53 protein-coding genes (1 of these 53 only partly in view) are annotated in these 55785 nt (G+C 67.6%); 17 read left to right on the top strand and 36 right to left on the bottom strand.

Features of this window, described 5'->3' with window-relative positions; genetic code table 11:
* Positions 1-301: 301 nt before the first annotated feature.
* The 7 genes from BST28156_RS15010 to phnS are packed head-to-tail and all read right to left on the bottom strand — an operon-like array spanning position 302 to position 7583.
* Entirely contained in the window at positions 302-853 is a 552-nt protein-coding gene (locus BST28156_RS15010) for a phosphonate degradation HD-domain oxygenase (protein ID WP_174902576.1), read from the bottom strand.
* A gap of 3 nt (positions 854-856) precedes the next feature.
* Complete coding sequence (gene phnY, locus BST28156_RS15015; protein ID WP_174902577.1) at positions 857-2311, bottom strand: phosphonoacetaldehyde dehydrogenase; 1455 nt, start codon at positions 2309-2311, stop codon at positions 857-859.
* A complete protein-coding gene (gene phnA / locus BST28156_RS15020) occupies positions 2308-3615 on the bottom strand; it encodes a phosphonoacetate hydrolase (protein ID WP_060240683.1) in 1308 nt (435 codons plus the stop codon). Before phnA ends, phnY begins: the two co-directional genes overlap by 4 nt.
* Positions 3612-4472 carry a 2-aminoethylphosphonate ABC transport system, membrane component PhnV gene (phnV, locus tag BST28156_RS15025; RefSeq protein ID WP_174902578.1) on the bottom strand — a complete coding sequence of 287 codons (861 nt, stop codon included), beginning with the start codon at positions 4470-4472 and terminating at the stop codon, positions 3612-3614. The genes phnA and phnV overlap by 4 nt, the downstream gene beginning before the upstream one ends.
* Positions 4462-5382, bottom strand: a complete 921-nt coding sequence (gene phnU, locus BST28156_RS15030; RefSeq protein ID WP_174902579.1) for a 2-aminoethylphosphonate ABC transporter permease subunit — start codon at positions 5380-5382, stop codon at positions 4462-4464. Before phnU ends, phnV begins: the two co-directional genes overlap by 11 nt.
* Positions 5360-6463 carry a 2-aminoethylphosphonate ABC transport system ATP-binding subunit PhnT gene (gene phnT / locus BST28156_RS15035; protein WP_174902580.1) on the bottom strand — a complete coding sequence of 368 codons (1104 nt, stop codon included), beginning with the start codon at positions 6461-6463 and terminating at the stop codon, positions 5360-5362. Before phnT ends, phnU begins: the two co-directional genes overlap by 23 nt.
* Before the next feature lie 31 nt (positions 6464-6494).
* Positions 6495-7583: a 2-aminoethylphosphonate ABC transporter substrate-binding protein gene (phnS, locus tag BST28156_RS15040; RefSeq protein ID WP_060240679.1), complete on the bottom strand. Its 1089-nt coding sequence runs from the start codon at positions 7581-7583 to the stop codon at positions 6495-6497.
* A 254-nt stretch (positions 7584-7837) separates the two neighbouring features.
* Here phnS and BST28156_RS15045 point away from each other — a divergent pair, with 254 nt between their 5' ends.
* On the top strand, positions 7838-8947 hold the full coding sequence (locus BST28156_RS15045) for a 2-aminoethylphosphonate--pyruvate transaminase (protein WP_174902581.1): 1110 nt from the start codon (positions 7838-7840) through the stop codon (positions 8945-8947).
* A gap of 63 nt (positions 8948-9010) precedes the next feature.
* Here BST28156_RS15045 and BST28156_RS15050 read toward each other — a convergent pair whose 3' ends face one another.
* From BST28156_RS15050 to aroQ, 3 genes are read right to left on the bottom strand one after another with little or no spacing between them, the layout of a single operon-like run.
* The gene (locus BST28156_RS15050; RefSeq protein WP_060240677.1) at positions 9011-10342 is read right to left on the bottom strand and encodes an MFS transporter; all 1332 of its coding nucleotides are present in this window, start codon (positions 10340-10342) and stop codon (positions 9011-9013) included.
* A gap of 30 nt (positions 10343-10372) precedes the next feature.
* Positions 10373-11227, bottom strand: coding sequence for a shikimate dehydrogenase (locus BST28156_RS15055; protein ID WP_174902582.1), 855 nt, complete (start codon positions 11225-11227; stop codon positions 10373-10375).
* The gene (gene aroQ / locus BST28156_RS15060) at positions 11224-11679 is read right to left on the bottom strand and encodes a type II 3-dehydroquinate dehydratase (RefSeq protein WP_060240675.1); all 456 of its coding nucleotides are present in this window, start codon (positions 11677-11679) and stop codon (positions 11224-11226) included. The genes BST28156_RS15055 and aroQ overlap by 4 nt, the downstream gene beginning before the upstream one ends.
* Positions 11680-11935: 256 nt before the next feature.
* Between aroQ and BST28156_RS15065 the strand changes: the two genes are divergently transcribed.
* Both BST28156_RS15065 and BST28156_RS15070 read left to right on the top strand, forming a co-directional pair.
* Complete coding sequence (locus BST28156_RS15065) at positions 11936-13828, top strand: bifunctional sugar phosphate isomerase/epimerase/4-hydroxyphenylpyruvate dioxygenase family protein (protein WP_174902583.1); 1893 nt, start codon at positions 11936-11938, stop codon at positions 13826-13828.
* A 355-nt stretch (positions 13829-14183) separates the two neighbouring features.
* Positions 14184-14447: a hypothetical protein gene (locus BST28156_RS15070; protein ID WP_040130971.1), complete on the top strand. Its 264-nt coding sequence runs from the start codon at positions 14184-14186 to the stop codon at positions 14445-14447.
* 70 nt (positions 14448-14517) lie between these two features.
* Here BST28156_RS15070 and BST28156_RS15075 read toward each other — a convergent pair whose 3' ends face one another.
* The gene (locus BST28156_RS15075; RefSeq protein ID WP_060240673.1) at positions 14518-15312 is read right to left on the bottom strand and encodes an AraC family transcriptional regulator; all 795 of its coding nucleotides are present in this window, start codon (positions 15310-15312) and stop codon (positions 14518-14520) included.
* Positions 15313-15801: 489 nt separating this feature from the next.
* Here BST28156_RS15075 and BST28156_RS15080 point away from each other — a divergent pair, with 489 nt between their 5' ends.
* Positions 15802-16938 (top strand): branched-chain amino acid ABC transporter substrate-binding protein, encoded by a 1137-nt coding sequence (locus BST28156_RS15080; protein WP_060240672.1) that lies wholly within the window; start codon positions 15802-15804, stop codon positions 16936-16938.
* Between the two features lie 307 nt (positions 16939-17245).
* Positions 17246-18553 carry an MFS transporter gene (locus BST28156_RS15085; protein ID WP_174902584.1) on the top strand — a complete coding sequence of 436 codons (1308 nt, stop codon included), beginning with the start codon at positions 17246-17248 and terminating at the stop codon, positions 18551-18553.
* A gap of 108 nt (positions 18554-18661) precedes the next feature.
* Here BST28156_RS15085 and BST28156_RS15090 read toward each other — a convergent pair whose 3' ends face one another.
* The 4 genes from BST28156_RS15090 to garD form a co-directional block, all read right to left on the bottom strand.
* Entirely contained in the window at positions 18662-19099 is a 438-nt protein-coding gene (locus tag BST28156_RS15090) for a DoxX family protein (protein WP_174902585.1), read from the bottom strand.
* A 178-nt stretch (positions 19100-19277) separates the two neighbouring features.
* Positions 19278-19733 carry an RbsD/FucU family protein gene (locus tag BST28156_RS15095; protein ID WP_174902586.1) on the bottom strand — a complete coding sequence of 152 codons (456 nt, stop codon included), beginning with the start codon at positions 19731-19733 and terminating at the stop codon, positions 19278-19280.
* 76 nt (positions 19734-19809) lie between these two features.
* Positions 19810-20193, bottom strand: coding sequence for a nuclear transport factor 2 family protein (locus BST28156_RS15100; RefSeq protein WP_060240668.1), 384 nt, complete (start codon positions 20191-20193; stop codon positions 19810-19812).
* Between the two features lie 296 nt (positions 20194-20489).
* The gene (gene garD, locus BST28156_RS15105; RefSeq protein WP_174902587.1) at positions 20490-22046 is read right to left on the bottom strand and encodes a galactarate dehydratase; all 1557 of its coding nucleotides are present in this window, start codon (positions 22044-22046) and stop codon (positions 20490-20492) included.
* A gap of 229 nt (positions 22047-22275) precedes the next feature.
* Between garD and kdgD the strand changes: the two genes are divergently transcribed.
* Positions 22276-23190, top strand: a complete 915-nt coding sequence (kdgD, locus tag BST28156_RS15110; protein WP_060240667.1) for a 5-dehydro-4-deoxyglucarate dehydratase — start codon at positions 22276-22278, stop codon at positions 23188-23190.
* Between the two features lie 213 nt (positions 23191-23403).
* Here the strand turns inward: kdgD and BST28156_RS15115 are convergent, their stop codons facing one another.
* The 4 genes from BST28156_RS15115 to BST28156_RS15130 all read right to left on the bottom strand — a co-directional run bounded on the left by BST28156_RS15115 (position 23404) and on the right by BST28156_RS15130 (position 28388).
* On the bottom strand, positions 23404-24720 hold the full coding sequence (locus BST28156_RS15115) for an MFS transporter (protein WP_060240666.1): 1317 nt from the start codon (positions 24718-24720) through the stop codon (positions 23404-23406).
* 55 nt (positions 24721-24775) lie between these two features.
* Positions 24776-25975: a tricarballylate utilization 4Fe-4S protein TcuB gene (tcuB, locus tag BST28156_RS15120; RefSeq protein WP_174902588.1), complete on the bottom strand. Its 1200-nt coding sequence runs from the start codon at positions 25973-25975 to the stop codon at positions 24776-24778.
* Entirely contained in the window at positions 25962-27371 is a 1410-nt protein-coding gene (tcuA, locus tag BST28156_RS15125; protein WP_174902589.1) for an FAD-dependent tricarballylate dehydrogenase TcuA, read from the bottom strand. The genes tcuB and tcuA overlap by 14 nt, the downstream gene beginning before the upstream one ends.
* Before the next feature lie 90 nt (positions 27372-27461).
* Positions 27462-28388 (bottom strand): LysR family transcriptional regulator, encoded by a 927-nt coding sequence (locus BST28156_RS15130; protein ID WP_060240663.1) that lies wholly within the window; start codon positions 28386-28388, stop codon positions 27462-27464.
* 191 nt (positions 28389-28579) lie between these two features.
* Here BST28156_RS15130 and BST28156_RS35190 point away from each other — a divergent pair, with 191 nt between their 5' ends.
* Entirely contained in the window at positions 28580-28768 is a 189-nt protein-coding gene (locus BST28156_RS35190) for a hypothetical protein (protein ID WP_437341289.1), read from the top strand.
* Positions 28769-28861: 93 nt separating this feature from the next.
* On the opposite strand, the gene BST28156_RS15140 is transcribed toward BST28156_RS35190, so the two are convergent.
* Positions 28862-30439, bottom strand: coding sequence for an aldehyde dehydrogenase (NADP(+)) (locus tag BST28156_RS15140; protein ID WP_174902590.1), 1578 nt, complete (start codon positions 30437-30439; stop codon positions 28862-28864).
* A 248-nt stretch (positions 30440-30687) separates the two neighbouring features.
* Here BST28156_RS15140 and BST28156_RS15145 point away from each other — a divergent pair, with 248 nt between their 5' ends.
* On the top strand, positions 30688-32064 hold the full coding sequence (locus BST28156_RS15145) for an MFS transporter (RefSeq protein ID WP_174902591.1): 1377 nt from the start codon (positions 30688-30690) through the stop codon (positions 32062-32064).
* 132 nt (positions 32065-32196) lie between these two features.
* Positions 32197-33042: a helix-turn-helix domain-containing protein gene (locus tag BST28156_RS15150; RefSeq protein ID WP_174902592.1), complete on the top strand. Its 846-nt coding sequence runs from the start codon at positions 32197-32199 to the stop codon at positions 33040-33042.
* Between the two features lie 66 nt (positions 33043-33108).
* Here the strand turns inward: BST28156_RS15150 and BST28156_RS15155 are convergent, their stop codons facing one another.
* From BST28156_RS15155 to BST28156_RS15205, 11 genes are all read right to left on the bottom strand, one after another.
* Entirely contained in the window at positions 33109-34491 is a 1383-nt protein-coding gene (locus BST28156_RS15155; protein ID WP_174902593.1) for a dihydroorotase, read from the bottom strand.
* Positions 34492-34494: 3 nt separating this feature from the next.
* On the bottom strand, positions 34495-35055 hold the full coding sequence (locus BST28156_RS15160) for a gamma carbonic anhydrase family protein (protein ID WP_174902594.1): 561 nt from the start codon (positions 35053-35055) through the stop codon (positions 34495-34497).
* Complete coding sequence (locus BST28156_RS15165; RefSeq protein ID WP_174902595.1) at positions 35055-35633, bottom strand: 6-pyruvoyl trahydropterin synthase family protein; 579 nt, start codon at positions 35631-35633, stop codon at positions 35055-35057. The genes BST28156_RS15160 and BST28156_RS15165 overlap by 1 nt, the downstream gene beginning before the upstream one ends.
* Positions 35634-35679: 46 nt before the next feature.
* Positions 35680-36597 carry a GTP cyclohydrolase FolE2 gene (folE2, locus tag BST28156_RS15170; protein WP_174902596.1) on the bottom strand — a complete coding sequence of 306 codons (918 nt, stop codon included), beginning with the start codon at positions 36595-36597 and terminating at the stop codon, positions 35680-35682.
* A 54-nt stretch (positions 36598-36651) separates the two neighbouring features.
* Positions 36652-37860 (bottom strand): zinc metallochaperone GTPase ZigA, encoded by a 1209-nt coding sequence (zigA, locus tag BST28156_RS15175; RefSeq protein ID WP_174902597.1) that lies wholly within the window; start codon positions 37858-37860, stop codon positions 36652-36654.
* A gap of 175 nt (positions 37861-38035) precedes the next feature.
* Entirely contained in the window at positions 38036-39247 is a 1212-nt protein-coding gene (locus BST28156_RS15180) for an acyl-CoA dehydrogenase family protein (RefSeq protein ID WP_174902598.1), read from the bottom strand.
* Positions 39244-40086: a hypothetical protein gene (locus tag BST28156_RS15185; protein ID WP_174902599.1), complete on the bottom strand. Its 843-nt coding sequence runs from the start codon at positions 40084-40086 to the stop codon at positions 39244-39246. The genes BST28156_RS15180 and BST28156_RS15185 overlap by 4 nt, the downstream gene beginning before the upstream one ends.
* 52 nt (positions 40087-40138) lie before the next feature.
* Positions 40139-40795 carry a methionine ABC transporter permease gene (locus tag BST28156_RS15190; protein ID WP_060240651.1) on the bottom strand — a complete coding sequence of 219 codons (657 nt, stop codon included), beginning with the start codon at positions 40793-40795 and terminating at the stop codon, positions 40139-40141.
* Positions 40788-41969, bottom strand: coding sequence for a methionine ABC transporter ATP-binding protein (locus BST28156_RS15195; protein WP_174902600.1), 1182 nt, complete (start codon positions 41967-41969; stop codon positions 40788-40790). The genes BST28156_RS15190 and BST28156_RS15195 overlap by 8 nt, the downstream gene beginning before the upstream one ends.
* Positions 41970-41986: 17 nt before the next feature.
* Entirely contained in the window at positions 41987-43390 is a 1404-nt protein-coding gene (locus BST28156_RS15200; RefSeq protein ID WP_174902601.1) for an LLM class flavin-dependent oxidoreductase, read from the bottom strand.
* A gap of 11 nt (positions 43391-43401) precedes the next feature.
* Positions 43402-44241 carry a MetQ/NlpA family ABC transporter substrate-binding protein gene (locus BST28156_RS15205; protein WP_174902602.1) on the bottom strand — a complete coding sequence of 280 codons (840 nt, stop codon included), beginning with the start codon at positions 44239-44241 and terminating at the stop codon, positions 43402-43404.
* Between the two features lie 32 nt (positions 44242-44273).
* On the opposite strand from BST28156_RS15205, the gene BST28156_RS15210 reads away from it, so the two are divergent.
* The 5 genes from BST28156_RS15210 (at position 44274) to BST28156_RS15230 (ending at position 49730) form a co-directional block, all read left to right on the top strand.
* A complete protein-coding gene (locus tag BST28156_RS15210; protein ID WP_174902603.1) occupies positions 44274-44603 on the top strand; it encodes a hypothetical protein in 330 nt (109 codons plus the stop codon).
* 57 nt (positions 44604-44660) lie between these two features.
* Complete coding sequence (locus BST28156_RS15215; protein ID WP_060240649.1) at positions 44661-46025, top strand: 2-hydroxycarboxylate transporter family protein; 1365 nt, start codon at positions 44661-44663, stop codon at positions 46023-46025.
* Between the two features lie 118 nt (positions 46026-46143).
* Complete coding sequence (locus BST28156_RS15220) at positions 46144-48027, top strand: sensor histidine kinase (RefSeq protein ID WP_060240648.1); 1884 nt, start codon at positions 46144-46146, stop codon at positions 48025-48027.
* Entirely contained in the window at positions 48017-49378 is a 1362-nt protein-coding gene (locus BST28156_RS15225; RefSeq protein ID WP_174902604.1) for a sigma-54-dependent transcriptional regulator, read from the top strand. The genes BST28156_RS15220 and BST28156_RS15225 overlap by 11 nt, the downstream gene beginning before the upstream one ends.
* A 22-nt stretch (positions 49379-49400) precedes the next feature.
* Positions 49401-49730, top strand: a complete 330-nt coding sequence (locus tag BST28156_RS15230) for a DUF3579 domain-containing protein (RefSeq protein ID WP_174902605.1) — start codon at positions 49401-49403, stop codon at positions 49728-49730.
* Between the two features lie 63 nt (positions 49731-49793).
* Here the strand turns inward: BST28156_RS15230 and BST28156_RS15235 are convergent, their stop codons facing one another.
* The 3 genes from BST28156_RS15235 to BST28156_RS15245 are packed head-to-tail and all read right to left on the bottom strand — an operon-like array spanning position 49794 to position 51308.
* Positions 49794-50102: a hypothetical protein gene (locus tag BST28156_RS15235; protein ID WP_059606189.1), complete on the bottom strand. Its 309-nt coding sequence runs from the start codon at positions 50100-50102 to the stop codon at positions 49794-49796.
* Positions 50099-50734 carry a type VI secretion system amidase effector protein Tae4 gene (locus BST28156_RS15240; protein ID WP_059606186.1) on the bottom strand — a complete coding sequence of 212 codons (636 nt, stop codon included), beginning with the start codon at positions 50732-50734 and terminating at the stop codon, positions 50099-50101. Before BST28156_RS15240 ends, BST28156_RS15235 begins: the two co-directional genes overlap by 4 nt.
* The gene (locus tag BST28156_RS15245) at positions 50727-51308 is read right to left on the bottom strand and encodes a PAAR domain-containing protein (RefSeq protein ID WP_081056771.1); all 582 of its coding nucleotides are present in this window, start codon (positions 51306-51308) and stop codon (positions 50727-50729) included. Before BST28156_RS15245 ends, BST28156_RS15240 begins: the two co-directional genes overlap by 8 nt.
* Before the next feature lie 567 nt (positions 51309-51875).
* Here BST28156_RS15245 and BST28156_RS15250 point away from each other — a divergent pair.
* Positions 51876-52730, top strand: a complete 855-nt coding sequence (locus BST28156_RS15250; RefSeq protein WP_174902606.1) for an alpha/beta fold hydrolase — start codon at positions 51876-51878, stop codon at positions 52728-52730.
* A gap of 115 nt (positions 52731-52845) precedes the next feature.
* Here the strand turns inward: BST28156_RS15250 and BST28156_RS15255 are convergent, their stop codons facing one another.
* Positions 52846-53286: a PACE efflux transporter gene (locus BST28156_RS15255; protein ID WP_040130938.1), complete on the bottom strand. Its 441-nt coding sequence runs from the start codon at positions 53284-53286 to the stop codon at positions 52846-52848.
* A gap of 99 nt (positions 53287-53385) precedes the next feature.
* Here BST28156_RS15255 and BST28156_RS15260 point away from each other — a divergent pair, with 99 nt between their 5' ends.
* Positions 53386-54276: a LysR family transcriptional regulator gene (locus tag BST28156_RS15260; RefSeq protein WP_174902607.1), complete on the top strand. Its 891-nt coding sequence runs from the start codon at positions 53386-53388 to the stop codon at positions 54274-54276.
* 12 nt (positions 54277-54288) lie between these two features.
* On the opposite strand, the gene BST28156_RS15265 is transcribed toward BST28156_RS15260, so the two are convergent.
* Positions 54289-55260, bottom strand: a complete 972-nt coding sequence (locus tag BST28156_RS15265) for a LysR family transcriptional regulator (protein ID WP_174902608.1) — start codon at positions 55258-55260, stop codon at positions 54289-54291.
* Positions 55261-55401: 141 nt separating this feature from the next.
* On the opposite strand from BST28156_RS15265, the gene BST28156_RS15270 reads away from it, so the two are divergent.
* On the top strand, positions 55402-55785 hold the start of the coding sequence (locus BST28156_RS15270) for an MFS transporter (RefSeq protein ID WP_060240642.1). 921 nt of this gene lie beyond the right edge of the window; only the first 384 of its 1305 coding nucleotides appear in the window; it begins with the start codon at positions 55402-55404; its stop codon lies off the right edge, out of view.

Below are 55785 nucleotides of genomic sequence, written 5' to 3' on the forward strand. Positions count from 1 at the left end.
GCAGCGCTGCGTTTTCAGCAGCAGAGAAGCGAGATTATGAACCGTGTTTCGCAAGTCGTCAACAACTTTTTGCTACATCGTTGCGACTGCGGGGTTCTTCTTCCTGCGTCGCCAGCGCGCTCCACACTGCAGCACACCGCCGACTCCGCTTCCCCTTCCGCACCGCGTTGCCGTTAGCGCGAAAGAGGCGTGATTCTAGGGACCCAGCTCCAATCGCGCAAGGGGTTTCGGAAAAAATATATGGCCCCGCACGCTGTCGCGTGCGGGGCCATATATAGAGAACCTGCCCGGCCCGGAACCGTCAGGCCGCGCGCACCTGACGCGCGACGATCTCCATATAGTGATCGAGATCCGGCGTCGGTTTCCCCGCCTCCTTCGCCGTATCGTCCCAGCGGCGCAGGCGCAGCGCATCCTCCGCGAACGGGCGCTGCAGGAACGCCGCGGCCTCCTCGTCGCTGAAGATCCCGCCCTGCAACGCGAGGCTGCGCACCGAGTCCGGCGACAGGCTCTCGAAGTAGCCGGTGTCCGTGCGGCACAGGCAGCGCTTCGCATCGACATGCAGCCGGATCGGCTCCAGCACCGCGTCGGAAAACAGCGGCCGCAGGAACGGCAGCACGAAATACTGGTGCAGGTCGTCGATGCCGCGCGCACTCGGCGTCTCGCCCTGACGATTCAGCAAATGCCCGAGATCGTGCAGAAACGCCGCCGCGACCAGCGCTTCGTCGGCGCCCGCCTCTTCCGCCAGCAGCCCGCTCTGCAGCGCGTGCTCGAGCTGCGTCACCGGCTCCCCGCTATAGGCCACATGGCCATGCTCGCGATACAGCCCGCGAATCTCTTCCACCGTCAGCGCCATCCATCACTCCCAAGGCAGAGAAAAGGTCTTCAGGTTCGTGAAGCTCTTCATCGCCTCCTGAACGCCTTCCTTATAACCGAGCCCCGAATCCTTGATCCCGCCGAACGGCGTCAGCTCGATCCGGTATCCGGGCACTTCCCATACATTCACCGTGCCGACGTTCAGCTCGTTGACGAACCGCACGACCGCCGCCGTGCTGTCCGTACAAACGCCCGACGACAGTCCGAACGCCGTGCCGTTGCTGATCCGGATCGCATCGTCGATCGTGTCGAACCGGATCACGGGCGACACGGGGCCGAAGGTCTCCTCGCGCACGAGCGTCATCGACGGATCGACGTTGTCGAGCACGGTCGGCGCATACAGCGCGCCGCGCCGCAGGTTGCCGGCCAGCAGCCGCGCGCCCTGCGCAACCGCGTCGCCGACCCGTGCCTCGAACAGCCGCGCGGCGGCCTCGTCGATTACGGTACCCATTTCGTTGGCGGGATCGAACGGGTCGCCGTAGGTCCACGCGCGCGTCTTTTCGACCAGCGCCTCGGTAAACGCCGGCGCGATCGCACGCTGCACCAGGATTCGCTTGACGGCCGTGCAGCGTTGCCCCGAATTCCGGTACGAACCGAGCGCCGCGAGCGTCGCCGCACGTTCGGGATCGGCGTCGTCGAGCACGATCAGCGGATCGTTGCCGCCGAGTTCCAGCACGATGCGGCGGTAGCCGGCCTTCGCCGCGATCGCCTTGCCGATCGCGACGCCGCCGGTAAACGTGATCAGCGACGCATGCGGATGCGTGACGAGCTCGTCCGCAATCTCGCGCGGATCGCCGGTCAGCACCTGCAGCATCGGCTCCGGCAGCCCGGCTTCGTAAAGCAGGTCCGCCAGGTAGAACGCCGACAGCGGCACCTTCTCCGACGGCTTCACGATCACGCGATTATTGGTCGCGATCGCCGGCGCGATCTTGTGCGCGACCTGGTTCATCGGATGATTGAACGGCGTGATCGCGACGATCACGCCGTCGAGCGGCTGACGCTGCGAGAACACGCGGCGCGCCTTGCCATGGGGCGTCAGGTCGCACGAGAAGCTCTGCGCATCGTCGCGCAGCGCCTCGACCGACGCGAACTTCAGCACGTCGGCGACACGGCCGATCTCGTAGCGCGAATCCCGCTTCGACAGCCCCGACTCCAGCGAAATCAGGTCCGACGCTTCCTCGGTGCGCTCGCGCAGCAGCGCGGCCGCGCGTTCGAGGATCTGCGAGCGCTCGTAGCGCGTGAGCGTCGGCCGGTAGGCCAGCGCGTAATCGAACGCGGCGTGCACGTCGTCGACGCTCGCGAGCGGCGCCGTGCCGACACGGGCGCCCGTGTACGGATCGACGACGTCGAAGCTGCGTTCCCGCGTCGCGCGCGTGCCGCACCAGCGCAGCGCCTCCGCGCGAAACGCCGGATGATCCTGTCGGGGATGGGCCATCATGTTGCGATCCGGTTCAGCACGAAATCGAATACGTCGAAGTTCCGCGGACGACGTCCGGCGTCGGCCCGCTCGATACGACGGTTGAACAGCAGCGGCACTTCCTGCTCCGACACGCCGCCATGCGAGCGCAGCGGCACGGTCAGGCCCGACAGGTCGTGCTCGCGCTCGCGCGTGCCGAGCGTCATGTCGCGACGCGCGATCACGACCAGGTCGCCGATCCGGTCGGCCGGCAGCTCGAAGCGCGCAGCGGCTTCCGCGTTGTCGAGCACGAGTTCGACGCCGTCGAGACCGCCGATGCGCCACATCGCGTCCGCGCGATCGACGCCCGGCGCCAGATACACGGTCGCGAACGAACCGAGCGCGCCGTGGTGCACGACGTACGGATCGGTGATCGGCAGGATCACGCGCGCGGACTGCGCGCCGAACCAGCCGTCGAACGCATCCTGCAGATAGATCACGTTCGGCCGGCCCGTCGCGGGATCGTGCTTCGCATTCATCCCGTGATCGGCCGTGAGCCCGATCGCCCAGCCGAGCGCGTCGAGCTGCGCGAGATAGCCGTCCATCATCGCGTAGAACGCGTTCGCGCCGTCGGTGCCGGGCGCGCACTTGTGCTGCACGTAGTCGGTCGTCGACAGGTACATCAGGTCGATCTGGCGCGTCTGCGCGAGCCGCACGCCGGCCGCGAACACGAATTCGGACAGCGCCGCGCTGTACACGTCCGGCGACGGCAGGCCGACCCAGTCGAGCACGTCGACGATGCCGTTCTCCGCGAGATTCGCCTGCGCGGCTTTCTCCGCGGAAAAGCACACGCCGTCCAGCTGCCAGCCGAGCAGCCGGCGCAGCTTGTCCTTCGCCGTCACGACCGCGACCCGCGCTCCGGCATCGGACGCCGCCGCGAGCAGCGTGCCGGCCCGCAGGTAGGCCGGGTCGTTCATCATCACCTCGGCGCCGCGCCCGCCGTCGGCGGACGGGTCCCAGAAGTAGTTGCCGCAGATCCCGTGGACCGCCGGCGGCACGCCGCAGACGATCGACAGGTTGTTCGGGTTGGTGAAGGTCGGCACGACGCAATCGGCGCGCCATGCCGTGCCTTCGGCGATCATCCGGCCGATGAACGGCGCGACGCCGGCTTCGACGGCCCGTTCGAGATAGTCGTACTCGCAGCCGTCGACGCAGACGACCACCGTCGGCTCGACCGGCAGCCGGTAGCGGCGGCCGTTGACGTCGACCCAGCGGCCGGCGAGGTCGGGCGCCGCACCGGCCGAGGCCGGTTCGCCCGGAACACGCAACGCGAACGCGGCGTTCATGATGCCGCCCGCTTGCCGCGCGGCACGCGCGCAGCGATCAACAGCAGCGCCGCGAGCGACGCGCCGAGCATCAGCAGCGACAGCGCCGACGCGGGCAGGTAGTAGCCGCGCTCGACCTGGCCGATCACGACGATCGGCACGGTCGCGAACCCGGGCGGATAGACCGTCAGCGTCGCGCCAAGCTCGCCGAGCGACAGCGCGAAACCGAGCGCGAGACTCGCGCGCAGCGCCGGCACGAGCTGCGGCAGCAGCACGCGGCGCAGCACCATCGCGGGCGGTGCGCCGAGGCTCGCCGCGGCCTCGCGCAGCACGGTCAGTTCCGGGCGCAGCGCGGCGGCCGCGCAGCGATAGCAGAACGGCAGGATCAGCGCGAGCTGCACGAGCACGACGATCGCCGCCGAGCTCGACAGGTCGAGCGGCTTCTGGTGATACGCGATCAGCACTGCGAGTCCGAGCACAACGCTCGGCACGCCGTTCGGCACCATCACCAGCGCATCGACGAGCGCGCCGAGGCCGCGCCGGTCGCGCCCTTCGAGCGCGAGCGCGAGCCACAGCCCGAGCATCGTGCCGACCGCGGACACGCCGAAGCCGATCTCGAGGCTCGTCAGCAGCGCGTCGTACTCGGGCGACCCTAGCCGCTCGAACCAGCGCAGGCTGTAGCCGGCCGGCAGGATCGTGCCCGACCAGTGCGTCGACACGCTCGACAGCGCGACCACGACGACCGGCAGCACGAACAACCAGAAGCACGCGAACGCGGCCAGCGCGAGCGCGACCCGCGACGCCTGCTTGAGCACCGCGTCGCCCCAGCCGATCTGGCGGCGCGGCACGGCCTGCCCGATACGAAATTCAGCGGACATCGTTTCCTCCCGTCGCACGCCGGTTCACCCGGCGATAAACCGCATACAGCGCCAGCGACAACGCCAGCATCACGACCGCGCCGGCCGATGCGGTCGGCAGGTCGAGATCGACGGTCGCACTGCTGTAGATCGCGACCGGCAGCGTCACGAGTCTCGCGCTGCCGAGCACGAGCAGGATCCCGAATTCGTTCAGCGTCAGCAGGAAGCACAGCACGGTGCCGGCGGCGATGCCCGGCCACGCGATCGGCAGCACCACGCGCCGCGCCAGCATCCAGCCGGACGCGCCGAGGCTGCGCGCGGCTTCGATCAGGCGCAGGTCGAGCGTCGCGAACGACGCGAGCGTCGGGCGCACGACGAACGGCGTATAGAACACCGTCTGCGCGAGAATCACGCCGCCGATGCCGAACAGGAAGTCGAGCGGCGGCTCGTCGAGATGGAACAGGTGCTGCAGCGCGATGCTGACCGAGCCTTGCGAGCCGTACAGGAAGATCAGCGTGAACGCGACGAGGAACGACGGAAACGCGACGTACAGTTCCAGGAAGCGCGTGACGAGCGAGGCGCCCGGGAACGGCTTGAAGAACAGCAGCGCGGCCAGCATCACGCCGAGCAGCGACGCGGTGCCGGCGCTCGCGAACAGTACGCCGAGCGTCGTCATCAGCACGTTGCGCGTGTCGGGATTGCCGAAGAAGGTCCGGTACGCGGCGAAACTCAGCCCGTGATCGCCGGACACGCTCAACAGCACCAGCCGCACCAGCGGATAGACGACCAGCGGCCCGAGCACGACGATCGCGAGCCCGAGCAGGTGCAGGTCGCCGATGCGCCTGCGGCGCCGCGCGGCAGCCGCATGCGCGGCGGCCGACGCGAGCGCTTGCGGCGACAGGCCGGCTTCAGGGCTCGATAAGGACGACATCGTCTGCCTCGCAATGCAGGGAAACACGCGCACCGCGCTCGGGTGCCGCGGCACGGCCGCGTTGCATCGTCACGCGCACGACTTCGTCGGGCGCCGCATCGAGCACGACCGTGATCGACAGGTCCGCGCCCTGCCATTCGACCGACGATACGGTGCCGTGCATGCCGCCGGCGGCCGGCGGCATCAGCGTCAGGCGCTCGGGGCGCACGCACGCGACCTTGTCGCGCACCTCGTGGCGCGGATCGCCGAGCGGGAAAATCACGCGCGGCGGCAGCAGGTTCGCCGGGCCGAGATAGCGCGCGACATAGCCGTCGTTCGGCGCGTCGTACAGCTGCTGCGGCGTGCCGAGCTGCGCGATGCGGCCGTCGCGCATCAGCAGCGCGCGATCGGACAGCACCAGCGCGTCGTCGCGGTCGTGCGTCACGCAGACCACGGTCAGGTTCGGCAGGCGCTCGTGCAGCGCCTTCAGTTCGGTGCGCACCGACGCACGCAGGTTCGCGTCGAGCGCGGACAACGGCTCGTCGAGCAGCAGCACGTCGGGCTCGATCACGAGCGCGCGGGCCAGCGCGACACGCTGCTGCATCCCGCCGGACAATTGCGCGGGCAGATGATGACCCGCATCGCCGAGCTGCACGAGCTTCAGCGCGTCGGCGACGCGCCGTGTGACTTCGGCCGACGCCATCCCGCGCGCGCGCAGGCCGAAAGCGACGTTCTCGAACACCGACAGGTGCGGGAACAGCGCGTAATTCTGGAACAGCAGACCGAGATTGCGCTTGTGCGGCGGCGCATAGGTCAGATCGCGACCGGCCACGCTCAGCGTACCGGTCAGGCCGTCGGCCTTCACGAAACCGGCGATGAAGCGCAGCAGCGTGGTCTTGCCGCAGCCGCTCTTGCCGAGCACGGTCAGAAATTCGCCGGCGCCGATCGACAGCGACAGATCTTCCAGCACCGTGCGTGCGCCGTAGCGCACGCTCAGGTGCTCGATCTGCACGCCGCCCGGCGCGCCGGACCGCTGCATCGCGCGCGGCTCGGCGGCGCCGAAAGCGCCGGGATGGTTCAGGGCGGTATCCACCGGATTCATCCTCTCACTCACTACAGGCGGCGTGCGCCGATCACTTCGGCTTGACGACTTCGAGCTGCTTGCCCGAGCTGCCGATCACGTCCTTCTTCCAGCGCTCGATCCACACCGGCTTCTTCGCCATTACCTGGGTCCAGTCGACCGGAATCAGCTTCACGCCGGCGATCGCCTTCTTCACGGCCTCGCCGTTCTTGCCCGCCAGCGGCACGTCGGTGCGGCCCGGGATGCCATACATGTCCGGCACCTTCGACTGCACTTCCGTCGACATCAGGTAGTCGATCAGCTTCTTGCCGGCGTCCTGGTTCGGGCCGCCCTTGATCAGGCCGATGCCGTACGGCAGCTGGAACGTGGTCGGCTGGTCGCCGTCCTTCGCCGCGAGGAAGATCGGCTTGACCGACAGCGCGCCGTGCTCGGCGTCGTCGAGGTCCATCTGCAGGTCGCCGTTCGCGACCGAGATTTCGTTACGCGACAGCAGCACGTTCAGGTAGCCGGTGCCCTTCGTGTGGAACTTCACGCTCTGCGACAGCTTCGCGAGGTAGTCGAACGCCTTGTCCTCGCCCATCAGCGTGGTCGTCAGGATCAGCACGGCCATCCCGTCGCCCGCCGTTGCCGGGTTCGAGTACGCGACCTTGCCGGCGTAGCTCGGCGACAGCAGGTCGGCGAACGTCTTCGGCTGGTTCTTCACGACGTCCGGGTTGATCGCGAACGAGAAGTAGTTGTTCACGAAGGTCGCCCACGTGCCGTCCTCGGCCTTCGCGATCGCCGGCACGTTCTTGTAGTTCACGCTCTGGTATGCCTGCAGCAGGCCCATCTGGCCGGCTTGCTGGATGAACGGCGGCAGCGTGACGATCACGTCCGCCTTCGGGGAATTCTTCTCGATGTTCGCGCGGTTCACGACCTCGCCACTGCCCGCCGTCACGATGTTGACCTTCACGCCTTCCTTCTTCTCGAAGGCCGGCAGCACATCGCGATAGAGGTTCTCGAGGCCGTCTGCCGTGTACAGCACGACGGCGCTCGCCGCGTGCGCCGGCAACGCGGCGCCCAGCAGACCGGCGACGCTGGCGGCCAGCGCAAGCTTGCGGAACGCGCCGGCAGCGGCGCGCGAGGAATTCTGCAGTGTCATCTCACTTCTCCGTAGGCGGAACACCAAACGGCCGGGGCAGGGTCCGGCATCTTTATCCGGGCGAGCCGACAACCGGCCCGCCTCGCCGCCGCGCAGCGGGTGGTTTTGCGCGGCAACCGAAGGATCACAGCCTTCGATGACAAACCCGTGACGAATGCCACAATTTCCAAAAAATGACACATTTTGCCAATATCATGCAACTCGTACAGAAAAGCCGTCCGGCGTTTCTCATCCGACCATTGCTGGAGAAAACCATGTCCGATCCGATCCTGCTGACCCCCGGCCCGCTCACCACGTCCGCCACAACACGCCACGCAATGCAACAGGACTGGGGGTCGTGGGACGCCGCGTTCAACCAGTTGACGGCCACCGTCTGCGCGGATCTCGTCGACATCGCACGCGGCGGCGACCAGTACGTGTGCGTGCCGATGCAGGGCAGCGGCACGTTCGCGGTCGAAGCCGCACTCGGCACGCTGGTGCCGCGCGACGGCGTCGTGCTGGTGCCCGATAACGGCGCGTACTGCGCGCGCATCCTGAAAATACTCGGCCGGCTCGGCATCGACGCGATCGCGCTGCCGTTCGGCGAGGACGCCGCCGTCGATCCGGCCGCGGTCGAAGCCGCGTTCGCGCGCGAGCCGCGCATCACGCACGTCGCGCTCGTGCATCTGGAAACGAGCGCCGGCATCCTGAATCCGCTCGACGCGATCGCGGCCGTCTGCCGGCGGCACGGCAAGCGGCTGATCGTCGACGCGATGAGTTCGTTCGGCGCGCTGCCGATCGTGCTGGCAGACAGCGGCATCGACGCGCTGATCTCGGCGAGCGGCAAGTGCCTCGAAGGCGTGCCGGGAATGGGGTTCGCGATCGTGCGGCGCGACGCGCTGGAAGCGAGCGAGGGCAACTCGCGGTCGCTCGCGCTCGATCTGCACGATCAGTACGCGTATCTGCGCAAGACCGGCCAGTGGCGCTTCACGCCGCCGACGCACGTGGTCGCCGCGCTGCGCGCCGCGCTCGACCAGTACCTCGCCGAAGGCGGCCAGCCCGCGCGCGGCGCGCGCTACGCGGAGAACTGCCGGACGCTCGTCGAAGCGATGCGCGCGCTCGGCTTCACGCCGTTTCTCGACGCGCGCGTGCAGGCGCCCGTGATCGTCACGTTCCATGCGCCCGCTCATCCGGCCTACGATTTCCGCCGCTTCTACGACGCGGTGCGCGACGCGGGCTTCATCCTGTATCCGGGCAAGCTCACGCAGCTCGAGACGTTCCGCGTCGGCTGCATCGGCGCGATCGATTCGAACGACATCCGACGCGCGGTCGCCGCGATCGCGCAGGCGGTCGAATCGCTCGGCATCGGGCTGCTGCACGCGTAAACAAAAAAGCCCGGCAGTCGACGACCGCCGGGCGAACGCACGCGACGTGCGTGGAGAAGAGACTTACAGCTCGATCCGCTTGATGTCGCCGACGACGAAGATGTACGACAGCGCGCCGACCAGCGCGATCGCGCCGATGAACACGAGCGCACCGACGAACGAGCCGGTCGACGCGACGATGAAGCCGACGACGAGCGGCGTGACGATGCCCGCGAGGTTCGCCGCCAGGTTGAAGATGCCGCCCGTGACGCCGAGCAGGCCGTCGGGTGCGATGTCCGACACGAGCGTCCAGCCGAGCGCGGCCATCCCCTGCGCGAAGAACGCGACCGACATGATCGCGATCACGGCCTCGTTGCTCTGCACGTAGTTCGCGAGAATGATCGTCGATGCGAGCAGCAGGCCCGCGATGATCGGCAGCTTGCGTGCGAGATTCGCGGACTTGCCGCGACGCAGCAGCCAGTCCGAGAAGACCCCGCCGAACATCACGCCGATCGACGCCGCGATGAACGGCATCACCGCGAAGAAACCGATCTTCAGCCAGCCCATGTGGCGCTCGGTCGCCAGATAGGTCGGGAACCAGGTCAGGAAGAACACGAGCGTCGAGTTGCCGGCGAACTGGCCGAGGCAGATGCCCGCGAGCTGGCGCTTCTTCAGCAGCCGGCCGGCCATCGCCCAGCTGAACTGCTTCGGCGCGGGCCGGTCGTCCTTGCGCACGCCGTGCACGAGACCGCCGCCCGCCTCGATATAGGCGAGTTCCTCGGTGTTCGCGCCCGGGTGGTTGCGCGGCTCGTGATAGCACTTCCACCAGACCAGGCCGAACACGATGCCGACCGCGCCGACCACCCAGAACAGCGAGCGCCAGCCGAACGCGCCCATCAGCGCGAACAGCACGGGGCTGAAGAACGCGAGACCGATGTACTCGCCGACGGTGTAGGTGCCGGTCGCCATCGCGCGTTCGTTCTGCGGGAACCACGTCGCGACGACGCGGCTGTTGGTCGGGAAGCATGGCGCCTCCGCGACGCCGAGGCCGAGACGGCATGCGAGCAGCGTCGCGACGCCGGGCACGAAGCCTTGCAGGAACGTGCACAGCGACCACAGCGTCATCGACCAGTAATAGGTCACCTTGCTGCCGAAACGGTCGAGAAAGAGGCCGCCGGGCACCTGCGCGACGACGTACGTCCACGAGAACGCCGAGAACATGATGCCCATCACGGCCGCGTTGATGCCCAGCTCCCTGGTGAGCTGCGGCGCAGCCACCCCGAGCACCGTGCGGTCGAGATAGTTGATCATCGTGCCGATCGCGAGCAGCGCGAGGATCTTGTAGCGCGCCGACGTGCGCCGGACCGTGCCGGCCGCCTGCGCCGGCGCGGCGCTCGTGTGGGTGGTGTGCTGCATGGTCGTCTCCTGGTCTCTTTCTCGATGGGGTCAGCGCGCGACGAGCGACTGAAAGTGCTCGAACATCCGTTCGGCGTCGGGCGTGCGTCCGGTGAAGATCTCGAACGCATCGACGGCCTGGTAGACGGCCATCCCGCCGCCCGGCAGCGTTGCGCAACCCGCCGCGCGCGCCGTGCGGATCAGTTCGGTTTCGAGCGGGAAATAGACGATGTCGGCCACCCACATGCCCGCGTGCAGCAGCTCGGCCGGCAGCGGCAGGCCTGGATGCTTGATCATGCCGGTCGGCGTCGCGTGGATCAGGCCCGTCGCGGCGCGCGTCGCGGCCGCGAGATCGCCGCCCGCCGCGACGCGCGCAGCCGGGAAGCGCTGCTGCAATTCCCCGGCGAGCGCCGCGGCGCGCGTGCCGTCGACGTCGAAGATCGTCAGTTCGGCCGCGCCCATCTGCAGCGCCGCATGCGCGACGGCCGCGCCCGCGCCGCCCGCGCCGAGCTGGACCACGCTGTCGAGCGACGCGCCGGGCAGCCCACGGCGGAACGATTTCGCGAAGCCCGACCAGTCGGTGTTGTGGCCGATCCGCTTGCCATCCTTGAACAGCACGGTGTTGACCGCGCCGAGCGCGCGCGCGTCGTCGGACAGCGCATCGAGATGCTCGATCACGCGCTGCTTGCACGGATGCGTGATGTTCAGCCCGTTGTAGCCCATCCGCTGCGCGGTATCGAGCAGTTGCGGCAGCGCGTCGACGCCCACGCCGAGCACGTCGAGGTCGAGGCGCCGGTATACGTAGCCGAAGCCCTGCCGGAACCCCTCTTCCTCGTGCATCGCGGGCGACAGCGAGCCGCCGATACCCTGGCCGATCAGGCCGATCAGAAACGACGGACGGCTCATCGTGCGGCTCCTTGCGCAAACAGGGTCGACAGGCGCTGCAGCGCGAACACGTAGCCTTCGGTGCCGCAGCCGCAAATCACGGCTTCGGCGATCGCCGACACATACGAATGGTGACGGAACGCCTCGCGGCGATGCACGTTCGAGATATGCACCTCGATCACGGGCTTCGCGATCGCCGACAGCGCGTCGGCCAGCGCGACCGACGTATGCGTATACGCGGCCGGGTTGATCACGATGCCGTGCGTGTCGTGACGCGCGGCATGCAGCCAGTCGATCAGCTCGTGCTCGGCGTTGGACTGACGGAACTCGACTTCCAGCCCGAGCCCTTCGCCCGCCGCGCGGCAGCGCTGCTCGACATCGGCGAGCGTTTCCGCGCCGTAGATATGGGGCTCGCGCGTCCCCAGCAGATTCAGGTTGGGGCCGTTCAGCACCAGCACCTTGCGCTTGCTCATCGTGATTCCGCTCCAGAAACGAGGGGCGGATCGCTGCATGCACCGCCCCATGATATTGGGATTCGGCACTAGTGTGCGCCTGCACAACAACATTGTCTTTTCGGGTTTTCGCTAATTTGTACCACCTAGTTAGTTTGTATAATCCGACTCAATCACCCAGTAAACTCGGGATATGGCGCGTCCGATGAACTCAACGACTGGTTCATTTCGGGCCAAACCGGCCGGCGCCGCCCCCGCTTACCCGCAGGATTCGCTCATGCAGCGCTCGATCGCCACCGTGTCCCTGTCCGGCACGCTCGCCGAGAAACTCGCCGCCATCCAGGCCGCGGGCTTCGACGGCGTCGAAATCTTCGAGAACGACCTCGTCTACTTCGACGGATCGCCCGCCGACGTCCGGCGCATGGCCGCCGATCTCGGCCTCGACATCGTGCTGTTCCAGCCGTTTCGCGACTTCGAGGGCGTGAGCGCCGCGCAGCTGGCGCGCAACCTCGACCGCGTGCGCCGCAAGTTCGACGTGATGCACGCGCTCGGCACCGACCGCATCCTGGTCTGCAGCAACGTGTCGCCCGACACGATCGCGGACGACTCCCTGCTGGTCGACCAGCTCGGCGCGCTCGCCGAGGCGGCCCGCCAGGCCGGTGTCGTCGTCGCATACGAAGCGCTCGCGTGGGGCCGCGTCGTGAACCGGTACGGTCATGCGTGGCGACTCGTCGACGCGGTGAACAGCCCGCACCTCGGCCTCGCGCTCGACAGCTTCCACACGCTGTCGCTCGACGATTCGCCGGACGCGATCGCCGACATCTCCGGCGACCGGATCGCGTTCGTGCAGATCGCCGACGCGCCGAAGCTCGCGATGGACGTGCTCGAATGGAGCCGCCATTACCGCTCGTTCCCCGGCCAGGGCGACTTCGACCTCGCGCGCTTCACCGCGCGCGTGATCGAGTCCGGCTATACGGGGCCGCTGTCGCTGGAAATCTTCAACGACGGTTTCCGCGCGGCGCCGACCGCGATCACGGCCGCCGACGGCCACCGCTCGCTGCTGTACCTGGAAGAACTGACGCGCGCGCGGCTGGCCCGGGACGGCCGCGCGCCGGCCGCCGGCCAGCCGCTGTTCGCGCCGCCGGCGCCGCCCGCGCACGTCGGCTTCCAGTTCATCGAATTCGCGGTCGACGCGCAGGCGGCGGCCACCGTCGGCGAATGGCTGGGCAAGATGCGCTTCCGGCTCGCCGGCCGCCATCGGTCGAAGGACGTCACGCTGTTCCAGCACGGCGCCGCGTCGATCGTGCTGAACGCGGAGCGCGACTCGTTCGCCGATGCGTTCTTCCAGCAGCACGGGCTGTCGCTGTGCGCGTCGGCGTTCCGCGTCGACGACGCGAAAGTCGCGTTCGAACGCGCGGCCGGCTTCGGCTATGCGCCGTTCTCGGGCCGCGTCGGGCCGAACGAGCGCGTGCTGCCGAGCGTGCAGGCACCGGACGGCAGCCTCGAATATTTCGTCGACGAGGCGCCGAACGCGCCAACGCTGTACGAATCGGATTTCGTGCTGACCGATATCGACGGTCCGGGCGAAGTCGGTCCGCTGACCGGTATCGACCACGTCTGCCTCGCGCTGCCGGCCGACGCGCTCGATACGTGGATCCTGTTCTTCAAGACGGCATTCGGCTTCGAGGCCGAGCGCAGCTGGCTGGTGCCCGATCCGTACGGGCTGATGCGCAGCCGCGCGGTGCGCAGCGCGGACGGCTCGGTGCGAATCGCGCTGAATGCGTCGGTCGACCGGCACACGGCCGTCGCCGAATCGCTCGACCGCTACCACGGCACCGGGCTGAACCATGTCGCGTTCCGCACCGACGACATCGTGAAGACGGTCGCCGCGTTCGCGGCCGACGGCGTGCCGTTCCTGCGCATCCCGGCCAATTACTACGACGACCTCGCCGCGCGCTATGCGCTGCCGGATGACCTGATCGACACGCTGAGCGCCCACCACCTGCTGTACGACCGCGACGAGCGCGGCGGCGAATTCCTGCACGCGTATACGGAACTGGTCGACAACCGCTTTTCGCTCGAAATCGTCGAGCGGCGCGGCGGCTATGACGGGTATGGCGCCGTGAACGCCGCCGTGCGGCTCGCGGCGCAGGCGCAGCGCAGGAAATAGGGGAAGCAGCGGGCTCGCCGAGACGGGGCCGGATCGTATCGGCCGTCGCGACGGCACGTTGCGGCCGGTGTTTCAGACAGACGCTCCGGCCCGCCTTCGGCTCCCCGTCCCAGACCGCTGCCTGGTCGTCGACTCGATGCACCATCACGGTGAATCGCGCCGTCGCGCCCCGGCTGGCGCGGCCGGCCGCAACAGGCGCCGCGCAGCCTTCCGTACGACGTTACATGCGGTAACTCGCCGAGCGCCGCAGCACCCCGGCACGCCCGGCACGCCCGGCGATTTTAAGAATCGCTTAAGTCTTCGTCGGCACCATCCGTCTCCAAACCCGAAGAATCTCTCGAAACGGAGGATAGCGATGAGCGCCGTAGAAGCACCCGCGGGCCGCCCGGCCGCACCCCCAGTGAAGAAGACGATGCTGCGCCGCCTGCTCAGTCATCACGAAATCGCGACACTGCTCGTCCTGCTGCACGCGCCGATCGGCGCGAACGCCAAACCCGAGCTGCCGGCGCTGCAGGAAGCCGGTCTCGTCGAAATGGTCAAGCTCGACGCCGATACCGCACCGAGCTTCCGCCTGACCGAAAACGGCACGGCCGTCCTGAAGGGGCTCGGCTACCGCTGAGCAGCCGCTTTCCCCCGAGCATTTCCGCACTTCCCCGCTTGCGCCGCGTCGGCTTCGCCGGCGCGGCACCCTACCCCGCCCGCTCCTGCAGCATCATCCGGTATTCCGTCGGCGTGACGCCGACCGTCGCCTTGAACTGGCGCGTAAACGCACTGTGATCCGTGTAGCCGCATAGCGCCGCGACGTCGGTCACCTTGTCGTGCGTGACGAGCAGCGCGGTCGCCGCGTCGAGCCGCGTCTTCAGCAGCACCTGCCGCGGCGTCAGGTGAAACACCTTGTGGAAATAGCGCTCGAGCTGCGCGACCGACATCCCGGCCATCTGCGCGAGCTGCTTCAGGTTCAGCGGCTGCACGTAGTGATCCTGGATGTGCTGGACCACGTCCGCGAGCCGGCTGTATGCCGGATGCGACCCTTCGTGCGCCCGCAGGTCGCGCGAAATGCCCGCGAGCCCGACCACCTTGCCGGCCGCGTCGCGCAACGGCTCCTTGCAGGTCAGGCACCAGCCCGGCAGCCGCCCCGGGTACAGGTGCAGTTCGAGCTGGTCGGTCAGTTGCTGGCCGGCGTTGATCGTCGCCATGTCCTGCTCGAAATAGCTGCGGCCGAAGCGGCGCGGAAACACTTCGTCGGTCGTCTTGCCGAGCAGCTCGCGCTTGTCCTTGTAGCCGCAGCGCATCGCGAGCGTGCGATTGACGAGCGCATAGCGGCCGTCGGCGTCCTTCACGAAGAACGCGACGTCGGGCAGCGCGTCGAATACCGGCTCGAGCAGGCGGAAGTGCGCGAGCATCGCATCGAGGTCGGCGTTGCCGGACGGGTGGCGCAGCGTGTCGGACAGGCTCATGGAAGGTGCGGCAAGCATGGTCGTCATCCCGGCATCCGCGAAGCGAGTGGCTGATGGCGTCGATTATAGGAGCGTCGCGCCACCGCGCCGGCCGCGCACGCGCGCCGTGCCGTCGCGAATCCCGAAATCGCCATCGTAGAAACAGCACCGCATCGCGTCTTGGCCCGACTGCGCATTCGCGATGACGATTTCAGCATATATCAGGGTTATCGACGATATGCCGATATCGTCGCCGCGCGCGCATCGAACGCGCAAGACGCGCGCATTTTCGCTACCTAGACTTCGCTCCACGGTCACGAGACGACATCCGGCCGCCGCCGCAGCCATCGCATCCGGCATTCCGCGGCGACCGCCGCGCAAGCCGATTCCGGCACAACCGGATGATGTGTGCAAGCTGCGGCGCGGGGCCTGCATAAGCGGCTTGCCCGCCGGCTCGCCGCACGACACGTCTCGCCCCGCTTACCGCCGCCGGCCGCCTGCCGGCGAGCCCAACCACGCCATCAAGGGGAAGTGAAAGTGAAGCTGAAGGTATCGCACGTCGCGCTGGCCGCTGCCTGCGCATTCGCGGGCGCGCACGCCATCGCCGCCGACGTCGTCAAGATCGGTTTCGCCGCGCCGCTCACGGGCCCGCAGTCGAACTACGGCACGGACATGCAGAAAGGCGTGCAGCTCGCGATCGCCGATTTCAACGCGACCGGGCCGACGATCGGCGGCAAGCCCGTCACGTTCCAGCTCGACTCGCAGGACGACCAGGCCGATCCGCGCACCGGCACGACCGTCGCGCAGCGGCTGATCGACGACAACGTGCGCGGCATCATCGGCCACTTCAACTCCGGCACCAGCATTCCGGCATCCGACCTCTACGATCGCGCGGGCCTGCCGCAGGTGTCGATGGCGACGTCGCCGCAATACACGGCGCGCGGCTACAAGACGACCTACCGGCTGCTGACGAGCGACGCGCAGGCGGGCCGCATCGTCGGCACGTACGCGGTGAAGAACCTGCACTTCAAGCGCATCGCGATCATCGACGACCGCACCGCCTACGGCCAGGGCATCGCCGACGAATTCGCGAAGGCCGTGCAGGCCGCGGGCGGCACGATCGTCAAGCGCGACTTCACGAACGACAAGGCGCTCGACTTCTCCGCGATCCTGACCAACCTGAAGGGCATCAACCCCGATGCGATCTTCTACGGCGGCGGCGATGCGCAATCGTCGCCGATGATCCGCAAGATGCGCCAGCTCGGGATGAAATCCGCGTTCGTGACGGGCGAGATGTCGCGCTCGCCGACCTTCCTGAAGGTCGGCGGCGCAGCGGCCGAAGGCGCGATCGTCTACATGGGCGGGCTGCCGAAGGAAAAGATGCCCGGTTTCGCGGGCTACGCGGCGCGCTACAAGGCGCGTTTCAACGAAGACGTGATCACCTACTCGCCGTATGCATACGACGGCACGATCGCGCTGCTCACTGCGATGAAGAACGCGAATTCGACCGATCCGAAGGTGTACACGCCGTATCTCGGCAAGGTGTCGATCAAGGGCGTGTCGGCGCCCAGCATCGCGTACGACGCGAAGGGCGACCTGAAGGACGCGCCCGTGACGATCTACCGCGTCGAGCACGGCGCGTTCAAGCCGGTCGACACGATCGCCGGCAACTGAGCGCCGGCGGCGCGCGCACGGTACGCCCGGCGCGCGCCTCTCCATGTGCCGCTTCCCGCCGAAGTCGAAGCCGCCCTCGACCGGCGCCGTCCGCGCGCATTTCGCGCTCCTGTAGAATCCTCCCACCCGCTTTGACGCTTCGTCCCCGCCGCGCCCCATCCCGGTGCGGCGGCGCGTGTGTCGCGCGTCCATCCGACGCGCGACGCGCCTCCCGACGACGCAGGTTGCGCCCTCGCCAGTCCATGCCGATAGCGGGCCCTGGAGACGCAGCACCGACAACAACATTCGAAAACCGATCGTCCTGACCATGCAAGCTTCCGAATTGAGCGGCGTGCCTCGCGCCGCCGAACGCGCACTCACGCGCAGCGACTACAAGACCCTCGGCCTCGCCGCACTCGGCGGCGCGCTCGAGTTCTACGACTTCATCATCTTCGTGTTTTTCGCGCCCGCGATCGGGCAGCTGTTCTTCCCGCACGACATTCCCGACTGGCTGCGCCAGCTGCAGACGTTCGGCATCTTCGCAGCCGGCTATCTCGCGCGTCCGCTCGGCGGCGTGATCATGGCGCACTTCGGCGACCTCGTCGGCCGCAAGCGGATGTTCACGCTGAGCGTGCTGATGATGTCTGTGCCGACGCTGCTGATGGGCCTGCTGCCCACCTACGACACGATCGGCATCCTCGCGCCGGTGTTGCTGCTGCTGTTCCGCATCCTGCAGGGCGCGGCCGTCGGCGGCGAAGTGCCGGGCGCATGGGTGTTCGTGTCCGAACACGTGCCGTCGCGGCACATCGGCTATGCGTGCGGCACGCTGACCTCGGGCCTGACGGCCGGCATCCTGCTCGGCTCGCTCGTCGCCGCCGGCATCAACAGCCGCTACACGACCGCCGAAGTCGCCGCGTTCGCGTGGCGCATCCCGTTCCTGCTCGGCGGCGTGTTCGGGCTGTTCTCGGTGTACCTGCGCCGCTGGCTGCACGAGACGCCGGTGTTCGCCGAGATGAAGGCGAAGAAGGCGCTTGCCGCGGAGATTCCGCTGAAGGCCGTGCTGCGCGACCACGGCCGCGCGGTGATCGTGTCGATGCTGCTCACGTGGATGCTGTCGGCCGCGATCGTCGTCGTGATCCTGATGACGCCCGCGCTGCTGCAGAAGCAGTTTCACCTGACGCCCGCGACGACGCTGTTCGCGAACAGCATCGCGACGCTGTGCCTGACGGCCGGCTGCATCTGCGCGGGTTCGCTCGCAGGCTGGATCGGCGCGAAGCGCGTACTCGGCATCGGCGGCCTCGTGCTGGCCGCGTGCTACTACCTGCTGTTCGTGCAGGTCGCGGCCGACGCGTCGACGCTGCCGGTCTACTACGGGATCGCGGGCTTCATGGTCGGCACGATCGGCGCGGTGCCGTTCGTGATGGTCAAGAGCTTCCCGGCCGTCGTCCGCTTCTCGGGCATCTCGTTCTCGTACAACGTCGCCTATGCGATCTTCGGCGGCCTCACGCCGGTGATCGTGTCGCTGATGATGAAGTCGAATCCGCTCGCGCCGGTCGTATATGTCGCGGCGATCTGCGTGCTCGGCGCGATTGCCGCGCAGTTCGCGAAGGATGCGAAGGCGGATGCGCCGCACTGAGCGGCAGCACGCCGGCCGTCCATGAACGAAGGGCCGAATCCCGCGGCGTGCGGGATTCGGCCCTTCTGCTCTATTCGGTGTGCCGAATCGGCGAGCGGCGTCGCGCGCTCAGCGCAGGCTGCCGTACGACGAGCTCGGCCGGCGCAGCGCATCGATGCTCGCGCCGCCCGCGCCCGTGACGAACAACAGCAGGAAGCCGCCGGCGATCGCGATGTTCTTCCAGAAGTGGATCACCATGTCGTGCTGGACCGCGGCGTCCGTCGCGTCCCAGAAATTGTGCCCGACCATCGCGGTCGCGACCGTGTAGAGCGCCATCAGCAGCGCGAGCGGCTTCACCTTGTAGCCGACGATCAGCAGCAGGCCGCCGAGCGCCTCGATCGCGACGACGACCGGCGCGATGTACTGCGCAAACGGCACGTTCAGGCCGCGCAGATAGCCGACGAAATCGCCATAGCCGAGCAGCTTCATCACGCCGCCCCACAAAAACAACGCCGCCAGCGCCAGGCGTGCGAAAAAAATGACGCCGGAATCGACGGAACGCGTCATGCCTCTCTCCTCGTAGGTCGTTCATCCGGCCGTCCGGGTGCGCCGGGACGGCCCCGGGGGCCTGCGGGCCCCGGCAAATGGGCCAGAATAGAGGCTCTTTCCGCCGCGTCCAAGCAAAAGGTTGTAGCAAATCTTTACACGATAGCGGCCGCGCGAACGACGCTGGCCGCCTGCGCGTTTAGTTCGCGTCGCTCAACAACACGCCTTTTTTGAAGATGAAACAGCCGTAGCCGCGCAGTTCTCCGGTGACGATCACCGCATACGCCTGCTGCGCGCGCTCGTAGAATGCGAAGCGGTCGATGCCCGCGAGCGGCACCGCACGCCCTTCCGCGCGGTCGATCTCGGCCTGCACTTCGCGCTGCACGGGCGGCACCGCCGCCGGATCGCCGACGACTTCCATCCGCCATGCGGGCGTATCGACGAAGGTGTCGAGCGGCAGCACCGACAGCACTGCGCGCGCGACACGCGCCGAATCGGCACCGTCGATCCGCAGCGCGCGGCCGACCGCCGTATGCTGCGCGACGGATTCGGCGGGGAAGTTCGCGTCGCAGATCGCCACTTCGTCTCCGTGGCCCATCGCGCGCAGCGCGTGGAGGATGTCGGCGTGCAGCAGCGGATCGAGATGCTTCAGCATGGGAGTCAGCCTCCGGAATCGGGAACGAATCGCGTAACGTTACCCGATCCCGGTCGCCGCGCCTACTTCGTGCGCGTCACGCCGCCGCGGCCGGCATTTCGTCGATGAAGCCGGTCACCGACTTCAGGCGGCCCGCCGCGTCGACGGTGCCGAAGTCCGAGCCTTTCACGATCGCGGCGCCGTCCGGCGACACCAGCGCCCACGAAAAACGCAAGTGCTGGCCGAATGCGTCGACGTCGGTCGTGCGGCGAAAGCGATACGCGGGAAAACGCGCCTGCACGGCCGCGATCATCGTGTCGATGCCCGCGTGGCCGTCGCCGGTCATCAGCGGATCGCGATATGTGGCGTCGCTCGCGTAGGTCGCATCGATCAGCGCGCGCCGCCGCGCGACGTCGGGTTCGTTCCACGCGTCGAAGTAGCGGTCGATCAGGTCGATGTGGGTGGACTGGACGGTGTTCATGCGAGGCTCCTGTGACTGGATGACGGGACGACATTGCCGCGAACGTTGCGGATCGCGTAACGTCATCGTCGCCGGCCTTGCGTCGGCGGTCGATTACGTCGCAGGTAAGCAATGTGCGGCAATGGGTGCGTCGTCACGCGCGGTCGACGGTCGTGATGTCGCGCGTCAAGGCCGGGCTGTCGCTGCCGCTGGAATCCGGCTGACCGGCGCGCCGCCCGACACAGGCGAAACGGGCGCCCGCAGGCGCCCGTTTGCTCGCTCGTTGCGCCGGAACCGAACCGGCGACGCCGCGCGCGTCAGGTCACCGGCGCCGGATTGAACAGCACGAGCGCATTCGCGAGCTTCCATTGCTCGGCCCACGTGCGGCGCTTGCCGCTCGCGACGTCGAGCATCAGCCGGAACAGTTCCCAGCCGACCTCCTCGATCGTCGCGGCGCCGGTCGCGATCTGCCCCGCATCGAGATCCATCAGATCGTGCCAGCGGCGCGCGAGATCGCTGCGCGTCGCGACCTTGATCACCGGCACCTGCGCGAGGCCGTACGGCGTGCCGCGGCCGGTCGTGAACACGTGCAGGTTCATCCCGGCCGCGAGCTGCAGCGTGCCGCAGATGAAATCGCTCGCGGGCGTCGCCGCATACAGCAACCCCTTTTGCCGCGCGCGCTCGCCCGGCCGCACGACGCCGGCGATCGGCGCGCTGCCCGACTTCACGATCGAGCCCATCGCCTTCTCGACGATGTTCGACAGCCCGCCCTTCTTGTTGCCGGGCGTCGTGTTCGCGCTGCGATCGACACGGCCGCGCTGCAGATAGCGGTCGTACCAGTCCATCTCGCGGACGATCTCGCGCGCGACATCCTCGGTCGCCGCGCGCGACGTGAGCTGCGCGACGCCGTCGCGCACTTCCGTCACCTCGGAGAACATGATCGTCGCGCCCGCGCGCACCAGCAGGTCGGCCGCGAAGCCGACCGCCGGATTGGCCGTCAATCCGGAGAACGCGTCGCTGCCGCCGCACTGCACGCCGACGACGAGATCAGAAGCCGGACACGTCTCCCGGCGACGACGGCTCAGCCGTTCGAGATGCGATTCGGCCATCGTCATGATCGAGTCGATCATCGACTGGAAGCCGACGTGCGCGGCGTCCTGCAGGCAGACGACGCCGCCGTTGTCCGGCTCGCCTTCGGCCGAGACGACCGGAATCGCGCCCGGCGGCAGCAGGCGGTCCGGCTGCAGCTTCTCGCAGCCGAGGCTGACCGTCATCACCTCGCCGCCGAAATTCGGATTCAGGCTGATGTTGCGCAGCGTGCGGATCGGGATGTCGGCGTCGGGCGCGTCGATCGCGACGCCGCAGCCGTACGTGTGCTCGAGCCCGACCACGTCGTCGACGTTCGGGTAGCGCGGCAGCAGTTCGGCCTTGATCCGCTTCACTGCATGCTCGACGACGCCCGACACGCACTGCACGGTGGTCGTGATCGCGAGGATGTTGCGCGTGCCGACCGAGCCGTCGGGATTGCGGAAGCCTTCGAACGTATAGCCTTCGAGCGGCGGCAGCGGCGGCGCGCGCCGGGTTGCGAGCGGCAGGCCGTCGAGCCCGGGCGGCTCGGGCATCCGCATCGTGCGCTCGTTGACCCAACTGCCGCGCCGCAGGTCGGTCAGCGCGTAGCCGATCACCACGTTGTAGCGGACGATCGGGTCGCCGGCCGCGAGATCGGCGAGCGCAACCTTGTGTCCCTGCGGCACGCTTTCGCGCAGCGTCAGCCCGTCGGCGAACGTCGCGCCTTCGGGCAGACCGCCGTCGTTGACGACGATCGCGACGTTGTCGTCCGGATGCACGCGGATATAGAGCGGGGAAGCAGTCATCGTCATTCCAGAAAGCACGTTTCAAATCGTTAGTCATCATACAACATGGAACACACGCGGCGCAGAGTTCGTAAACCCTTATCCGGAAAGACCCTACCCATTTCCGTGAAGCAAATCGCTTGCATGCGTCATTTCCATTGTTGTACGATGACATACAACGACATCGCCACCAAGGCTCGTATGCCGTTCCCGACGAACCCAGCACTCGCGCTAGACGGACGACCCAACCATGACTTCTCCGCAAGAACTCAAACAGATCATTTCCCACGGCCTGCTGTCGTTTCCGCTGACGGATTTCGACGCCGACGGCAGCTTCCGCCCGACCACCTATGCCGAGCGCCTCGAATGGCTTGCGCCGTACGGCGCAAGCGCGCTGTTCGCCGCGGGCGGCACCGGTGAATTCTTCTCGCTCACGCAGCGCGAGTACTCGGACGTGATCCGCGTCGCGACCGAAACCTGCAAGGGCAAGGTGCCGATCCTCGCCGGCGCGGGCGGCGCGACGCGCGTCGCGATCGAATACGCGCAGGAAGCCGAGCGCCTCGGCGCGAGCGGCGTGCTGCTGATGCCGCACTACCTGACCGAAGCGAGCCAGGAGGGGATTGCCGAGCACGTCGAGCAGGTGTGCCGCGCGCTGAAGATCGGCGTGGTGGTCTACAACCGTGCGAATTCGAAGCTGAACGCCGACATGCTCGAACGCCTCGCCGACCGTTGCCCGAACCTGATCGGCTTCAAGGACGGCGTCGGCGACATCGAGAGCATGGTCACGATCCGCCGCCGCCTCGGCGACCGCTTCGCGTACCTCGGCGGGCTGCCGACCGCCGAAGTCTACGCGGCCGCCTACAAGGCGCTCGGCGTGCCGGTCTATTCGTCGGCCGTGTTCAACTTCATCCCGAAGACGGCGATGGCGTTCTACGAAGCGATCGCGAAGGACGACCACGCCACGGTCGGCCGCCTGATCGACGAATTCTTCCTGCCGTACCTGAACATCCGCAACCGCCGCGCGGGCTATGCGGTCAGCATCGTGAAGGCCGGCGCGAAGCTGGTCGGCCACGATGCGGGCCCGGTGCGCGCGCCGCTCGTCGATCTGACCGAAGAAGAAGTCGCGCAGCTCGATGTGCTGATCAGGAAGATGGGGCCGCAGTAAGCACGACGCGGCCGGTCGCGGCGCCATCGCGGCGCAGCGGCCGGCCGGTCTCGCATCGAGAATCTGTTTCAGCACGTCGCGGTCGACGACTGCATCGAAGAGTCGGCCGACCGTGACCATCGCGTACTGCTTCGCAGTCGCGAGACGCGTCGTCGCCGAAAGCGCAATCCCGGCGCGGAGCGGGCTTCTTGAACTGCGCCAAGGTGATCGATGTCAGGCCGCGGTCGCCGATGCATTTCGCTGCGCACCTCGCCGGTACAGTCCGAGCGCCGCGCAAAAACCGCAGAACGCTGCAAAACTCAGCCAGTAGCCGGGCGCCGCCTTGTCGTGGGTGACCTGGATCAAATACGTCGATACCGCCGGCGTGAAGCCGCCGAACAGCGCCGTTGCGAGACTGAACGCGAGCGAGAACCCGGCGACGCGCACTTCGACCGGCATCACTTCGGTGAGCGCGGCGACCATCGCGCCGTTGTACATGCCGAAGAAGAAAGAGAACCACAGCAGCACGATCAGCATGCGTGCGAAGCTGGGTGCATCGGTGAGCCATGAGAGTGCCGGATACGCCGTGAAAATCGCGAGCACGGTAATGCCGAGCAACAGCGGCTTGCGGCCGACCCGGTCGGAAATCGTGCCGCCGATCGGCAGCCACACGAAGTTCGACACCGCGACGAGCAGCGTCACCATCAGGCTGTCGGCGGTCGACAGCTTGAGCACCGATTTGCCGAACGTCGGCGTGTAGACGGTGATGAGATAGAACGTGGTGGTCGTCATCGCCGTGAGCAGCGCGCCGGCAACGACGACGCGCCAGTTGCGCAGCAGCATGGCGAACACCTCGCGCGCCTGCGGATGGTGACGACGCGCCTGGAATGCGGCGGTTTCCTGCAAAGAACGGCGCAGCAGGAACAGGAACGGCACGATCGCGCAGCCGATGAAAAACGGCACCCGCCAGCCCCATGTACCGATCTGCTGCGCGGTGAGCCATTGGTTCAGGCCATAGCCGATGGCCGCCGCCATCAGGATGGCTACCTGCTGGCTGGCGGACTGCCAGCTCGTGTAGAAGCCCTTTCTGCCGGGCGTCGCCATCTCCGCGAGATAGACCGACACGCCGCCCAGTTCCGCGCCCGCCGAAAAGCCCTGCAGCAAGCGTCCGACCAGCACGAGCACGGGCGCGAGCAGGCCGATCGTCGCGTAGCCGGGCACACCGGCAATCAGGATCGTGCCGCCCGCCATGATGGACAGCGTGACGATCAGCCCGGTGCGCCGTCCCACCTTGTCGATGTAGGCGCCCAGAAAGATCGCGCCGAGCGGACGCATCAGGAAGCCCGCGCCGAACACGGCGAAGGTGAGCATCAGCGACGCGAACTCGCTCGTCGACGGGAAGAATACCTTCGAGATCGATGTCGCGTAGAAGCCGAACAGAAAGAAATCGAACTGTTCGAGAAAGTTGCCGCTCGTGACGCGCAGCACGGCGGCGGCGCGGGTCATGGACGAGCCGCCGGACGTGCCGGCAATCGGTTCAGTGTGGTTCATGCTGTCGTCTCCTGCTTGTCGTGTGATGAGGGCCGCACTCGGCGCCCTGTCATTGCTAGTCGGAACCGAGGTTCAATGAATGGCGTTGCCGCTTGTCTATCGACGACTTGAGCAGCGCGGCCGAACGGAAAACGCCGTGCGCGAACTTGCCGTACGGAAGCGTGGCAAAGAGCGCCATGACGATGCCCAGGTGGACCGCGAGCAATGACGGCATCGCGGCCGTCGCCCGCAACGCGAGCAACGCAAGACCGGATGCGCTCGTGAGCAGCAGCAGCGCGATGAAGCCGCGGTCCATCGGACGCTGGCGCGTATCGCCGCGCTCCGGATTGCGCGTCAGATTCAGCCACAGGAGGCCTGCCGGCCCGACTATCAGCCCGATACCGCCCGCTGTACCGAGCAACACCGGCGCGCTCACGAACGGATACGGCGCTTCGAGCCCGAACAGGTAGTGATAGAGGGTTGCGACCGCCGTCGCCGCGAAGCAGAGCATGAAGCCGTAAAACGTCAGGTGATGAAAACGGCGCCGCGCGAGCGTGAACGCGTCGCTTTCTTCATTGCAGCCGTCGCCGTGGCCGCCGTCGAGATACTTGAGCGTCAGCGCATACTTCGCGGCCTCGCTGACGGCAGGCGCGCTCGCGCTCGCCGTTCCCGCCGCCGTGTCGCGCCAGAAGCGCGTGACGCCGACGCCGAGCGCGAGAATCGCGAACAGGAAGACCGCGCCAAACATCGTCGCGAGCAGATCGTGCGGGAAGATCGCATAGAAGCTGCCCGACGGGACTTCCGCCGACAGGCCGCCATGCAGCGCCGTGCCGAGCAGCAGAAAGAGTGCAAGCCCCGCCGCCAGCGCCACGGACAGCGTCACCCCGTTGCGCTTGTACAGCGCGCCGAACGCGCGGGGAAACGCGTATTCCGTGTAGGTTTCGAGCCGCACTTGCGCCATTGCCTTCGGTACGTTCACGGCGAATTCGTGCGGCGGCGCGTACTGGCATGCGTGATAGCACGCGCCGCAGTTGTGGCAGAGATTCGCGAGATAGTGGACGTCCGCCTTGCCGAATTCGAGCCGGCGGGTCATCGCCGGAAACACGGCGCAGAAGCCTTCGCAATAGCGGCACGCGTTGCAGATCTGCATCTGCCGCGCGACTTCGCTTTCGCTGTCGCGCATCGGCAGGATCGGGATCACCCGCGAGTTCTTGACAGGCGCCGTTCGTTCCGCCGCGCGCGCGCGTCCGGGCGCGAGCGCATCAGACTGTTGCATGGTGGGCCTCCGTTGTATTGAGTGCGGCGCGCGCGGCTTCTGTCCCGGCGATGCGCCCGAACGCCGTGCCGATCGACATGCCCACGCCTGCCGTATAACCCTTGCCGAGCACGTTGCCCGCCATCATTTCGCCGGCAACGAAAAGGTTCTCGCTCGGCTCGCCGCCGAAGTGAACCTGTGCGCGGTCGTTGGTCTTGAGACCGAGATAGGTGAAGGTGATGCCGGGTCGCAGCGCGTAACCGTAAAACGGCGGCGTATCGATGCGGCGCGCCCAATGGGTCTTGGGGGGTGCCAGGCCTTCGGTATGGCAGTCGTCGAGCGCCGTGTGATCGAAGGTGCCGACCCGGCATGCGTCGTTATAGCGTGTGAGGGTTTCCATGAAGCGCGCTTCGGGCAGCTTCAGCTTGCGCGCCAGTTCCGGCAGGCTGTCGGCCTTTTCGCCCGGAAACACCGGCGGCATGAAACGGCCGATCGCTTTGGCGTCGATGATCGAATAGCCGATCTGCCCCGGCTGATGCGCGACGAGCCGGCCCCAGATAGCATAGCGCTTGGGCCAGAAATCCTCGCCTTCGTCGTAGAAACGCTCCGCCTCTCGATTGACGACGACGCCGAGCGACACGCAGTCGATACGCGTGCAGATGCCGCCGTCATACAACGGCGCGCGCGCGTCGATGGCGACGCAATGCGACTGCGACGGATCACCGATCATGTCTGCGCCCGCGTCGATCATGCGCTTGATCAGCACGCCCGTATTGAAGCGCGTGCCACGAATCAGGAAGTTGTCGGCGGGCCATTCGCCCCGCTCGTTTTGCCCCCACGCCTGCCGCAACCATTCGCGGTTCGATTCGAAGCCGCCCGCCGCCAGTACGCAGGCGCACGCTTCGAAACGCTGGCGGCCGCTGCGCGCCGCGATGAAACGTCCGCCGTCGAGTTCCAGCTCATCGACGGGCGTGTCGTAGCGGATATCGACGCCGAGCGCTTCGGCGCTGCGGTAGTACGCATTGACGAGCGCCTTGCCGCCGCCCATGAAGAATGCGTTCGTTCGGGCGACATGCAGCGCGCCGGACAGCGGCGGCTGAAAGCGCACGCCGTGCTTGTGCATCCACGGCCGGCAAGTGGACGACGCGCGAATCGTCAGCCGAGCCAGATGCTCGTTGGTGATGCCGCCGGTGACCTTCAGCAGGTCCTGCCAGAATTCCTCCTCCGGATAAGCGTCCACGAGGACATCTTGCGGCGCGTCGTGCATGCAGCGCAGATTGCGCGTGTGTTGCGAGTTGCCGCCGCGCCATTCGCGCGGCGCGGCTTCGAGAAGCAGGACCGACGCGCCCGCCTCGCGCGCCATCAACGCCGCGCATAGCGCGGCATTGCCTCCTCCGATTACGAGCACATCGACCATTAGAGCTGTCTCCTTTCGGACGCATCCTAAGGATCTCGTGCCCGTCGCGCCATCAGCGCGCCGTCAAGTAGTCTTCAGTTCTTGTGAACCCTACGGCGCGTGCAGCCGCGCGCCGGGCCAGCGGCCTTCGCTCACCAGTTGCCGGGCGACGTCGGCGAGCACCACGCGCGCGGCGAGACCGGCGGGAGACAGTTCGTCGTCGGAGATGCTGGCAATCATGTTGGGGCGCGTGGCGTATTGCTCCGCGACGGGCACGCTCTTCAGCCTCGCGTTCTCGGCCCGCGCGAGTGCCGCGCCCGGCTGTATCGTGGCGCCGATACCCTGGCGGACCGCATCCATCAGCAGTGCGAGCCCGTCCACTTCGGCGACGATGTTCGGCTCGTATGCGGCGCGTGTGAACGCGGATGACAGCAGCGAGCGAAGCCCGTGCGTGCCGCTCGGGAGAATGAGCGGAAGTTTGCCGAGATTTTTCAGCCGGACGGACGCGCTTGTCGGCATCCCCTTGAGATCGCCCGCGCCGATGACGAACAGCCGCTCGTCCAGCAGCGACATCACGCTCCAGCGTTGCGCGGGTTCGGCGCGAAACAGGACGGCGAGATCAATCTGGCGTGCGCTCAGCATGGACGCGAGGTAGCCCGAAAGACTTTCGACCAGGTGCAGCCGTACATCGGGATAACGCGTGCGCATCGCCTGCATGAACGCGACACCCAGCACGCTCGCCGTGCTCGGCGCCATGCCGACGCTCACATGGCCCGACAAACGGGCGGAGCGCGCGGCGAGCGCGGCCGCGTCGACATGACGCAGCGCCAGTTGCGCCTGGCGCCAGAAGGCGAGACCGGCGTCGGTCGGCACGACACCGGCGGACGTACGTTGCAGCAGTCGTGTGGACAATTCGCCTTCGAGACGGCTGATCTGCTGGCTCAACGCCGAAGTAACCAGGCCGAGCTCCAGCGCTGCCTTGCCCATGCTTCCGTGTTCCACGACGCTGAGGAAATAGCGTAGTTGTCTGAGTTCCATCCGACGATCGGCCAGGGAGAATCGGCAGCCATTCTCGCAGATCGGACCTTGCAACGTCCTGGATCAAACCGGGAACAACGCTCGAGGATCGAAAGCGCAAGGATGCGCGGCGCAGACAGACACGGGCGCGCCGCATTCCGCGCGGCGGATCGATCGTCGCGCACCCGACGTCCTGCTATTTGTGGCTCGAAATGCCCGGCGACCTGCGCGCCGACCGTGTCGCGGCCGATCTCGAGCGGGACGGTGCCCTCGCGACGACGGCCGAGCCGTTCTCGACCATGCCGAATACGCGCCATGCCCGTCGATTGGCGCTCGGCTCGCTGTCGCTCGATGCGCTCGGCGATGCGTTGCATAAAGTCGGCCGGGCCGTGATCGGCTGACAAGCGGAATCGACCGCCCGGCCGATTCCGCCTCGTCGTTTCCAGCGTTCGTTCCGGCGGCCGACCGGTGCGCCGACACGCTCCTTCAACGCATCACTCCGCCTTCCCGTCCCGCAGCCGCGGAATCGCCAGCGGATTGTCCTGCTGCAGCGCCTGCGGCAGCAGCTCGTCCGGGAAGTCCTGATAGCACACCGGCCGCAGGAACCGGTCGATCGCGGTCGCGCCGACCGACGTGACGGCCGGGTTCGACGTCGCCGGGAACGGGCCGCCGTGCACCATCGCATCGCACACCTCGACGCCGGTCGGGAAACCGTTGACGAGCAGGCGCCCCGCCTTGCGCTCCAGGATCGGCAGCAGCCGGCGCGCGAGCGCCGTGTCGTCGGCATCCATCTGCAGCGTAGCGGTGAGCTGTCCTTCGAGCGCGTCGAGCACGCGCGCGACCTCGTCGAGATCGCGGCAGCGCACGATCAGCGACGCCGGCCCGAACACTTCGTGACCGAACGCGGGCTCCGCGAGGAACGCCTGCGCACCGACTTCGTACAGCGCGCCGCCGGCCTGACACTCGGTCTGCGCAGCTTCGCCCGTACCGACTTCACGCACGCCCGGCAGTTCGGCCAGCTTGCCGCGGCCGTTCCGGTACGCATCGGCGATGCCGCGCGTCAGCATCACGCCGGCCGGCTTCTTCGCGAGCGCCTGCGCGGCAGCTGCCTCGAAGCGATCGAGGTCGGGGCCGTCGATCGCGAGCACGAGGCCCGGATTCGTGCAGAACTGGCCGACGCCGAGCGTCAACGAATCGACGAAGCCGGTCGCGATCGCGTCGCCGCGCGCAGCCAGCGCGGCCGGAAACAGCACGACCGGGTTGATGCTGCTCATTTCCGCATAGACGGGAATCGGCTGCGGCCGCGCGTTCGCGAGCTGCACGAGCGCCATCCCGCCCTGCCGCGAACCGGTAAAGCCGACCGCCTGGATCGCCGGATGGCTGACGAGCGCCGCGCCGATCACGCGGCCGGGGCCGATCAGCAGCGAAAACACGCCGGCCGGCATCCCGCATTTCGCGACGGCGGCGCGGATCGCGCGGCCGACCAGTTCGGACGTGCCGAGGTGCGCTTCGTGCGCCTTCACGATCACCGGACAGCCGGCCGCAAGCGCCGACGCCGTATCGCCGCCGGCCACCGAGAATGCAAGCGGGAAATTGCTCGCGCCGAACACCGCGACGGGCCCGAGCGCAATCTTCTGCAGCCGCAGGTCCGCGCGCGGCAACGGCGTGCGCGTCGGCTGCGCAGGGTCGATCGACGCGGCGAGGAAACGGCCGTCGCGCACGACGCGCGCGAACAGGCGCAGCTGGCCGACGGTGCGCGCGCGCTCGCCCTGCAGCCGCGCGACGGGCAGGCCGGTTTCGGCATGCGCGCGCTCGATCAGTGCGTCGCCGAGCGCGACGATCTCGTCGGCGATCGTGTCGAGCAATGCCGCGCGCGCCGCGAGCGGCTGCGTGCGGTAGACATCGAACGCGTCGCGCGCGAGCGTGCACGCGCGATCGACGTCGGCCTGCGTCGCGACGCCGAACGCCGGCGCGTCGATCGGCGCGCCCTTCGACGGGTCGAACGCGTACAAGGTACCGGTCGAGCCGGCCACCGCGTCGGCGCCGATCAACATCTCTCCTGTCAGTTGCATGGGTGTGCTCCGTGGTTCGGGTAGGGATGAGACATTGTAGCCCAACAGATACGATGTCTGCCGACATCATCTTGCTCGATTCGTATGCGACCCGCCGCCCCGGCAATCGTCTTCAAACCCTTATCGGATCGATACAGCCACGGAATTTTTACCGTGCTGCGTCACCGGCCCAGCGGGAAAACCCGAGTTCCCCGTCATCGACAGGCACCCATAAACTTCGCTCACGTCATACGACGACGTACCTTAAAGTGTCCAATCAACCCTCCCCTCGCGACCTTCCGGTCGACCTCGCGGCCACCGCGCGCCGAACCGCCGTCCGCTACTGGATCCTGGCGATGCTGTTCATCGTCACGACGCTCAACTACGCGGATCGCGCGACGCTGTCGATCACCGGCACGCCGATCCGCAAGGCATTCGGCATCGATCCCGTGACGATGGGCTATATCTTCTCGGCATTCAGCTGGGCCTACGTGCTCGCGCAATTGCCGAGCGGCTGGCTGCTCGACCGCTTCGGCGCGCGGCGCGTCTATGCGGGCAGCATCTTCCTGTGGTCGGCGTTCACGCTGCTGCAGAGCACGATCGGCCTCGGCGGCAGCGCCGCATTCGCGGTCGCCGCGCTGTTCGCGATGCGCTTCGCGGTCGGCATCGCCGAGGCGCCCGCGTTCCCGGCCAACGCGAAGGTCGTCGCGAGCTGGTTCCCGACCGCCGAGCGCGGCACGGCGTCGGCGATCTTCAACGCCGCGCAGTATTTCGCGGCGGTCGTGTTCTCGCCGCTGATGGCGTGGCTCACGCATGCGTACGGCTGGCACCACGTCTACCTGTGGCTCGGGCTCGCCGGCATCGCGCTCGCGTTCCTGTGGCTACGCGTCGTCCGGGACCCGGCCGATCATCCGGCCGTCAATCGCGCGGAACTCGAGCACATCGAACAGGGCGGCGGCCTCGTCCGGTCGGCGCCGCGCGGCCGCGGCGCGAAGGCGGAAGGCAACCGCGTCGCGGGCTGGTACTACGTGCGCCAGCTGCTGTCGAACCGGATGCTGATCGGCGTCTACCTCGGTCAGTACTGCGTGAACGTGCTCACCTACTTCTTCCTCACGTGGTTCCCGATCTATCTCGTGCAGGCGCGTGGAATGTCGCTGCTGAAGGCGGGCTTCATGACCTCGCTGCCCGCGATCTGCGGCTTCCTCGGCGGCGTGCTCGGCGGGATGCTGTCGGACGCGCTGATCCGCCGCGGCGTGTCGCTGACGCTGGCGCGCAAGATCCCGATCGTCGGCGGGATGCTGCTGTCGATGGTCATCATCGGCTGCAATTACGTCGACAGCGAAGCGCTGGTGATCGTGCTGATGGCCGTGTCGTTCTTCGGCAAGGGGATCGGCTCGCTCGGCTGGGCCGTCGTCGCGGATACCGCGCCGAAGGAAGCGATCGGCCTGTCGGGCAGCCTGTTCAACATGTTCGGCAATACGGCCGGCATCGTCGCGCCGATCGCGATCGGCTATCTGGTCGGCGCGAGCGCCTCGTTCGACGGCGCGCTCGTGTTCGTCGGGCTCAACGCGCTCGTGACCGTGTTCAGCTATCTCGTGATCGTGAAGGAAATCCGGCGCGTCGAATTGCGTCATCGGGCGGCCTGAGCGCGCGTCGCGCCAGGCGGCAGGCCGGCTGGCGCCAAACCATCGCTCGGCCGTCGCCCGCACGCCACCGCACCACAACGCTTACCTCGCAGGTAATGCCCGACGCGCGCCGGATTGCTTATCATCCGGAGCATGAACTCGACCGCCGCCCTCCATGCGATTCCCCCGTCCGCCGGCCGCGCGTCCGGCGTCGGCCCGTTGCTGCGCACCTGGCGTCAGCGCCGGCGCCTGAGCCAGATGGCGCTCGCGCTCGAAGCCGACGTGTCCGCGCGCCATCTGAGCTTCGTCGAATCGGGCCGCGCGCAGCCGAGCCGCGAGATGGTGCTGCATCTGGCCGAGCGTCTCGACGTGCCGCTGCGCGAACGCAACGCGCTGCTCGTCGCGGCCGGCTACGCGCCGCTGTTTCGCGAGCGGCCATTCTCCGATCCGCAGCTCGACGCCGCGCGCCACGCGGTCGAAGCCGTGCTGCGCGGTCACGAGCCCTATCCGGCGCTCGCGGTCGATCGACACTGGACGCTGCTCGCCGCCAACCGGATGCTCGGCGCGCTGGTCGCGCAGGCCGACCCGGCGCTGCTGCAACCGCCCGTCAACGTGCTGCGGCTGAGCCTTCATCCGGAAGGGCTCGCATCGCAGATCGTCAACTGGCACGAATGGCGCGCGCACATCCTGCATCGTCTGCAACGGCAGATCGACGCGAGCGGCGACCGCACGCTGCATGCGCTGCGCGACGAACTCGCCGCGTATCCGGCGCCGGCCGGCCAGCCCGACGACACGCACGCGCGCACCGACCATGCGGATATCGCGGTGCCGCTGCGACTGCGCACCGCCGCCGGCGAGCTGACGTTCTTCAGTACGACGACGGTGTTCGGCACGCCGGTCGACGTCACGCTGTCGGAACTGGCGATCGAGGCGTTTTTCCCGGCGAATCCGGAGACGGCGGAAGCGATGCGGGCGCTGGCGGACGCGCAGCAGGCGTAATAGCGGGCGCATATAGAGCGTGCGGAACGTCCGCCGAGACGAGCGCGAGGCAAGAGCAAACCGGCGCTAACGCGTCGCGTCCAGAAACGCGATCGCCTGCCCGCACGGGCGGCCGTTCAGCGCGCCATCGCGCACGACGACCTCGCCGCGTACGACCGTATGTATCGGCCACCCCATCACCGCGCAGCCGTCGTAAGGCGTCCAGCCGCTGACGCTCGCGATCCATTCGTCGCGGATGATGCGGCGCGCCTTCAGATCGACGATGCTGAAATCGGCATCGTAGCCCGCTGCGATACGCCCCTTGCCTTCGATGCCGAACACGCGCGCCGGCCCGCCGCTGGTCAGGTCGACCAGCCGCGCGAGGCTCAGCCGCCCCGCATGCACGTGATCGAGCATCAGCGGCAGCAGCGTCTGCACGCCCGTCATGCCGCTCGGCGACCGCGGATAGGGCCGCGCCTTCTCTTCCCGCGTATGCGGCGCATGATCGCTGCCGAGCACGTCGACCACCCCGTCGCGGATGGCCTGCCACAGCGCGTCGCGATGACGCCGCTCGCGCACCGGCGGATTCATCTGCGCGAACGTGCGCAGGCGCTCGTAGCATTCGGGCGCAACGAGGCTCAGGTGATGCGGCGTGACCTCGACCGTCACGCGCCGCCGGTGCTGCGCGAGCAGCGCCATTTCCTCCGCGGTGGACACGTGCAGCAGATGCAGCCGGCGGCCGGCGTCGGCGGCCAGCTTCACGATGCGCCGCGTCGCCGCGAGCGCGCTCTCCTCGTCACGCCAGCGCGGATGATCGCGTACGTCGCCGCTGGCTTCCACCAGCGCCCGGCGCGCGCGCAGCCGCGCTTCGTCCTCCGCATGCACGGCCATGCGCCGCCGCCCGTGCCGCAGGATGCGACGCAAGACGGTTTCGTCGTCGGCCAGCAGGTCGCCGAACGAACTGCCCATGAACACCTTGACGCCCGCGCAGCCACGCAGGTTCTCCAGCATCGCGAGCCGTTCCGCGTTCACCGCCGAGCCGCCGACGTAGAACGCGTAGTCGCACCATGCCCGATCGCGCGCCCGCTCCAGCTTCGCGCGCAGATCGTGCTCGTCCAGCGTCAGCGGATCCGTATTCGGCATCTCGAAGATCGCCGTGACGCCGCCGAGCACCGCGCCGCGCGTGCCGGCCTCGAACGTTTCCTTGTGGGTCAGGCCCGGTTCGCGAAAATGCACCTGGCTGTCGATCACGCCCGGCAACACGTGCAACCCCGTCGCGTCGAGCACGACGTCGGCGCTCCACGTCGCGCGCAGCGCTCCCAACGCGACGACACGGCCGTCCGTGCACGCGACGTCGATGCGCTCCGCGCCGCCGGGCGTGATCACCGTGCCGCCGTGCACGAGCAGGCGTGCATGGCGCCGGGCCGCTGCCGCGATGCCGTCGCGTGACGGCCGGTCGTGCGCTTCCATCGTTCAGAACTCGTTCTGGATATGCTTGTAGCCGAGCACCAGCGCGTTGTTCGTGCGTGCGACGTCTTCGGAGAACTCGCTCGCATCGGCCGTCACCTGCGGCAACGCGGCGAGATCGGTTTCCGGCCCGATGCGCTCGGTCGACCGGACATGGAAGCCCGGCGGCAGATGGCAGCCGTCGACCACCGCGTTGTAGCGCACGACGCAGACGTCGTCGATCGTGCAGTTGAACAGCACGCTGTTGAAGCCGACGAACACGCCGTCGCCGACCTTGCACGGGCCGTGCACGATCGCGCGATGGGCGATCGAGGTATGCCGGCCGATGGTGACGCGCGCGCCCGACTTCGAATGGATCACGACGCCATCCTGAATGTTCGAGTGCGCGCCGATCACGATCGGTGCGATGTGGCCGTCGCGATCCGTCTCGTCGGCGCGAATCACCGCGTACGGACCGATGAACACGTTCTCCTCGACGATCACGTTGCCGCACAGAATCGCGGTCGGATCGACGAACGCATCGGGATGAATCTGCGGCAGGTCGCCGCGCGGGTTCTTTCGGATCATCAGGGTTCTAGCAGGAAAGGAAGCGTGCCGCGCGCGAGCCGCTCGAACAGGCGCGGGTCCCGCCACTGCGCGACGACGGCCGGCGCAAATTCGATTGCGTGCAGATCGATGCGGCCCATGCGCGGATTGAAGGCGTCGTCGCGAAAACACTGCGCATAACCGGTGTCGGTCTCGTGCACGACGACCGAATGCAGCCGCACGTCGGCTTCGCCGTTGCTCATCTCGGCTTGCGACAGTGCAGCATCGACGAGCCTGAACAACACGCGCGAGAACTGCTCCGCGCTCGGCGAGACGGGAAGCATCACCCATCGCTCCGAATGCCGGCGCAGCGCTGCCAGATAGTCGGGATCGTCGCCCGACCACAGCGTCACCGCATGGTCGAATGCGTCGATCAAGTCGCGCACGTCGCCCTTGAGCAGGCCGAAGTCGTAGACCATCTGCCCGTGGTCGAGCGCATGCGCTTCGAGCAGCAGTTCGACCTTGTACGAGTGGCCGTGGATCGAATGCGAACAGCGCCGCGTGCTGCAGCCGCGCACGATGTGCGCATTCTCGAACCGGAACAGTTTGCGGATCAGCATGCCGTGCGCTCCGCGACCGATCGCGCGCCTTGCGTCGACACGTGCGTCATGCGGCAACCCCAGCAGGGCGCGACGCGGCCCATGCCACCGCATCGTGCGGATGCAGGCTTTCCAGATGACGCACCTGGACGCGCGAATCCGCGTGAACGCGGTCGAGCGCCGCCTGGACGCGGCGCGCAGCATCCTCGACGAACATCAGGTTCCGGCCGTTCAGCACCGCGAACGCCTGTTCGTCCGCGCGCTTGACGGCGGTCTGCACCGGCGTGCCGAGCGCATGTTCGACGCGATCGATCAGCTCGAGCAACCCGAGCGTCGCGCGAGCGTCGGCGATACCGACCTCGACCAGCGCTTCGCTGCGCTGGCTGTGCGGCGTGGCGTCCGTCGCATGCCGCCGCAGCCAGGCGGCGACGGCCGCCGGCTCCACGCGATCCTCTGCGCCGAAGGCCGCGACGAACGCCTGCTCGATCCAGTGCCGCGACAATGCGGCCGAACACGGACACGTCGATGAATACACGATCGTGACCTGCGCGCGCAGCGTAAACACGTCGCCGGCCAGCATCGCGTCAAGCCGGACCGGATACGACTTCCATCCGGCCAGCCCGTCGGTCACCAGCGCCGGACGACGCACGAGCAGATCGAAATGCAGCCGCAACCGCGCGCTGCGCGTGTCGCAATCGCGATGACTATCGATCATCGCCTGCAGCGCGCGCCGCAAGCCGGCCGGCGACAGCGCGTCGCCGTCGCCGAGCGCATCGAGCAGCCGGTACAGCCGCGACATGTGGATGCCCTTCACGTGCGCCGCCGGCAGATCGACCTGCACGTCGGCGCGCGCATGCACGTTGCGCGCGCAACCTTGTTCGGCCACGACGACGGGCAGGTCGATGCCCTGCATGCCGACCCATTCGAGCGGGCCACCGGCCGGCGCGACATCGGCAATCGAAATATCGGGAAGTGCTGCGGTCATGCGAGGGTCTGCTTTGCGTATGGATCGATCGATGCGGGCGGTGCGGGAGTCAGGTCAGGACCAGTCGCGAAACGGGTTGTCCCAGGTAGTCCACTGTTCGGGGCCGGCGGCCATTTCGCCGTCGGTCAGCAGACACGCATCGAAGCGCGCGCGCAGCGCGGCTTCGTCCATGTCCATGCCGATCAGCACGAGTTCCTGGCGCGCATCGCCGACGCGCTCGTCCCATCGCGCGCGGATCTGCGCGACGGCGTCCGGATCCTGCGGCCAGCGCTCGGGCGGCACGGCCGCCCACCAGTAGCCGGCCGGACCGTGCCGCGCGACCGCGCCGGCCTGCGACCACGACCCGGCCACGGTCGGATGGGTGGCCAGCCAGAAGAAGCCTTTCGAGCGCACCACGCCTGGCCACTCGCTTTCGACGAGCGCGAAAAAGCGCTGCGGATGGAACGGCCGCCGCGCGCGATACACGAAGCTGCGAATCCCGTATTCGTCGGTCTCGGGCGTATGCGTGCCGCGCATCTCCTGCAGCCAGCCCGGCGCACGCGACGCCGCGTCGAAATCGAACAGCCCCGTATCCAGCACGCGGTCGAGCGGCACCTTGCCGAACTCGGCGATCTCGATCCGCGCACGCGGATTCAGCCCGCGCAGCAGCGCGACGAGGCGCTCGCGTTCGTCGTCGCCGATCAGGTCGATCTTGTTGACCACGATCACGTCGCAGAACTCGATCTGGTCGATCAGCAGGTCGACCACCGTGCGCGCGTCTTCTTCGCCCATCGATTCGCCGCGCGCCTGAAGGCTGTCGCGCGACGCGTAGTCGCGCAGGAAGTTGAACGCGTCGACCACCGTCACCATCGTGTCGAGCCGCGCGACTTCGCCGAGGCTGCGGCCGTCCTCGCCTTCGAACGTGAAGGTCTCGGCCACCGGCAGCGGCTCCGAGATGCCGGTCGATTCGATCACGAGTTGGTCGAAGCGGCCTTCCCGCGCGAGCCGGTCGACCTCGATCAGTAGATCCTCGCGCAGCGTGCAGCAGATGCAGCCGTTGCTCATCTCGACCAGCTTCTCGTCGGTGCGCGACAGCCCCGCGCCGCCTTCGCGCACGAGCGCCGCATCGATGTTGACCTCGGACATGTCGTTGACGATGACCGCGACGCGCCGGCCCTCGCGGTTGTTGAGGATATGGTTCAGCAGCGTCGTCTTGCCGGCGCCGAGAAAGCCGGACAGGACGGTCACGGGAAGCCGAGTGGACGGCGGGAGTGCGGTGCTCATCGGGCGATTCCGGAAGAGGAAGGGGGAGACAAAACGATATATTGTATCGATACGATATAACATATCATTTTGTCTGTCCAGCTAGCCGGTTAGAAATCGGCCGATCAGCGGCAGGCGGTAAAACCGGGGATGTCGCGCGCGGCCCGCCGATGGGCGAACCGCGCGCGCTGTGTCGCTACGTATAGAGCGATGCCTGCGGCAACACGCCCGTCAGCGCGAACCGGCCGACGTCGCGCTGCCGATAGTCGAGCGGATCGTGCAGCGTATGCGTGCGCGCATTGCGCCAGAAGCGGTCGAGCCCGAGCGAGGCGGCCGTCGCGCGCGCGCCGCACGCATCGAACAGCGCTTCGCCGTTTGCCAGCGCCGCGCGCTGCGCGACGATCTTCGCCTCCGACACGGCCAGCGCCGCTTCGGCGCGCCCGTCGGCCGTCAGCGCGTCATGCTGCGCCCACGCGCGCTGCAGCGCGACGGCCGCGCGATCGGCGAGCGCCGCGGCGGCCACCGCCTGAATGCGCATGTCGCCGAAGCGCTGCAGCGTGTACGGATCGTCGCTCGCCCGCTCGACGTCCGCCTGAATCCACGGCCGCCCGTGCTTCAACACGTAGTCGCGCGCCTCGCCCAGCGCACCTTCGGCGAGCCCGACGAACAGGTTCGTCAGCACCAGCTGCGATACCAGCGTGCGCAGCGTCGCGCGCGGCGTCGGCGGCGTCTCCGAACGATGCAGCACCTCGTCCGGCGCCAGCGTCACGTGATCGAAACGCACGCTGCCGCTGTCGGTCTGGCGCTGGCCGATCGGATCCCAGTCGTCGTTGACGGTAATCCCGTCGCGGTCGGTCGGCACCACGCCGAACACGGTGCGGCCCGTGTCCGGATCGTGCGCGGACACCGTCATCCGCTGCGAGCCGCGCGTGCCCGAGCAAAAGCCTTTCACGCCGTCGAGGCGGTAGCCGCCGTCCGGCGCCGCGGTCGCGACGAGCCGCGTGTCGAGCGGATTGACCGCATTGCCCCACCACCAGCGCTGCTCGACCGTGCCGCGCAGATAGCGTTCGCGCTGCGCCGGATTGCCCCACACGTCGACGCTGACGACCTGCAGGCACTGGAACCCGACCAGATGCGCGAGCGCGCTGTCGACGCGGGCGATCTGGCGGATCGCGTCGTAGATCGCCGGCCATTCGGCTTCCCGCCCGCCGAACGCGCGCGGCACCGCGAGCGTCAGCAGGCCCGCGTCGGCGAGCCACTGCTTTTCCTGCGCCGCGTGGCCGCCGGTGCGGTCGCGTGCGGCAGCGCTCGCGCGCAGCGCTTCGATCGCGCGCGCGAGCGCATCCCGATCGAGCGCCGACGCCTCGGTATCCGGCGCGAGCGTCGCCGGGCCGCGCGGATCGTTCATGCGACGGCTTCCTGTGCGACGGCCTCGGCCGACAGCGGCACGAGCGCAGCGAGCCGGCGGCCGGTCAGTCGCGACAGGATCTCGCGCCGCCAGTCGTCGTAGATCGCGCGATAGTCGGCGATGTCCGCGCCGAACACGTGCGCGGTGTGCGCATATTCGTCGTGCAGATAGCCGTCGAGCCGCGCCTGCATTTCCTCGTCCGCCGCGATCACGCGATCGATCAGCGCGTCGCGCTCGGCGGCCGGCAGCTTCGCGAGCGTGTCGAACCACCATTGCACGATCTGCACGCGATGCCATTCCTCGTCGGGGCGGATCCGGTTCTCGCCGTGCTCGCGCATCGCGCCGTCGGCGATGCGACCGGTCTTCCGCTGGATCCACAGCTTCGCGAGGATATGCAGCTCGTAATGCCATTCGAACGCGAGAAAGCCCGCGACGTCGCGCACCGCGAGGTCGCCAATGCGCGCCCAGTGCGCGTCGACGAGTCGCTCGACTTCCGGCAGCGGATCGCGCCCGGTCAATTCGGTCACGCGTTCGCGGCCGATCACCGCGTGCGCGCCGTCGTCGCCGAGCTGGCGCGACAGGATCAGCTGGAAATGCGGATCGTCGCGGAACAGCGTGTCGATCGCCTTCGCGACGACCTGCACGATGAACAGGTCGTGCGACGCCATCTTCGTGTAGTAGTCGGCGACGGCGGCCAGCTCGGCCGCGTTGCCGGGCTCGCGCGGCGGCGTCGCGAGCTTGTCGGGAAAGTCGGGACGATGGCGCCGTGCCACGTCGATAAACAGCGCTTCCTCGAATTGTCCGTTCCACGCGCGCGGCGCGCCGATGGGTAGAGTCATGATGTTCGGTCTCAGGATCGTTGATGAGGCGAGCGGACGCTCGTGGCGTCGCTCAGGCACGCCGGGTCACGCGTCGGACCAGGCGGTCGCCCGTGATTTGCACGGCCGAGACGAGCGCGATCAGGATCACGATCACGGTCGCCATGACCGTGGTGTCGAAACGCTGGTAGCCGTAGCGGATCGCAAGATCGCCGAGGCCGCCCGCGCCGACGGCGCCCGCCATCGCGGTCGAGCCGATCAGCGCGACGACCGTGATCGTGAAGCCGCCGAGCATGCCGGGCAGCGCCTCGGGCAGCAGCACGTGCCACACGATATGGCGACGCTTCGCGCCCATCGCGAGCGCGGCTTCGATCAGCCCGCGGTCGACTTCGCGCAGGCTGACCTCGGCGATCCGCGCGAAGAACGGGATCGCGGCGATCGACAGCGGCACGACGGCGGCCCATACGCCGATCGTCGTGCCGATCAGCACGCGCGTAAACGGCAGCAGCGCGACCAGCAGGATGATGAAGGGCGTCGAGCGGAACACGTTGACGAGCGCGCCGAGCACCGCGTTCAGGCCGCGCCGCTCGTAGATGCCGCCGGGCGCGGTCGTCACGAGGATCACCGCGAGCGGAATGCCGATCAGCGCGGCGATCGCGGCCGACGCGGCGACCATCGACAGCGTGTCGCGAATCGCGTCGAGCAGTTCGGGCCACCACAGCTCAAACATAGCCGAGCACCTCCGCATGATTCGCGTGGCGGCGCGCGCGTTCGAGCAGCGCGGCAACCGCGCCGCGTGACGGCGCGCCGCCGGCATCGTCCGCGCGCGGCGCCGCCGCGATCACCAGACGTCCTTGCGCGTGGCCCTGGATGCGTTCGATGCCGCCATGCAGGAACCGCACCGAGCCGCCGAGCGCGGCAGCGAGCGCGCCGACGTCCGGCTCGCCGCCGCTCTCGCCCGTGTAGCGCACGTCGAGCACGACCTGCGCGCCGTCGGGCAGCGCGGCCTGCTCGGGCAGCGGCTGCACGCGCGCGGCGAGTTCGGCCGGCAGGTCGTGCACGAGCGTGCTGAGCAGCGCGCGCGTCGCGCCGTGCTGCGGGTTGCCGAACACGCGCCATACGGGGCCGGTTTCGACGACTTCGCCCTGCTCGATCACCGCAACGGTGTCGCACACCGCGCGGATCACTTCCATTTCATGCGTGATCAGCACGATCGTCAGCCCGAGACGACGGTTGATGTCGGCGAGCAGCGCGAGGATCGACTGCGTCGTCTCCGGATCGAGCGCCGAAGTCGCCTCGTCGCACAGCAGCACCTCGGGATCGTGCACCAGCGCACGCGCAATGCCGACGCGCTGCTTCTGCCCGCCCGACAGGCTCGCCGGATACGCGTCGCGCTTCGCGGACAACCCGACGAGTTCGAGCAAGGCGTCGACCTTGCGCGCCCGCTCGAGCTTCGGCACGCCGGCGATCTTCAGCGGCAGCGCGACGTTGTCGAACACCGTCTTCGCGGACAGCAGGTTGAAATGCTGGAACACCATGCCGGTGCGGCGCCGCAGCGCGACGAGTCCGTTCTCGTCGAGCGCGCCGACGTCGACGCCCTGCACGCGCACGCGGCCCGAACTCGGGCGCTCGAGCCCGTTGACGAGCCGCAGCAGCGTCGACTTCCCGGCGCCGCTGCGGCCGATGATGCCGAACACCTCGCCGCGCCGCACGTCGAGCGTCACGTCGCGCAGTGCGGCGGCCTGGCCGCGCGGCGTCGCGAACACCTTGCCGACGTGTTCGAGCGACACCGCCGCAACGCCGTCCGGCGCCACGCGATGCGCATCATCCACGTCGTGCGCCGCCGCACCGGCGCGAACGGCCGATGCCTCGATGAAACCCAGCGTATCGAACAATTGCGTCATCGCCTGCTCCGTCACGTTCATGCATGCGCGGGTTGCGCGGATTCGGCCGCGGCCGGCCGGTGCTGCGCGCCCGTATGCCATGCGGGCAGGCGCGCGCCCGCTCCGAACAGCTTCTCGCGCAGCGTCGGCGCGGGATCGTAGTCTTCCTTGTAGACGCCGCGGTTCTGCAGCTCGGGCACGACCCAGTCGACGAAATCCTCGAACGACTCGGGCATCACGGTACGCGTCAAGTTGAAGCCGTCGATGCCGGTCTCGTCGATCCACGACTGCAGTTCGTCCGCGACCTGCGACGGCGAGCCGACGATCGGCGCATAGCGGCCGCCGAGCGACATCTGTTCGAGCATCCGGCGCACGGTCCACGTACCGCTCGTGCTCTTGCGCGAGATCGCGTCGACGGCCGACTGGATCGAGTCGGTCTTCACATACGAGATCGGCTCGTCGAGGCCGTACTTTGCGAAGTCGATGCCGGTCGAGCTCGCGAAATGCGCGAGCCCCGCCTCCGGGCTCGCGTAGCGGCGGTACTCGTCGAATTTCTCGCGCGCAAGCCGTTCGGTCTCGGCCGTCACGACGCTGACGCCGGCAAAGATCCGGACCGACGCCGGATCGCGCCCCTGCCGCGCCGCCGCCGCGCGAATGTCGAGTGCGGCGGCGCGCGCGGCGGCCTTGCTCTGGCCGTTCACGAACACGCATTCCGCATGCCGGCCCGCGAACTCGACGCCGCGCGCCGACGAACCGGCCTGGTACAGCACCGGCGTGCGCTGCGGCGACGGCTCGCTCAGGTGGATCGCATCGACCGAATAGAACGGCCCGTCGTGCTTCACGCGCCGCACCTTGCCCGGCTGCGCGAACACGCGCGCTCGCGCGTCGCGGATCACCGCGTCGTCGTCCCAGCTCTGCTCCCACAGCTTGTAGACGACGTCCATGTAGTCGTCCGCGCGTTCGTAGCGGTCGTCGTGACCGATCTGCTGCGCGAGCCCCATCCCGCGCGCGGCGCTGTCGAGATAACCGGTGACGATGTTCCAGCCGACCCGTCCCTTGGTCAGGTGATCGAGCGTCGACATGCGGCGCGCGAACAGGTACGGCGGCTCGTAGGTCAGGTTCGCGGTCACGCCGAAGCCGAGATGCCGCGTGACCTGCGCCATCGCGGGCACCAGCAGCAGCGGATCGTTGACGGGAACCTGCACCGATTCGCGCAGCGCGGTGTCGGGGCCGCCGCCGAACACGTCGTACACGCCGACGATATCCGCGAGAAAGATGCCGTCGAACTTGCCGCGCTCGAGCGTCTTCGCGAGATCGGCCCAGTAGTCGAGATCGGTGTAGTGCGCGGAGCGGTCGCGCGGATGCGTCCACAGACCGTGATTGATGTGCCCGACGCAGTTCATGTTGAACGCGTTGAGCAGGATCTTCTTCGGGTTCGCCATGTTCGCCTCCGTCACCACGCGATCGCGTACAGCGAGCCGAACGCGTTGTCGAGCGCCTTGCGCACCGCCGGCGAATGCTGGTAGATCGCGATGAACTTGCGGATGCGCGGATCGTTCACGCTGTCGGGCCGCACGACCCACTGGATCGCGAAGCTCTTGTTCTCGGTGCCGTCGAACAGCAGCGCACTGTTCGGGTCGGTCGTGCCGGCGAGCTTGATGAAACTCGGATAGCCCTGCGCGAGATCGACGTCGTCGAGCGAGCGCGCGAGCTGCGACGCTTCGAGCGGGATGATCTTCAGGTGCTTCGGGTTCGCGACGATGTCGCGCGTCGTCGCGCGATAGTCGGCGCCCGGCTTCAGCGTGATCAGGCCCGCGCGCTGCAGCAGCAACAACCCGCGCCCGCCGTTGACGGGATCGTTCGCGATCGCGACCTTCGCGCCGTCCTTCAGCTCGCCGAAGCTTTTCACCTTCTTCGAATAGAGGCCGATCTTCATGATCGTGCCGGGCGCGATCGCGACGAAGTCGTAGCCGCCCTGCTTCTTCGCGTTCTCGAGAAACGGGATGTGCTGGAAGTAGTTGACGTCGATGTCCTTGTTCGCGAGCGCCGCGTTCGGCGTGTTCCAGTCGGTGAACTCGATGATCTTCACGTCGAGCCCCTGCGCCTTCGCCTCCTTCGCGGCGATCTTCAGCGCATCGATCTGCGGGCTCGTCGCGATGCCGACCTTCAGCGGCGCGGTGTCGGCCCGCGCGCCGTTCAGCAGCGCGACACCGACGAGCGCGGCCGCGAACAGCCGGACGGAACGGGCGAACCGCCCGGAAAAGACGCGGGCGGAAAAAACGGCGTGCAGCATGGAAACCACTCTCCTGTCCAAAGACGGTAGCGATGGATGAGCGACGCCGCGGCGAACGCGCGGGCGTTCTCCGGACAGTCGTCGTCGCATCGGAAACGGATCAGCCGATGATAGAGAGCGGCGCGGGGGCGGTCTACGAAGCGATTGTGCGAAGAAAATCGCGTCCGGCGATATGGCGCGATAAAGGCCGCCGCGAGGCCGCGACCGCGGGCCTGGCCGAGATCTCGGCCTGCGCGGCGGCCGAATTCCGAAATCTCGGAACGGCGTCTGCGCGGCCCTTTCGGCAGACGAAACGAATTCCTTTTAAATCAAAGGTTTGCAAGGTCAACAAGAAAGACGCTCCTGGCACGGACGTTGCGTAATAGTCGGCACACGATGCCGCGACGCACTGCCGGCATTCCAACATCAGGAGACACGTCTTGCAGACCTCTATCCATACCCCGTCCCGTCCGGAGCCGATTTCCGACGCCCGCCCCGCCACGCGCGAGCGCTTCTGGCCGGAAGGCTGGTGGAAGCTGATGGAAATCCGCATCGGCATCATTCCGCTGCCTGTCTACTTCATCCTGCTCGCGCTGATCGTCGGTTTCTCGGTGACGGGCAAGGTGCCCGGCGAAATCTCGATGGCGATCGCGGTGCTCGCGTTCTTCGGCTTCACGTGCGCGGAACTCGGCAAGCGCCTGCCGCTGCTGCGCAACATCGGCGCGGCCGCGATCTTCGCGACCTTCGTGCCGTCGGCGCTCACGTACTACCACGTGCTGCCGAAGCCGGTGCTGAACCTCACCGTCGAATTCACGAAGTCGACCAACTTCCTGTACCTGTTCATCGCGTCGATCATCGTCGGCAGCATCCTGAGCATGGATCGCCGCGTGCTGATCCAGGGCTTCCTGAAGATCTTCGTGCCGCTCGCGGCAGGCTCGGTCGCCGCGGCGATCGTCGGCACGGCCGTCGGTACCGCGCTCGGCCTCGGCGCGCGCCACACGCTGCTGTACATCGTCGTGCCGATCATGGCCGGCGGCGTCGGCGAAGGCGCGATTCCGCTGTCGATCGGCTATTCGGAACTGATGCACCTGCCGCAGGGCGAGATGTTCGCGATGGTGCTGCCGCCGGTGATGCTCGGCAGCCTGACCGCGATCATCCTGTCGGGCGCGCTCGACATGCTCGGCAAGCGCCTGCCGCACCTGACCGGCAACGGCCGCCTGCAGGTCGGCGAAAGCGGCGACATGACGCCGGAAAGCGAAGAGCTCCGCGGCCACGTCGACGTGTCGCATATTGCGGGCGCCGGCATCACGGCGATCACGCTGTACCTCGTCGGCCTGATGGCGCACAAGCTGTTCGGGCTGCCCGCGCCGGTCGCGATGCTGTTCCTCGCGGTGCTCGTGAAGCTCGCGCGCGCGGTGTCGCCGCCGCTGCAGGAAGGCGCGTTCGTCGTCTACAAGTTCTTCTCGACTGCCGTCACGTATCCGCTGCTGTTCGCGATCGGCGTCGCGATGACGCCGTGGGACAAGCTGACCGCCGCGTTCACGCTCGTCAACGTCGTGACGATCGTGGCGACGGTCGCGACGCTGATGGGCACCGGTTTCGTGGTCGGCCGCCTGATGAAGATGTACCCTATCGACACCGCAATCGTGAACGCCTGCCACAGCGGCCAGGGCGGCACCGGCGACGTCGCGATCCTGACCGCCGCGAACCGGATGCAGCTGATGCCGTTCGCGCAGATCGCGACGCGCATCGGCGGCGCGATCGTCGTCACGGTCACGCTGATCCTGGTCGCCCACTTCGGATGACGCGCCGCCGCGCGCACCGTCGCGCCGGCTGCCCCGCACGCGCCGCCGCCGGTCCTGCCGGCGCGCGGCGCGCGTCGTTCCGGCCGGCGAGCACCGGTTCACGCCGATGCGGGCTTCGATGAGGGCGAACGTGCAGAAGAGCTTCAAGGGAATCCCGTGGTGGGGCTGGGCGTCGGCCGCCGTGCTGTATGTCGGCGTGGCGGGCGCGGCCGTCGATATCGCGTGGGAGCGCGCGATCGACGCGCTCGAGGAAAACGGCGCGCACCGGCTCGACCTGTATGCGTCGAGCCTGAAGAGCGAGCTCGGCCGCTTCGAGATCCTGCCCGCACTGGTCGCGCGGCAGGACGGCGTGCGCGCGCTGCTGAAGGCGTCGCCGCACGGCGCGCCCGAACTCGTGCACACGGTGAACACCTATCTCGAGGCCGTGAACCGCGACGCGGGCAGCGGCGCGGTCGACGTGATCGACCTGCGCGGCGAGGTGATCGCCGCCAGCAACTGGAACGAGGCGCTCAGCTTCGTCGGCACGAACGTGTCGTACCGGCCGTACTTCAAGGACGCGCTCGCGCGCGGCAGCGGCCGCTTCTTCGGCATCGGCACCAATACCGGCGTGCCGGGCGTCTACTTCGCGAGCGCGGTGCGCGACGGCGGCGTGCCGATCGGCGCGGCGGCCGTCAAGGTCAGCGTCGATCCGCTCGAATCGGCGTGGCGCGCGCCGGGCGTCGCCGCGATGGTCGTCGACGGCAACGGCGTGGTCGTGATCTCGACCGAACCCGCGTGGAAATTCACCGCGCTGCGCCCGATCACCGCGCAGCAGCAGCGCGACATCCAGGCGTCGCGCCAGTACGCGGGCCGCACCGTCGACGCGCTGCCGTACCGCCGCATCGGCGACCGCAGCGCCGCCGCGTGGTTCGGCACGTTCCCCGATCCGCGCCGCGCGGGGCGGGCGACGCGCTACCTGGTGATGTCGCGTCCCGCGCCGCAGGCGGGCGATTCGCTGATGGTGCTGCTCGACATCGCGGGCGCACGGCGCCAGCAGCAGACGGCGTTCGTGTTCGTCACCGGCGCGTTCCTGATCGCCGCGCTGCTGGCCGGCTATGCGATCCAGCGCCGCCGCGCGATCGCGGCACGGCTGAGCGCGCAGGACGCGCTGCGCCGCGCGAACGACCGGCTCGAACTGACCGTCGCGCAGCGCACGGCCGCGTTGACGGCCGCGAACGAACGGATGCAGCGCGAGATCGTCGAACGCGAGCGCACCGAGCAGCGGCTGCGCGATTCGCAGCAGGAAGTCGTGCACGCGGGCAAGCTCGCGGTGCTCGGGCAGATGGCCGCAGGCCTCACGCACGAGCTGAACCAGCCGCTGGTCGCGATCCGCACGCTGTGCGACAACGCGCGCACCTTCTTCGAGCGCGGCCAGCCGGCACCGGCCTACGCGAATCTCGAACGGATCGGCAAGCTCGTCGACAGCATGGCCGTGCTCACCGGCGAACTGAAGACCTTCGCGCGCAAGCCCGACGTCGAGCGCGTCGCGGTGTCGCTCGCGGAGGCCGTCGCGCATGCGCGGCTGATCTACGACGCGCGGATCCGCGACGAAGGCGTGCAGCTCGACGTGAACATTCCGGCCGGCACGACGGTCTCCGCCGAATCGAGCCAGTTGCAGCAGGTGATCGTGAACCTGCTCGGCAACGCACTCGACGCGGTGCACGACGCGCCGGTGCGGCGGATCGTCATCGACGCCGCCGTTGACGAAGCTCACGGCCGCGTGCGCTTCACGATCGCCGACAGCGGCGCCGGCATCGCGCCCGACGTGCTGCCGCACCTGTTCGAGCCGTTCGTCACGACCAAGCCGCGCGGCCAGGGCCTCGGGCTCGGTCTCGCGATCACGTCGCGGATCGTCGAGGGGTTCGGCGCGAAGATCGCCGCGACCAACCGCGACGGCGGCGGCGCGCAGTTCAGTATCGAATTCGCGGCGGCCACGCCGCAAAGGACAGAACATGGAAGATGAAATCCGCGTGCTGGTCGTCGAGGACGATGAAAACGTCCGGATCGGCGTCGAGCAGGCTGTCGCGCTCGCCGGGTTTCCGGTCGACGCATACGCATCGGCCGCCGACGCGCTCGCGCAGGTCGCGCCAGGCGCGCCGGTCGTGATCGTGTCGGACGTGCGGATGCCCGGCATCGACGGGCTGCAGCTGCTCGAACGCGTGATGGCCGTCGATGCGCAGATCCCGGTCGTGCTGATCAGCGGCCACGCGGACATCTCGACGGCGGTCGGCGCGATGCAGGTCGGTGCCTACGACTTCATCGAGAAGCCGTTTTCGTCGGACCTGATCGCGGGCCGCGTCGCGCGCGCGGTCGAGAAGCGCCGCCTCACGCTCGAGGTGCAGGGGCTGCGCGCGGTGCTGAACAACTGGCAGGGCATCGAGGCGTTCGTGCTCGGCAAGTCGCCCGCGATGGCCGACGTGCGCAAGAAGATCCTGCGCCTCGCCGATACGTCGGTGTCGGTGCTGATCACCGGCGAGACCGGCACCGGCAAGGAGCTGATCGCGCGCAGCCTGCACGATTTCGGCAGCCGGCGCGATGCGCATTTCGTCGCGCTGAACTGCGGCGGGCTGCCCGAGCAGATCTTCGAGAGCGAGCTGTTCGGCCACGAGGCCGGCGCGTTCACCGGCGCGATCAAGAAGCGGATCGGCAAGATCGAATGGGCGCACGGCGGCACGCTGTTTCTCGACGAGATCGAGACGATGCCGATCCCGCTGCAGATCAAGATGCTGCGCGTGCTGCAGGAACGCGTGGTCGAGCGGCTCGGCGCGAACGAGCTGATTCCGGTCGACTGCCGCGTGATCGCCGCGTCGAAGGCCGATCTCGCCGAACTCGCGGCCGACGGCCGGTTCCGCGCCGACCTGCTGTACCGCCTGAACGTCGCGCAGATCGAACTGCCGCCGCTGCGCGAGCGCCGCGAGGACGTGCCGCTGCTGTTCGAGCATTTCGTGCTCGCGGCGGCGCGGCGCTTCGGCCAGCCGGCGCCGGTCGTGTCCGCTGCCCAGGTGTCCGAACTGATGACGCACGCGTGGCCCGGCAACGTGCGCGAGCTGCAGAACGTCGCGGATCGCTTCGTGCTCGGCCTGACCGGCGACAGCCTGCTGTCGGCCGGCGGCCCGAGCGCGGCGGGAAGCACGCTCGCGGAGCAGCTCGCGTATTTCGAGCGCATGCTGATCGAGGACATGCTGCGGCGTCACCACGGCAACGTCGCGGACGCGAGCGTCGCGCTCGGGATGCCGAAGAAAACGCTCTATCACAAGCTGCGCAACCTCCGGATTCCCGCGCGCGGCGACGCGGCGGCCGATGGCGGCGAATGACGCGAACGAGGACCGCACCGGCATGGATCGCATCGAAATCACCGAGCAGGACCGCATCGACGGCTACCTGATCCGCGGCGTCACGCGCGCGCAGAAAACCTTTCGCCCGAGCGACTGGCCCGAGCGCCTCGCGGGCGTCATCACGCTGTTCGTCGGCGAACGGCGGCCCGGCCATCCGGGTGCGCTCACGCGGCTGGCGATGCCGGTCGTCGCGGGCGGCGTCAAATGCCTGTTCGTGTCGGGCGAGCTGCGCAGCGTGTGCGCGGACGCGTTCGACTTCGCGATGCAGTTCGCGGCGGACAACGATCTGCCTGTCGAGGTTCGGACGGCGCCGGTGTTGGCGGTGCGGTGATTCATGCGAAACGCGGCATAACGATCGCGCGGTATTTCATCCGTTATCGGTAGGACCGATTGGTCAGGTCACGTAGGTGGCGAGATGAAACAGAATCGCCAACAGGGTCACGACGACGAACGTGATGCACCATTTGCGTAATGACCAACGTCTGTAGGCGATAGCATTGAGCACTGCACACGCGATCGATGGCCATAGAAGAATGAAGAGCATCGTTGCGACCAAGCCAGCGTGGGATGCGCAGGATTCGCCGCAACCGACTGCCGGGCGTGACGGCTTGGCCCAGTCCTGGCGGTTGAAAACATAGAACGATGCGCCCGTCACGAGAAGTCCCCATACGAAGCCTAGAACGGCGAAAGCCATACGCTTCATCTCACTTCCCAAAACAAAATCTCTTTGGATGCCGCCAAGTCTGATATCCAGTTCTCGTTGCCGCCGGGACGAAACCAGGACCGTAGGTCCGGCATCGTTCGTCTACCCACACGAAACCGCCAGAACGACGCAAAGGACGGCGTAAGCGTGTCTTTGTTCCATAGGTCAATATGACCGCCGCTCAGTGCATCGCGGGAATCTCCCTCCTGACGCCAATATCCGAAGAAATAGATGATACCGGTTCGGCCGTCGATTTTTTCCTGCCAATCCTGACCAGTAATGTTTTCAGGTTTGCCAAGCCCAAGGAACGGGCGAAGCTTGAGCCACTCAGCCAGTTCGTAAGCGCGCGTCGCAGTCGCTTTTCCGCCGAGTATCAGGCGGCCCAATGTCCTCTTGCCGGGCATCGGCTTCAGCACGTTTTGAGAAAACGACTTCATGTCGCTTCCGATGCGATGAAAGGTGACGCTCATGCGAATGGCGCATTGATTCTTATATTCTCCGGTGGGGTCATCGTAGGGGTCATTCTTCGGGTACGCGTCCCAAAGCGCTTGAAAGGACAGGGCTTGTAGTTGTACGGATCGCTTTGAATTTGGTGTGTCATTTGTGCGAACCTTCGTAGGACGATTAGACACGGTTTACTCCGCTATGCTCTTTAGCGATGACTTCGTCACCCCAGTAAACGGTGTAGTTGTGTGATTCGTCGCCAGTGTTGACACGCGGTAACGTGCCTCGTGCATCGAGTACGCCAGAATAGACGCGACCGTCTACCGTCTCAATGTAATAGGGGTAATTCTCCCAGCCGCCGGAAATACTATCGCGAGTCGCCGCTTCGATTTGTTCGTCAAATGCACCTTTCTTCAACGACACGACTCCGTCCGTTGACGTGCGGCTCGAAACGACCTCGCCGAGACCCTCGAGCCGATCGTCGCACCACGCTTCACCAGCAAGTACCGCGACGATGCTCGGCGGAGTCGAGCAGCCGCACAGGACAATATCGTGCTCCAGGGCGACCTCTCCCTGAAACCTGAGCCGATACAGACCACCGGCCTTCGCAATGATGCCGGTGGTTTTACACGCGGCGCAGAACGCTTGACCACCAATCAACACCGCTTGATGGCCATGTACCAGAAGCCGTGGTCCGCCGTATGGAGCAATCGTTCCGCCACTGGAAAGACCATCGCCAACAACCGCAATTCTTCTATTCATTGCCGCCCCCGTGGAAAGCCGTAATCGTAACGCGGCTGCGCGACTGTATATCTCAATAATATTCGGATGTCTTAATTATCAAAACTTGGTCGCCGCCAATTTTCTGGCGGGAAGCGACCGTCTGCTTCATTGACGTGCGGTGCTGTATTGCCCCATGCGTCCATCAACGCAACGCGCGATCGATCATGCGATCGGCGCGCCCTCGGAAAGCAAAGCGCTCCTGACGCTTGGCCCAGCAATGATCCCCTTTGTGCTCACTTGGCCGCGTTAAATGACAGGCCCACGTCGTGCCGATCTCTGGAGCACCACGACGCCCGCCCGATCAAATTCCACGTCCGCACTGTCGCCGTTGCGGCTGGCCATCCGGTCGACGCCGCCTTTACATGGAACAGATGAACGTCGGCACGCCGATGGCCGTAAGCCGATCGCCTGCCCTCTTGCTCCGACAAGGCTTTCCGCCCGATCCATCAATAAAATTGATCGCGACGATGAAAATTATGCGTTTTGCTTGCAGCTCGCCCTGAGGCATAGTTGCGTCGTGTTGACGCACCTTTGAGTCTTTCAGTCATGAACATGCGAATCGAGCCTTCGGTGCTCGCGAATCCGGACCTGCAATTTGCGACGTTGTCGTCGGGCATCAGCCTGCCGTATGTCGAGCGGGGCGGCGGCGCGCCGATGGTGTTCGTTCATGGTTCGCTGTGCGATTACCGCTACTGGGATCCGCAGCTCGCCGCACTGTCGGCCCACTACCGCTGCATCGCGCCGAGCCTCAGCCACTACTGGCCGGCCATCGAAGCGGGCATCCAGGACGAGTTCGGCTGGCAGAACCACGTCGACGAGCTCGCCGAATTCATCGACGCGCTCGATCTCGGCCCCGTCCATCTCGTCGGCCATTCGCGCGGCGGCAGCGTGGCCTTCAATGTCGCGCGCCAGCATCCGCACCTCGTCGAATCGCTGACGCTCGCCGATCCGGGCGGCCCGCTGCAACGCGACGGCGTGCGAGAAGAGGCCAAGCTGCCGGCGGCCGCCATGGCGCTGCGCACGAAGGCGGTGGAGCTGATCGGCGGCGGCAGCGTCGAGGCGGGCCTCGAAATGTTCGTCGATTCGGTGAGCCTGCCCGGCGCGTGGAAGAAGAGCACGTCGCGCTTCCGCACGATGGCGATCGACAACGCCAGCACGCTGCCGAAGCAGCTGCGCGATCCGCTGCCCGCGTATTCGGCGAGCACCGCGGCCGATATCGCCTGCCGTACGCTGCTGATCGACGGCCAGCGCAGCCCGAAGATGTTCCGCAACAACGTCGAGACGCTTGCGCAGTGGATCGGTAACGCGCAACGGCAGACCGTCGCTGGCGCATCGCACGGGATGAACGCGGCAAGCCCCGCCGTGTTCAATCGCTACGTGCACGAGTTCGTCGCGGCGTAAGTGCCGTCGCGCGACGCGGCTTCAGGGCCGCCGTCGCCGTCATCTGTCCGGTCACGATGCGGGCGCCGCCCGCATCGCCGGCACATCCGCTCCGTCACGCACGCTGCGCGCGGCATCAGGCCGCCGGCTTCGCGTTGCGCGTCACCGCATCCGGCAGGCCGAACACGCAATCGAACGACCAGTTGTACACGAACGTGAAGATCGGGAAGAACACGATCAGCACCGCGTCGAACAGGAACGCCTGCAGCAGCGATACGTCGAGCCACCATGCGATCAGCGGAATCAGGAAGGTCACGAGCGCGACCTGGAATCCGATCGCATGCACGACGCGGCGGCCGACCGTGCGCGTCGTCGCCGCGCGGCGCCGCTCCCACGCCTCGAACGCGAGGTTGTACAGGAAATTGACGGTGACGCCCGTTGTCGAGATCATCACGCCGAGCAGGCCGCTCGTCTCTGCGCTCGCGCCGCTCAGCGCGCCGAGCACCGTCGACGCGATCAGGATGCCGAGCGCCTCGAACATCACGACGTAAACTACGCGTCTCTTCCAGCCCTGCATGAATCGCTCCCTTCGAATCGAACAAGGTGGCGAGACTAGCAGCGGGTCCCGTGCCCGCAAAAGTCAGGTGCTTTCAATTTTTCTGACAGGAGGCATCGCATGCTGACCAGCGACCATATCGACATGCTGCTGACCGTCATCGACAAGGGCTCGTTCTCGGCGGCCGCGCGCGCGCTCGGGCGCACGCCGTCGGCAATCAGCATGGCCATCGCGAACCTCGAGGCCGAACTCGACCTCGTGCTGTTCGACCGCGGCACGCGCGAACCGACGCCGACCGCCGCGATGGCCGCACTGCTGGCCGACGCGCGCGCGATCGCCGAGCGGCTGCACGCGCTGCGCGCGCATGCGCAGCACCTGTCGGAAGGCGTCGAGGACACGCTGCGGCTCGGCCTCGCCGCGGAGATCGACGGCGCGCCCGTCGCACGCGCGCTCGCGGCCGTCGCCGCGAAATATCCGGCGCTCGCGATCGGCATCGTCACCGCGCCGCAGGATGCGATCGTCGACGCGCTGCATCGCGGCGCCGTCGATCTGTGCGTCGCGTACGGCGGGCTCGATCTTCATCCGCAGGAACAGATCCACGCGCTGTGGACCGAGACGCTCGTCGCGGTCGCCGCGCCGAGTCATCCGCTGATCGCCGAATGCGCGCATCCGGAAGCGATCGAGCGGCTGTCGGGCTTCCGGCAGATCGTGATCGCCGATCCGGACCGCCCGCTGACCGACGTGCGGCCCGTGATCGGCAACCGCACATGGAACGTGACCGACATGGCGACCGCGATCGCGCTCGTGACGGCCGGCCACGGCTGGGCGAACCTGCCGGCGTCGGTGATCGGCCGCTACGTGGCCGCCGGCGAACTCGCGCCGCTCGCGTTCGCGAACATCCGCAACGGGCTGCCGCTGCCCGTGTATCTGCGCAGGCCGAAGCATACGGGGCTCGGCAAGGCCGCGAAGGAGCTGGTGCGGGCGCTGCGGGCGGGCGGCGACGCAGCGTAACCGCAACAGGCGCTACCGCGCGCGCCTGGCCGCCCGCTTCCGCGCGGCGCCCCCGGTCCGGCCGCCGCCATTCGCCGCCGCGAACATCTTCATGTCGCTCAGCAGGCAATTCAGCAGCGTGTCGGCCGCCACACCGAGCGGCCGCCCCGTCTTCACCAGCAGGCGCGCCTTCGCGGAATCGAACAACGGATGCTCGATCGGCAGCGCGACGAGCTCGCCGCTGTCCAGTTCGCGATAAGCCGCGAACGCGCCGATCAGCGTGATGCCTCGATGGCGCTTGACGAAATGCCGCAGCACCGCGAGCGAATTGGTCGTCAGCGTCGGGCGGATCGGCAGGTTCTCCGTATAGGCGAGCATCTGCGCCACCTGACCGAGACCGAAGGCCGGCGGCATCAGCGCGAGCGGATACTCGCCGAGCTCGTGCGCGCGGACCGGGCCGCCGCGCACCGCGAGCGGATGGGCCGCATGGACGAGCGCCACCACCGGCTGCGACGAGGTCGCGAGATAGCGAATCTCCGGATGCGCGGGCGGGTTGTACGCGAGCCCGATATGCGCGCGGCTCTCGGCCACCTCCTGCAGCACGTTGTTGACCGGCAGCACGTCGACGATCACGTCGAGTTTCGGATAGCGCATGCAGAAGTCGGTCAGCACCTCGTCCATCAGCACGTCGACATAGCCTTCGCTGGTCACGATCCGCACCTGGCCGGACTGAAGCCGCTGCAGCGCCTGCAGCCGCTCCTCGAACAGTTCCTGCTGCGAGCGGCAACCGCGCCAGTATTCGAGCAGATGCGCGGCGGCCTCGGTCGGCCGCACGCCGCGCGCCTGGCGCTCGAACAACACGACGCCGATTTCCTCCTCGAGCAGGCGGATCTGCCGCGTGATCACGGACGGCGCGGTATTGATGCTGTCGGCCGCGCCGCGGATCGAGCCATGGGTCAGGACTTCATGAAAGTAGCGCAGGCGGCGCTGGTTCAGTTCGCGCATGGGGATTCCGGTGTGTCGTAACGTGTTGCCCGTGGAGCAACATTAGTGCACGGAAGTTGCTCTTGCTCTGCTTTTTCGTCTCTCCGACGATGCAGCAATCGCGATCAATGTTGCAAGACGCTCACGTCACTGGAGACCGATATGTCCGCCGTACCCTCCTCGCGCCACCCGACGGCCCAGGACAGCGCACCCGTGCAGGCCCTGTATCGCAAGCTGAACTGGCGCCTGCTGCCGCTCCTGCTGCTGTGCTACACGTTCGCGTATCTCGATCGCGTGAACATCGGCTTCGCGAAGCTCCACATGCAAAGCGCGCTCGGCTTCTCCGATGCGGCATACGGCCTCGGCGCGGGCATCTTCTTTCTCGGCTACGTGCTGTTCGAGATTCCGAGCAACCTGTTGCTGCCGAAGATCGGCGCGCGCAAGACCATCAGCCGGATCATGGTGCTGTGGGGCCTGACGTCGGCCGGCATGATGTTCGTGCGCGGCGAGACCTCGTTCTACGTGCTGCGCTTCCTGCTCGGCGTG

It is taken from the genome of Burkholderia pseudomultivorans (assembly GCF_902499075.1).
GTDB classification, from domain to species: Bacteria; Pseudomonadota; Gammaproteobacteria; order Burkholderiales; family Burkholderiaceae; genus Burkholderia; species Burkholderia pseudomultivorans.

Bases quoted from the DNA above. Each gene is read 5' to 3' on its own strand.
- BST28156_RS15010 (WP_174902576.1), bottom strand. From the start codon at position 853: ATGGCGCTGACGGTGGAAGAGATTCGCGGGCTGTATCGCGAGCATGGC.
- phnY (WP_174902577.1), bottom strand. From the start codon at position 2,311: ATGATGGCCCATCCCCGACAGGATCATCCGGCGTTTCGCGCGGAGGCG.
- phnA (WP_060240683.1), bottom strand. From the start codon at position 3,615: ATGAACGCCGCGTTCGCGTTGCGTGTTCCGGGCGAACCGGCCTCGGCC.
- phnV (WP_174902578.1), bottom strand. From the start codon at position 4,472: ATGTCCGCTGAATTTCGTATCGGGCAGGCCGTGCCGCGCCGCCAGATC.
- phnU (WP_174902579.1), bottom strand. From the start codon at position 5,382: ATGTCGTCCTTATCGAGCCCTGAAGCCGGCCTGTCGCCGCAAGCGCTC.
- phnT (WP_174902580.1), bottom strand. From the start codon at position 6,463: ATGAATCCGGTGGATACCGCCCTGAACCATCCCGGCGCTTTCGGCGCC.
- phnS (WP_060240679.1), bottom strand. From the start codon at position 7,583: ATGACACTGCAGAATTCCTCGCGCGCCGCTGCCGGCGCGTTCCGCAAG.
- BST28156_RS15045 (WP_174902581.1), top strand. From the start codon at position 7,838: ATGTCCGATCCGATCCTGCTGACCCCCGGCCCGCTCACCACGTCCGCC.
- BST28156_RS15050 (WP_060240677.1), bottom strand. From the start codon at position 10,342: ATGCAGCACACCACCCACACGAGCGCCGCGCCGGCGCAGGCGGCCGGC.
- BST28156_RS15055 (WP_174902582.1), bottom strand. From the start codon at position 11,227: ATGAGCCGTCCGTCGTTTCTGATCGGCCTGATCGGCCAGGGTATCGGC.
- aroQ (WP_060240675.1), bottom strand. From the start codon at position 11,679: ATGAGCAAGCGCAAGGTGCTGGTGCTGAACGGCCCCAACCTGAATCTG.
- BST28156_RS15065 (WP_174902583.1), top strand. From the start codon at position 11,936: ATGCAGCGCTCGATCGCCACCGTGTCCCTGTCCGGCACGCTCGCCGAG.
- BST28156_RS15070 (WP_040130971.1), top strand. From the start codon at position 14,184: ATGAGCGCCGTAGAAGCACCCGCGGGCCGCCCGGCCGCACCCCCAGTG.
- BST28156_RS15075 (WP_060240673.1), bottom strand. From the start codon at position 15,312: ATGACGACCATGCTTGCCGCACCTTCCATGAGCCTGTCCGACACGCTG.
- BST28156_RS15085 (WP_174902584.1), top strand. From the start codon at position 17,246: ATGCAAGCTTCCGAATTGAGCGGCGTGCCTCGCGCCGCCGAACGCGCA.
- BST28156_RS15090 (WP_174902585.1), bottom strand. From the start codon at position 19,099: ATGACGCGTTCCGTCGATTCCGGCGTCATTTTTTTCGCACGCCTGGCG.
- BST28156_RS15095 (WP_174902586.1), bottom strand. From the start codon at position 19,733: ATGCTGAAGCATCTCGATCCGCTGCTGCACGCCGACATCCTCCACGCG.
- BST28156_RS15100 (WP_060240668.1), bottom strand. From the start codon at position 20,193: ATGAACACCGTCCAGTCCACCCACATCGACCTGATCGACCGCTACTTC.
- garD (WP_174902587.1), bottom strand. From the start codon at position 22,046: ATGACTGCTTCCCCGCTCTATATCCGCGTGCATCCGGACGACAACGTC.
- kdgD (WP_060240667.1), top strand. From the start codon at position 22,276: ATGACTTCTCCGCAAGAACTCAAACAGATCATTTCCCACGGCCTGCTG.
- BST28156_RS15115 (WP_060240666.1), bottom strand. From the start codon at position 24,720: ATGAACCACACTGAACCGATTGCCGGCACGTCCGGCGGCTCGTCCATG.
- tcuB (WP_174902588.1), bottom strand. From the start codon at position 25,975: ATGCAACAGTCTGATGCGCTCGCGCCCGGACGCGCGCGCGCGGCGGAA.
- tcuA (WP_174902589.1), bottom strand. From the start codon at position 27,371: ATGGTCGATGTGCTCGTAATCGGAGGAGGCAATGCCGCGCTATGCGCG.
- BST28156_RS15130 (WP_060240663.1), bottom strand. From the start codon at position 28,388: ATGGAACTCAGACAACTACGCTATTTCCTCAGCGTCGTGGAACACGGA.
- BST28156_RS35190 (WP_437341289.1), top strand. From the start codon at position 28,580: ATGCCCGGCGACCTGCGCGCCGACCGTGTCGCGGCCGATCTCGAGCGG.
- BST28156_RS15140 (WP_174902590.1), bottom strand. From the start codon at position 30,439: ATGCAACTGACAGGAGAGATGTTGATCGGCGCCGACGCGGTGGCCGGC.
- BST28156_RS15150 (WP_174902592.1), top strand. From the start codon at position 32,197: ATGAACTCGACCGCCGCCCTCCATGCGATTCCCCCGTCCGCCGGCCGC.
- BST28156_RS15155 (WP_174902593.1), bottom strand. From the start codon at position 34,491: ATGGAAGCGCACGACCGGCCGTCACGCGACGGCATCGCGGCAGCGGCC.
- BST28156_RS15160 (WP_174902594.1), bottom strand. From the start codon at position 35,055: ATGATCCGAAAGAACCCGCGCGGCGACCTGCCGCAGATTCATCCCGAT.
- BST28156_RS15165 (WP_174902595.1), bottom strand. From the start codon at position 35,633: ATGCTGATCCGCAAACTGTTCCGGTTCGAGAATGCGCACATCGTGCGC.
- folE2 (WP_174902596.1), bottom strand. From the start codon at position 36,597: ATGACCGCAGCACTTCCCGATATTTCGATTGCCGATGTCGCGCCGGCC.
- zigA (WP_174902597.1), bottom strand. From the start codon at position 37,860: ATGAGCACCGCACTCCCGCCGTCCACTCGGCTTCCCGTGACCGTCCTG.
- BST28156_RS15180 (WP_174902598.1), bottom strand. From the start codon at position 39,247: ATGAACGATCCGCGCGGCCCGGCGACGCTCGCGCCGGATACCGAGGCG.
- BST28156_RS15185 (WP_174902599.1), bottom strand. From the start codon at position 40,086: ATGACTCTACCCATCGGCGCGCCGCGCGCGTGGAACGGACAATTCGAG.
- BST28156_RS15190 (WP_060240651.1), bottom strand. From the start codon at position 40,795: ATGTTTGAGCTGTGGTGGCCCGAACTGCTCGACGCGATTCGCGACACG.
- BST28156_RS15195 (WP_174902600.1), bottom strand. From the start codon at position 41,969: ATGACGCAATTGTTCGATACGCTGGGTTTCATCGAGGCATCGGCCGTT.
- BST28156_RS15200 (WP_174902601.1), bottom strand. From the start codon at position 43,390: ATGGCGAACCCGAAGAAGATCCTGCTCAACGCGTTCAACATGAACTGC.
- BST28156_RS15205 (WP_174902602.1), bottom strand. From the start codon at position 44,241: ATGCTGCACGCCGTTTTTTCCGCCCGCGTCTTTTCCGGGCGGTTCGCC.
- BST28156_RS15210 (WP_174902603.1), top strand. From the start codon at position 44,274: ATGGATGAGCGACGCCGCGGCGAACGCGCGGGCGTTCTCCGGACAGTC.
- BST28156_RS15220 (WP_060240648.1), top strand. From the start codon at position 46,144: ATGAGGGCGAACGTGCAGAAGAGCTTCAAGGGAATCCCGTGGTGGGGC.
- BST28156_RS15225 (WP_174902604.1), top strand. From the start codon at position 48,017: ATGGAAGATGAAATCCGCGTGCTGGTCGTCGAGGACGATGAAAACGTC.
- BST28156_RS15230 (WP_174902605.1), top strand. From the start codon at position 49,401: ATGGATCGCATCGAAATCACCGAGCAGGACCGCATCGACGGCTACCTG.
- BST28156_RS15235 (WP_059606189.1), bottom strand. From the start codon at position 50,102: ATGAAGCGTATGGCTTTCGCCGTTCTAGGCTTCGTATGGGGACTTCTC.
- BST28156_RS15245 (WP_081056771.1), bottom strand. From the start codon at position 51,308: ATGAATAGAAGAATTGCGGTTGTTGGCGATGGTCTTTCCAGTGGCGGA.
- BST28156_RS15250 (WP_174902606.1), top strand. From the start codon at position 51,876: ATGAACATGCGAATCGAGCCTTCGGTGCTCGCGAATCCGGACCTGCAA.
- BST28156_RS15255 (WP_040130938.1), bottom strand. From the start codon at position 53,286: ATGCAGGGCTGGAAGAGACGCGTAGTTTACGTCGTGATGTTCGAGGCG.
- BST28156_RS15260 (WP_174902607.1), top strand. From the start codon at position 53,386: ATGCTGACCAGCGACCATATCGACATGCTGCTGACCGTCATCGACAAG.
- BST28156_RS15265 (WP_174902608.1), bottom strand. From the start codon at position 55,260: ATGCGCGAACTGAACCAGCGCCGCCTGCGCTACTTTCATGAAGTCCTG.